Raw genomic sequence first — 57,671 nt, forward strand, 5'->3', positions numbered from 1 at the left:
CCCCGACACGACCCCTCCCCTGCGGTTCGGGGGTGGTTGTCAAGGCATCTTTCCCGCCTTGACAACCACCCCCGAACCGTCAGCACACTCGGGCTTCGGGGTGCCCCACGCAACCACCCCCGGCGCAATGTCGCCCCCCAGGGCGACGAGCCACCCCGGCGCTTCCTCCCACCCCCACCCCGAAACCCATGGGATCATCACCCCCGCCAGCAACCCAGGGACCAGGGAGCCAGCATGACCACCGGCCGTTCAGCCGACGCTGAACTCAACAGCGGCATCCTCCCCGGCAACGTCCGGGCAGACGACTGGATCATGCTCGCCCTAGCCGTCCTCTCCACCGGCATGCTCGCCTGGCTCCTCATCACCCCGCCCCCACCCGCCCTCAGCCAATGGTTCTTCCCGGCAGACTGCGTAATCTGCGGCATCTTCCTCCTGGAACTCCTCCACCGCTGGCGCAAACAAGCCTGGCGAGCCGCCTTCCTCGCCCGCACCTGGTACGAGGTCTTCGCGATGATCCCCGTCGCCCACCCGGCCTTCGCCGCGAACCACCACGTCCTGGGCGTAATCCTCCTGATCATCCGCCTGGGAAGGGCGGCCGACCGCGCCGTAGGCGAGCAATTCACCTACCGCCTGGTAGACAAACTCTCCGAACCGATAGTCCGCGCCATCAAAAAACCAGTGACCATCGCCGTCCTCGACGAGGTGGTCAAGGTTCTGGAAACCGGAAACTACCCGGAGAACCTCGCCAAATCCCTCAGCGAGAACAAGACCGAACTGCGCGCCATCATCACCGAAAAGATCTCCGAAGACCCGCAGCTGGGCAAACTCCGCCGCCTCCCGTTCCACGACGAGATCGTCCGCGCGACCGTCGACACGTCGTTCCGGGTCCTGCTGGAGGTCCTGCTGGACCCGCGCATCGACGACTTCTTCTCCGCTGTCGTCCGCGACAACCGCGAGCAGATCCGCCGCGCGGTCGCGCTCGGACTGGCCGATGTGGACGACTCCTCGCAGGAGCAGCTCCTGCGCACCCGCACCCAGCGCACCGCCGCGCACGAGTACGACGCTCAGCATCCGCGGCCTTGATCATCCATTGTGGACATACCTACCGTACGCCGTCGGACGCGCACTCTCCGTTGCAGCACAGGGAATTCACAGCTAGAGCCCAGTGCTGGAAGCGTCAACCGCTGAAAGAGTGCACTGTGGTCGCCCGGTATGCGCGCAGGCGGCTGGAGTAGGGTGTGATCTCTCGTTCCGTTGCTGCACAAGGGTTGTGTTGGCGCGAGTACGGGGCGTTCCCGGCGGGTCCGAGGCAGACTGGAGCCGGCGGGGAGGTTTGAGCGCTGGTTTGGAGTCGTGAACGTGATTGATGGCGGGCAGCAGGCACGCAAGTGCCGTCGGCGGGACTGTGCGGAGGATTCCTTGTGGCGCGGGCTGTGTTCCGTGCACTGGAACCGCTGGCAGAGCGGCGCGGACGCGCTCGAACTCCCCGACGACGACGTTCCCCCGCCGCCCGCGCAGGTCTGGTGGCCGCCCGAGCGTTCGCAGGCGCCGCTGAGCAGCCGGATGCCGGGCTCGTAGCGCTTCTCAGCCACGTTCGGCGCGCGCCTGATTACCTTGGGCCACCGAAGAAGCAGTGCCGGTGTCCCCGGACACCCGAGTGCCCGGGGAACACGCGCTTACCGGCGTGAACGCGGGATGCGCGGCTCGTCCGGCCTGGCGAGCATGCGCACCAGCCGGGCTCGGGCCACGCGGTAGAGCAAGTCGCCGCGATCGTCCGGGACGACTCGGCCGTCGAGATCCCGGCCCGTCGCCCGCACCACCACCTCGACCGCCTCGGCGGGCACCCGGCCCGCGAATTCCCCGGTCAGCCACGTGGTGACCTCGTCGGTCACCCGGCTTCGCACCGTCATCGGACACTCCAGTCTCCGGTCGCGGGGCCGTTCGGGGCGGCCCCGGCACTGGTCCGACGGCCGCGCCCGGGCACCGTGACGCGAAAACCGGAGAGAAACTCTTTCCCTTCGATGCGAGAAAACCCGGTAGTAGGTCACCGCAGCGCGTTGCGGGCGATCACCTCCGCATACCACCGCGCGCTGCGCTTCGGCGTGCGCCGCTGGGTGCGGTAGTCGACGTGCACCAGGCCGAAGCGTTTCGCGTAGCCCTCGGCCCATTCGAAGTTGTCCAGCAGCGACCAGTAGAAATATCCGCGCAGATCCACGCCTTGGACCAGTGCGTCGTGCGCGGCCCGCAGATGCGCGTCCAGGAAGGCGATGCGGTCGTCGTCGGAGACCTCGCCGTCGCGGACCGGGTCCGGATACGCCGCGCCGTTCTCCGTGACGTACAACGGCACCGGCGGGTAGTCCCGATGCACCTGGAGCAGTGATTCGGTCAGCCCAGTGGGGTGTACTTCCCAGCCGGAATCGGTGCGCGGCGCGGCCAGGTCCGGGACGAAATGCACGTGGTCGGCTCCCGGCCACTCCCGGCCCGCCGGAGTGCTTCCGGGCCGCGCCGAACCGGCCACCCGGTAGCCGCGGTAGTAGTTGACGCCCAGCCAGTCGATGGGTTTGCCGAGCACCGCCTCGTCGCCGTCGCGCACCACGGTGTCGAAGCCGAACCGGGCCAGGTCTTCGCGCAGGTCAGCGGGGTAACCGCCGCTCAGCAGCGGGTCGAGGAACAACCGGTTCTGCAGACCGTCGATCCGGCGGGCGGCGTCGGCGTCGGCGTCGGCTGGAGAGTCCGCGACGACCGGGTACAGGTTCAGCGTGATCCCGGACGGCGAGCTGGTGTGCTGCCGGAGCACGTCCATCGCCAGTCCGTGCCCCAGCAGCAGGTGATGCGCCGCGGCGACGGCGCCCTCCGGCGACGTCCGGCCGGGCGCGTGCACTCCCGAGCCGTAGCCGAGCATCGCCGCGCACCACGGTTCGTTGAGCGTCGACCAGCTCGCCACGCGGTCGCCGAGCCGGGCCGCGACGGTCTCGGCGTATTCGGCGAACCGGTAGGCGGTGTCGCGCGCGGTCCAGCCGCCCCGGTCCTCCAGCGATTGCGGTAGATCCCAGTGATACAGCGTCGCCCACGGCTGGATGCCCGCGGCCAGCAACTGGTCGACGAGCCGGTCGTAGAACGCCAGGCCGCGCGGCTCCAGCTTGCCGTGCGGCAGGATTCGCGGCCAGGAAAGGGAAAACCGGTACGCGGTGAGGCCGAGCGAGCGCATCAGTGCGACGTCTTCGGCGTAGCGGCGGTAATGGTCGGCCGCCGGGTCGCCGGTGTCGCCGCCGGCCACCGCGCCCGGGCGGGCGGCGAAGGTGTCCCAGACGGACGCCTCGCGGCCGTCGGAGGTGGTCGATCCTTCGACCTGGAAGGCCGCCGTGGCGGCGCCCCAGACGAACGCGTCCGGGAACGCGAGCACGTCGGGGATCGGCTGTGCGGACATGGTCACCCTTTCACGGCGCCTTGCATGATCCCGGCCACGATCTGGCGGCCGAGCAGGAGGAAGACGATGAGGATCGGAATCGTGGCCAACGTGGTGCCCGCGAGCACCAGCGAATAGTCGACGTAGTAGCCGCTCTGCAGTTTCTCCAGCGCCACCTGCACGGTCGGATTGCCCGCGTCGAGCACGACCAGCGGCCACAGGAAATCGTTCCAGGACGTCATGAACGTGAACATGGCGAGAATCGCCGCGGCCGGGCGGACCGCGGGAAGGCACACGTTCCAGAAGATCCGGATCATGCTGCACCCGTCCACGCGCGCGGCTTCGATCAGCTCATACGGCAAAGCGTCCACTGTGTACTGACGCATCCAGAACACGCCGAACGCGGTGACCAGATTCGGCACGATCACCGACTGCAGCCCGCCCGCCCAGCCGAGCTTCGACATCGCGATGAACAGCGGGATGATGCCGAGCTGGGTCGGCACCGCGAGCGTCACCACGATGAACACGAACAAGCCGTTACGGCCGCGGAAGCGCAGTTTCGCGAAGGCGAACCCGGCCAGCGACGAGAACAGCACCGTGGTGAGCGTGACCGTGCCGGACACGAGAACGCTGTTGCCAAGCGCCCGCCAGAACGGCACGGTGTCGAACACCCGCGCCGCGTTGGCGAAGAAATTGCCGCCTGGCAGCAACGGCGGGATCCGTTCGGTGAGCATCCCGTTGTCGCGGCTGGCCACGAGAAACGACCAGTAGAACGGGAACAGCGAGCCGAGCACGAACACGATCAGCACGCCGTAGGTCGCCTTGCGCGGTTTGCCGAGGCGGGCCGCGCTTGCCCGCAAGCTGGCTTGCACGGTCATGTGCGCCTCCCCGCGAGCCGCCCGGTGACGAAGTAATTGATCAGCGCGATCACGACGATGATCAGGAACAGCACCCACGCGATCGCGGACGCGTAGCCGAGATCGAAATTCTCGAACGCGGTCTGGTACAGGTACAGCGTCACGGTCTGGAATTGGTGGGTGGAACCGCCGTTGTTCGATCCGGGCATCGCGTCGAACAGCTTGGGTTCGGTGAAGATCTGCAGCCCGCCGATCGTCGAGGTGATGGCGACGAAGATCAGGGTGGGTTTGAGCAGCGGCAGCGTCACGTGGGTGAACCGGCGCACGGTGCCCGCGCCGTCGATCAGCGCGGCCTCGTGCAATTCCTTCGGAATCGCTTGCATGGCAGCGAGAACGATCAGCGCGTTGTAGCCGGTCCACCGCCAGTTCACCATGATCGCGATGGCGACGTGGCTGGCGAACCGGTTGGCCTGCCAGTCCACAGGGGACAGTCCGAGGGTTTGGAGCACGCCGTTGACGAGCCCGTACCGCGGGCCGAACAGGTTCGCGAAAATGATCCCGAGCGCCACCAGGCTCGCCGCGTAGGGCAGCAGAATGCCGACCCGCCAGCCGGTCGCGCCGCGCAGCCGCAGCGTGAGCACCGCGGCGAGCAGCACCGCGATGATCAGCTGGGGCACGCTGGACAGCAGGAAGATGCTGATCGTGTTTTCCAGCGCGTGCCAGAACTGCGTGTCCGCGAACAGTTCCTTGAAGTTGTCCAGTCCGATGAAGTCCGGATTGTCGTCACCGGCCTTCCAGGAAAACAGCGAGACGTACGCGGTGTAGAGCAACGGGAACATGCCCACAATGGCGAACACGATGAAGAACGGCGCCACGTAGAGATAGGGCGAGACTTTGACGTCCCAGCGCGCCAGCCGGTCGCGCAGGCCGGGCCGCGGCGCGGTGGGAGGACGCGTCGTGACCCGGCTTTCCGGAGCGGTCTTGTCGGTGACAGTCATCGTCAGCGGGCGAGTTTCTTCGCGCCGTCGACCAACCGCTGCCAGCCGTCCGCGGCCGAGGCGCCCTGTTCCACCGACTGCAGTGCCGGGCTGGCCACGTTTTCCTGGATCTGGCCGTCGTTCGGACCCTTGTACTGCGGCTTCGCCACCTTCTTCGCCTGCTCGGCGAACAGTTCGCCGATCTTCGCGCCGCCGAAGTACGCGTCGGTCGCGTTCAGCAGTTGCGGGCTTTCCAGCGCCTTCGTCTGGCTCGGGAAGTTGCCCTTGGCCTCGAACGCCTTGATCTGCTGCTCCGGTGCGGTGAGCCAGGCGGCCAGCTCAGCCGCTTCGCGCGGGTGCTTGCTCTGCGTCGGCACCGTCAGATACGACCCGCCCCAGTTGCCGCCTCCGCCGGGAAACGCCGCGGTGACCGCCCATTTGCCCGCGTTGTCCGGCCCCGCCTGTTCCTTGATCACCCCGAGCATCCACGCCGGGCAGGCCTTCGTCGCGAACGCGCTCTGCTTGAAGCCGGAATTCCATTCGTTGCTGAACGCGGTGAGCTTCGCCGATTCGCCCTTCGCGACCGCGTCGGTCACCTTCGTCCAGGCGTCCCGGATGCCCTGGTTGTTTTCCACGGTGAGCTTGTCGCTGGTGTCGAGGTAGCCGACCGGCAGCTGGTTGACCATGGAGTTGAAGTTCTGCGCCGCCGAATCGAACCACGCCTTGCCGGTTTTGGCGGTGTACTGGGCTCCGGCCGCGAAATAGCTGTCCCACGTGGCGAACAGCGGTTTCACCGCCTCCGGGTCGCTGGGCAGCCCGGCCGCGGCGAGCAGGTCCTTGCGGTAGCACATGGCGAGCGGGCCGATGTCCGTGCCGTAGCCGATGAGCTTGCCGTTTTTGTCTTTGCCCGCCTCGTATTTCCACGAAAGCCAGCGGTCCGGCGAAACGCCCGAGGGGCCGATCTGGCTCAGGTCGTTGAACTTCGAGGACTTGCTGAGGATGTCCGACAGATGGCCTTCTTCGACGGCCTGCACGTCGGCGAGGCCGGAGCCTGCCGCGAGCTTCGTCATCATGTCCTGGGCGTACGGCCCGCCCTGACCGGTTTTGCGGTGGGTGATCTTGATGTTCGGGTGCAGCCGCTCGTACTCCGGGATGAGCGCCTCGTAGCCGAACTCCGTGAACGTCGCGAGCGTCAGTTCGACGTGCTCGTTCGGCCCGGCCGCCGCGGGCACGTCGCTTCCGCCGCCGCACGCCGCGGCGCTCACCGCGGTCATCGTGATGCCCAGTGCCAGCACCAGGCCCTTCCGGAACGTTGTCACCGTCGTCAACCCCTTGGAAGTCGTTCTGGGAGCGCTCCCAGATGCCGAACGAGTGTGTTGCAGGTAACGGGGGATGTCAAGGCTGGAGTATCCGGGAGCGCTCCCGGCGGGACGTGGTTAAGCTAGCCCGACCGACAGTCAGGGGGGTGGGCGGAGTGGCGCCTCGGTCCGAGGACGAGCGGCCGACGCTGGAGGACGTCGCGGCGTTCGCCGGGGTTTCGCGGTCCACCGCGTCGCGTGCGCTGAACGACGACGCGTACGTCAGCGCGCGCTCGCGGGAAAAGGTGCTGGCCGCCGCGCGCGATCTCGGGTATTCGCCGAATCAGGCCGCGCGCTCGCTGGTCACCCGGCGGACCGGCGCGATCGCGGTGGTGCTGTCGGAGCCGGAAGCGCGGCTGCTCGACGACCCGTACCGGACCGCGGTGATGCGGGCGGGCTACCGGGAACTGGCCGACGTGGGCTGTCAGATGGTGCTGCTTTTCAGCGACACCCGCGAGGATCTTGGCCGTACCGTGCGGTTTCTCGAGGGCGGACACGTCGACGGGGTGCTCGTCTTCGCTCCGCACCGCGCCGATCCGCTGCCCCGTGCGTTGCGGTTGCTGCGGTTGCCGGTGGTGTTCGGCGGACCGGCCGCCGATCTGCGCCGGGGCGTGTACCTGGTGGATTTCGACAACGAGGGCGGTGCCCGGCAGGCGGTGACGCACCTGGTGGAATCTGGCCGCCGCCGGATCGCGACCATCGCCGGCCCGCAGGACCAGGGCGCGCCGATCGACCGGCTCGCCGGCTGGCGCGCGACGCTCGTGGACGCCGGGATCGACCCCTCCGGGCTGGCCGAGGAGGCGGACTTCACCCTGGCCGGCGGTGCGAAAGCGATGGCCGCGCTGCTGGAACGGGTGCCAGACCTCGACGCGGTGTTCGTCGGCAGCGACATGATGGCGGTGGGCGCGCTGCGCACCTTGGCCGACGCTGGCCGCAGCGTGCCCGGCGACGTCGCGGTGGTCAGCTTCGACGACAACGCCGCGCTCGCTCCGGCCATGACGCCGCCGTTGACCTCGGTGCACCAGGATCCGCGCGAACAGGTCCACGCGATGGTCTCGACGCTGATGCGGTTGCTAGACGGCGAGGACGTCGCGCCGGGCGCGCAGATCTTGCCGGTGTCGCTGGTCGTCCGCGAGTCCAGCTGATCCGTCACCCCCGAAGCGCGGCCGACCGGCGCATGAACGCCACGTACAGCGCGCCGGGCACGATCAGGCCTAACAGCCATGAAATGTCCGCGCCGCCGAGCAATGGTGCGATCGGGCCGACGAAAATGCCTTCGACGTTGGCGAATGGGATCTGCACCGCGATCCCGAGCACGTAGGCGGCCAGCGCGGGCCAGGCCCAGCGTCCGTAGCGGCCGTTCGGGTCGTAGAGCGCGTCGAGATCGTACTTTTCCTTGCGCAGCAGGTAAAAATCGACCAGGTTGATCGAACTCCACGGCGTGAGGAAGTACAGCAGGAAGTCGAGGAACAGCACGAAGTTCGACAGGAACTGGCCGCGGCCGAGGATCGCGATCACCGCGCCGACCACGCCGACGCCCGCGATGTAGCCGATCCGCGTGGCCTGGGAGAGCGCCGCGCGGCGACCGAAACCGGTCAGCGCGGTCGCGACGGTCATGTAGCCGCCGTAGATGTTCAGCACGTTCACGGTGAACTTGCCGAGCGCGATGGCCAGCAGCAACGGGATCAGCAGCGCTTCACCGCCGAGGCCGACGACGTACGCGACTTCGTGGCCCTTGAACGCCTTCCCGGCAATGGCGTACGCCAGCGCGCCGAACGACATCGCCCACACCGCGCCGAGAACCGTCCCGCCGTACGTCCACCAGAAAGTCGCGCGCACCGACGTCGCCGACGGCAGGTAGCGCGAGGTGTCGGCGACGTACGGGCCGAAGGTCAGCTGCCACGACGCGGTCAGCGAGACCGCGAGCAGGAACTTCGGGAAGTCCAGGTGCGGCGCGGCGAGCACGGCGCCGAGGTCGTGCCCGCTGATCAGCCGGATCGTCAGGTAAAGAAAGACCACCACGGACAACGCGGACGCGACCCAGCCGAACCGGTGGATCAGCCGGTATCCGACGATCGCGATCAGCGCCGAGGCGAGGGCGTAGACCGCGATCGCGGCGTCCGTCGGCAGGTGCGTGATCTGAGCGACCGCCTGGCCGCCGAGCAGCGAACCGCTCGCGAAGTAGCCGAGGTACATCACGACGACGAGCACCAGCGGAAGCGCCGCGCCGTACACGCCGAACTGGGCGCGCGACTGGATCATCTGCGGAATCCCGAGTTTCGGCCCCTGCGCGGCGTGCAGCGCCATCGGAATGCCGCCGAGCGCGTTGCCCGCCACGACCGCGACGATCGCCCACAGTGGATGCACGCCGACCAGCACGGTCAACGCGCCGGTGACCGCCGAGGTGATCTGCGTGTTCGCGGCGAACCACAGGGTGAACAGGCTGCGCGGGTGCCCGTGCCGCTCGGACTCCGGAACCGGGTCGATCGAGCGTCGCTCCAGTGTGGCCGCCACGTGCCCCTCCTGCGGTTCTTCGGTGAATGCGCTGGACGAACTCAACGTCAGCACGGCCCTGGCGGCCAAGTAGCCGCCGGATGATTGTGTCTCGGATCCCAGACTCTCACGCGCTGTCAGTGTCTGGCAGCGCAGTGCCAGCGGACTGTGCGGACGGTGCCAGCCGCGGCCGTCAGTCTTCGGAGGTCACTAGCGCACAGGGGAGAACAATGCAGACTCCAGTCACCATCGTCGGCGCCGGTCTCGGCGGACTGACTTTGGCCCGGGTCCTGTACCTGCACGGGATTCCGGCCACGGTCTACGAAGCCGAACCGTCGCCGATGTCGCGGTCCCAGGGCGGACTGCTCGACATTCACGATTACAACGGCCAGCTCGCGATCGAAGCGGCGGGCCTGATGGACGAGTTCCGCGGCCTGATCCTTGAAGGCCGTCAGCAGATGCGGATCCTCGATCCCGACGGCACCGTCCTGCTGGACCATCCTGACGACGGCACCGGCGGCCGTCCCGAACTGCTGCGCGGCGAGCTGCGGCAGATGCTGCTCGACTCGCTTCCGGACGGAACCGTCCACTGGGGACGGAAGGTCAGCGGCGTCCGCACCGTCGCCGACGGTCACGAGGTTTCCTTCGCGGACGGTGGTTCGGTCTTCGCGAAGCTGCTGGTCGGTGCGGACGGTGCCTGGTCGCGGGTGCGGCCGCTGCTGTCCGACGCCGTGCCGGAGTACCTGGGCCTCGCCTTCGTCGAGACCTACCTCTACGAGGCCGATACCCGGCACCCCGCGGCGGCGAAGGTCGTCGGCGGTGGCGGAATGGGCGCGCCGGGGCCGGACCGCCGCATCATGGTGCACCGTGAACGCGGCGACACTCTGCACACCTACGCGATGGTGAAAAAGCCGCAGGAATGGTTCGACGCACTCGAAAGCCTGGACGCCCGGGCCGCCCTTGCCCGGGTCGCGGCCGAATTCGACGGCTGGGCCCCGGAAATCCTCGAACTGATCTCCGGCGGCGACACCGCGCCGATCCTGCGCCGGCACTACACGCTGCCAGGCGTGCGTCGCTGGGAGCGGGTCCCCGGCGTGACGTTGGTCGGCGACGCGGCGCACCTGAGCGGCCCGAATGGGGAGGGCGCGAACCTGGCCCTGCTCGACGGCTCCGACCTCGCGCAATTGCTGGCCGCGCATCCGGACGACGTCGAGACCGCGCTGGCCCAGCACGAGGACCGGATGTTCGCCCGCAGCGCCGAGGTCGTCGCCGAATCCGCGGAGATGGTCAAGCGGATCACCGCCGACCACGGCAAAGACACCGCGAAGGTCGTGGCCGACGGGTTCCGCCGGATGCTCGCCAAGAAACGGAAGCAGGCTGAGCCGGTCAGTTGAGGCCGCGCATCCAGTGCGACCCGGCCGGACGGATCAAGCTCCGGCGAGGCGATGCGCTTTGAAGAACTGAAGAATCACCGGCGTGGCGTCAATGGCGGTTGGGGTGTCGGAGTCGTTGTTCGGGCGGGTGCTCGGCCAGACGTGTCCGGCTCCCTCCACCCGGAAATGCACCAGCGAACATCCGGGCCACCACTGCGTCACCACGTCGCGCACCGGAGAAACCGTTACCGGATAAGGGAAACAGCGATCGCGCGCGGCCCACCCGGCCAACCAGTCCGGAATGGACGGAAGGCCTTTGCCCGGATTGCCCGCGTAGGGAATGGTGGTGTCGGCCGTGCCGTGGAAATCGAGCAACGCGACCTTTCGGCTCGGCTGGCACGCACCGCCCTGGGGGTAGAACGCGCCGGAAACCGGGGCGAACGCGGCGATCCGGTCGGCCATCCGGCACGCCAGCACGCCGACGAACCCGCCGCCGTTCGATTTGCCCGCCGCGTAGATCCGCGCCGGGTCCACGCACATCCGGTGCTCCAGCGAGGTGAGGAGGTCGCCGGTGAACTGGACGTCGTCGACCGGGGCCGAGTAGGGCGCGCCGGTCCAGGCGGATTTGCCGTCGGTGCCGGGAAGGCCCTGCGGATACACGGCGATCACGTCCGAGCCGGAGAAACCGGACAGCTGTTCCTGGTACTCCGCCGTCCGGCCGTGCCCGTGAAAGGAGAGGACGACCGGGTACTGCCGGTGCGGGTTGTACCGCGCGGGAACGTAGATCCGGTACTCGCGCTCAATGCCGCCGGAGGTCAACTGCTCGACTGTCGTGGTGCCAGCACTGGGCACCGCCCGCCCGCACCCGGCCGTCGACGCTGGCTCAGCCGAAGCCGAAGCTGGCGCCGCGAGCAGCCCGAGCCCGAATATCGCGGCCAGCACAGCCACGCCTGCACGGAAACGTCCGGACATCCGATCCTCCTCGATCGACGGGCGAGCGCGACCATAGTCACCCCGCATCGGCCCCGGACGAACCTTTCGTTCATTGAGTTAACGACTACGCTCGCTGGGGTGACGGACGCAGAAGAGTCCTCTGTCAACCGCATCACCGGCGGCCAGTTCGACAAGGTCGTGATGGCCGGAGCCGTGCACGGCGACATCAACGTGGGCCGATCGGGCGACAGCCCGGCGCAACTGGCCGACCCGCTCATCGCCTCGGTGCGGCTCCAACCGGGCGGAACCCTGGCCGACCTAGTCCTCGACACTGATCCACCGCGGGTCGCCGTGCCCGGCGGGACCGTCCACGTCGTCACGGTGGAAGCCAGGACGACCCGCGCCGTCGTCCTGCAATCCGCGCGGGTCGTGGTCGTGTCGCGGACCGCCCCGCGCCCAGCCTGCCTGCGCGTCCGGATCGGCGCGCACCTGCAACCACGCCCGTTCACGACCAACTTCGACGCCCCCTCGCCGCGGCTGGTCGCGCAGGGCTTGGATTTCCCGTTCACCGTCAGCGCGACCGACATCGAGCAGTTCGAGATCGAACCGATCACCACCACCCACGAGGTCGCGTGGCGCCTGGAAGTGGACTGGATCTGCGCGGGCCGCCACGGCACGACGGTCATCGACAACCAGGGCGAACCGTTCCACGCTTACCCGGTGCCGGTTCTCTTCTCCGGCCGAGACCATTCTGTGCTCAGCTCCGGCTGCGACCTATTCCACGAACGAGGTTGCCCGGCCAGGCTGCTCGAAGCGTCCGGGAAACCCGTTTCGCTCTGGGATCGCGAACAGCCGCCGCCGTATCCCGTGCTGCCCCCGGTCACGAGGGACGAGATCCCGCTCGACCTGGATCTGGACCCAGACCTCAAGGATTCGTGGCCCGCCTACCGCCGGGTCGCGGTGGCCGTCCGGATGTCGGCCGCCTCCGGCGATTTTCGCGGCCACGAACCGCCGGAGTACCGCGCGCTGCTCATCCGGGTCCTGCGCTACCTGTTCGTCTCCGGCCAGGCTCGCCCCGGTGTCGCTCTCGGCCGCCTCCTCCACGCTGAATGGACCGCGACGTTGGGCGAGGACCACCCGGACACCCTCGCCGTCGCGAACCGCCTTGCCGGTTGCCTGATCGGCGTCACCGATTACCCGGGGGCGCGCGACCTGCTGGCCGATCTCCTGCCCCGGGTCGGCCGCGTGCTGGGCGAGGACGACCCGCTGACGCTGGTCGTCGCGAGCAATCTCTGCGTGGTGTACACGGAGTTGAACGAATACGAGCGCGCCCGCGAGCAGACAGAGGACGTCCTGGCCCGAAGCCGCCGCGTGCTGGGCCTGGACGCCCTGGGCACCCTGCGCACGACCGGCAACCTGGCCCAGATCCACCTCCGCCTCGGCGACCGCGCTGCGGCCCTGGCGGTGCTGGAAGACCTGCTGCCGCGGTGCCGGAGAGCGCTGGGGGAGGACCATCCGCAGACGGTGAGCGCGGCCGCAGTACTTGCTCGGGTGCTGGAGGAAGAGGACTGAGTCAGGATTTGCCTTGCTGGAGCGCGGTTTCCGCTGCTTCGGGAGGACAGCTGGCGAGGATCAATGCGGTGACGGTGCCGCCTCGCCGTTCGAGGAACCGCTGCCGCGCGCCCGGGCCGACCGTGGCGTTTGCCCCGACGCTCCCGCCCCGAGGTCAAGGTCGGCAAAACCCCTTGGCCGCCAGCACCCGCTCCACCGAAGCTGTCACCTGCGCCCCCGGCAGCTCCCCGCTCTCCACCGCCCGCTGCAGCCGATCCACCACGGCCCCCACGTCGTTGTGCCCGGACGAGAACAACGCCTGATCCGCCCCCGCCTGCAACGCCTTCAACACCGCGTCCGGCAGCGCGAACCGGTCCGTGATCGCTTTCATCCCGCCCAGGTCGTCGGTGATCACCGGCCCGGTGAAGTGGAACTCGTTGCGCAGCAACCGATACGCCTCCGGGGCCAGCGAGGCCGGTTCGTCGCCGGTCAGGCCGGGCACCTCGAGATGGCCGACCATCACCCCGACCTGCCCGTACTCCGAGATGTCGCGATAAGGCACCAGATCAACGCGGCGCAGCTGGTCGAGCGGCGGCGTGACGACAGTTCCGCGGTGCGAGTCGCCGGATCCGTGGCCGTGGCCCGGGAAATGTTTCAGCACCGGCTGCACGCCGCCCGCACGCAGGCCCTCGGCGAACGCCAGTGCGTACTGCCGCGCCTTTTCCGGATCCGGGCTGTACGAACGGTCGCCGATCACCGCGTTGTCGGGCTCGTCGCTGACGTCCGCGTCCGGTGCGTAGTCGACCGTCACCCCGCGTGCGCGCAGTTGCTTGCCGCGTTGTTCGCCGATCGCGCGCACCTCGTCCGGGGTCTTCGAGGCCGCCAGCTGCCGGGCGCTCGGGAGCGAGCCGTCGAGGTCGTCGATGCGCTGCACCCGGCCGCCCTCCTCGTCGACCGCGACCGAAACCGGGATCTTCGCGGCCCGCTGAACCTCGTCGAGCGCGCCATTTTGCAACAGCGTGGTCTTTTTGTCCCCCACGAAGATCCCGCCGACCTGCTGCGCCCGCACGAGGGCCGCGACGGCCGCCGGATCGCCCGCGTTGACGCCCGGCACCACCAGTTGCGCCACGCGCGCCCGCGGATCCATCGCCGACACCGCCGACGCGCATTCCGACTGCCCGGGCAGGGTCCGCGCCGGGGAAGTCGGCGCAGGTGGAGCCGCTTGCGTCGAACTTCCCGAACTGGGTGCGGTGAGCGGGGTGGGCGTCGCTGTTCCGGAAACGGAACGTTCCCCGGAACACGCGGAAAGTGCACATATGAGCGTTAACGCGCTGACGGCGCCTGCGGTGCTCCAGCGGGGTCGGGCCTGCGCCTTCATCATTTCCTTCGCGAGTTCGGACGGGTCTGTCGTGACGGTAACCGAACCCCACCGGCGGGCCCAACTTCACGCTGTGAAGAATGAGCGCGTCCCGACTAGAGATTTCGTGAAGCCGCGGTAGGCACACTGGCTGGCACACGACAGGCGAGTGCTCTGCACCGGGGAGGCAGCGATGAATCAGGTCAAGGTGGCGGCGTGGGCTTCGGACCCGATCACGCTCGCGGGCCTCATCGACCATTTGCGCACGCGCCGCGAGGTGCGGGTGATGCCGGGTCAGCAGCGCGGTGAAGCCGCGGTGCTCGTGTTCGCCGCCAACCGGGTCACGCGCGAGGTGAAGGCGGCGCTGCGGGCCGCGGCCTCGGAGACGCCCGCGGCCATCGTGTTCATCGCCGGATACGTGGACGCCGACGATCTCGCCGAGCTGGCCGCCTGGCACGTCGCCGCGGTGCTGCCGCGCGACGCGATCGGCGGCGACCAGCTGGTGCGCAGCATCGTGGCCGCCGCCTCCGGGCGCGAGACGTCGATGCGGGATCTGCTGCGCCAGGCCGAGACCCTGCGGCGCGACGGCGAGGCCACCAGCCTGTCGCCGCGCGAGGTCGACGTGCTGCGGCTGATGGCCGAGGGCTGGGACACCGCGGAAATCGCGAACAAGCTCTGCTACTCGGAGCGGACCGTGAAGAACGTGATCTACGGCATGACGAACCGGCTCAAGCTGCGGAACCGTCCGCACGCCGTCGCCTACGCGCTGCGCGCCGGAGTGATTTAAAGGATGCTCACCACGTGCGAAAGCTGACCCGGCGCCCGGCCGTTGCCGCGCTCGCCGCCGCATTCTTGCTACTGGCGGCCGCGTGCGGTTCCGCCGCGTCCTCGGGAAAGATCACGCTGAGCGTGGCCACGTTCGGCGAGTTCGGCTACGCGCCGTTGTTCGAACAGTACGAGAAGGACCATCCGAATATCGAGATCCGCAGCCGGGTCACCGATTTCGACACGCATTTCAAGAGCCTCGCCACGCAGCTGGCGGCCGGGCGCGGCGCGGCCGACGTCGTCGCGGTCGAGGAGCAGTACATCCCGAAGTACATCCGGGCCAAGGACAAATTCGTCAACCTGGCCGAGTACGGCGCGGACAAGCTGAAACAGCAATGGGCTCCGTGGAAGTGGGCGCAGGGCACCTCGGGCGATTACGTCTTCGGGCTCGGCACCGACATGGGCAGCCTCGCGATGTGCTACCGCCGGGATCTGTTCCAGCAGGCCGGATTGCCGACCGAGCGCAAGGCCGTCGCGGAGCTGATGCCGGACTGGAACGGGTACGCGAACGTCGCCGCCCGGTTCACCGAAAAGCTGCCGAACGTGAAGTTCGCCGATTCGGCGGGCACCGTCTACACCGCGATGCTCAACCAGTCGCCGGAGAACTACTTCTCCGCCAAGGACGATTCCTACATCGCCGACCGGAACCCGAGCGTGCGCAACGCCTTCCAGCTGTCCGGCGGGCTCGCGCAAGCCCACGAAACGGCAGGCGCGACCACTTATACGCAAGCTTGGAACGTCGCGATCAAACAAGGCACTTTCGCTACCATCGCATGTCCGGCGTGGATGCTCACGCAGATCAAGGAAGCCGGCGGCGAAGCGGTCAGCGGCAAATGGGACGTCACGACGGTGCCGGGCAACAGTGGTAACCAGGGCGGTTCCTTCCTCGCCGTGCCGAAGCAAAGCGCGCACCCGAAGGAAGCCTACGATCTCGCGCAGTGGCTCACCGCGCCCGCGCAGCAGAAACGGCTTTTCCTTTCCGACGGAATCCTGCCAAGCGAACCGAGCGTGTACCAGGACCCGCAGGTCATCGCGCACACCGATCCCTACTTCTCGAACGCCCCGGTCGGCCAGATCTACGCGGCGTCGGCGGACAAGCTGCGGCCGAACTACCGCGGCCTGCACGACGCGGACGTGCGTCCCGAATTCGGCCGCGCGCTCGGCCGGATCGAGGACGGGAGCGAGAACGTCGAGCAGGCATGGGCCGACGCGGTCCGGATGGGCCGCGACGCGATCAAGTAGCTGTCGTGGACCGCAAGCTCACCCCCTACGCCTTCATCCTGCCGTTCTTTGTCCTTTTTGGAGTGTTCGGCGTCTTCCCGCTGCTGTACACGTCGTGGGTTTCGCTGCACCGGTGGGATTTGCTTTCCGGCCCGGAAGGCGGGCTGGGCTTCGCGAATTACGTGGCGCTGTTCGGTGATCCGCGGTTCTACAACGCGCTTTTCAACACCGTCAGCATCTTCCTGCTCGCCGCGATCCCGCAGTTCTTCCTCGCGCTCGGCATCGCCGCGCTGCTGAACCGCCCGCTGCGGGCGGCGACCTGGTGGCGTGCCGGGCTTTTGCTGCCGAACCTGGTGTCCGTGGTCGCCGTCGGGCTGGTGTTCGCGCAGCTGTACAGCTCCGGTTACGGCGTGGTCAACGAGGTGCTCGGCTGGTTCGGCGTGCCGCCGGTTTCCTGGCAGTCGCACCAATGGTCGTCGCATCTCGCGGTGGCGAGCATGGTGATGTGGCGCTGGACCGGCTACAACGCGCTGATCTACCTGGCCGCGATGCAAGCGGTGCCCCAGGATCTGTACGAGGCCGCCGCCCTCGACGGGGCCTCGCGCTGGCGGTCGTTCTGGTCGATCACCGTCCCCGGCATCCGGCCGACGATCGCGTTCACCGCGGTCGCGGGAACGATCAACGGGCTCCAGCTGTTCGCCGAGCCGCAGTTGTTCGACGCCACCGGCAACAGCGGTGCGGGCGGCAACGACCGGCAGTTCCAAACCCTCACGATGTATCTGTACGAAAAGGGCTTCGGCAAATTCGACGCCGGATACGCGGCGGCGCTTTCCTGGGTGATGTTCCTGATCTGCCTGGCCTTCGCGATCTTCAACTACCGGCTCGTGCGCCGGTTCGTGAGCGCGCCGTGATCCGCCGGGGCCGGGCCGGGGCCTGGGTGTACGCGGTGCTGGTGGGGCTGGTCGCCGCGTCGCTGTTCCCGCTGTACTGGTCCTTCGTGGTGTCCACCCGGGACAACGCGGCGATCGGCGAGACCTCGCCGCTGCTGCTGCCCGGCGGCCACCTTGTCGACAACATCCAGCGCGTCTTCGCCACCGTCGACTTCTGGCTGGCGATCGGCAACTCGCTGATCGTCGCGACGACGGTGATGGTTTCCAATGTGATCCTGTCCAGTTTCGCGGGCTTTTCCTTCGCCCGGCTCCGGTTCCGTGGCCGCAACACGCTGTTCTTCCTCGTCGTCGGGTCGGCGATGGTGCCCGCGCAGCTCGGCGTCGTCCCGCTTTACCTGGTGGTGAGCGACTTCGGCTGGTACGGCCGGCTGGAGGCGGTGATCGTGCCCGCGCTGGTGAGCGCGTTCGGCGTGTTCTGGATGCGCCAGGCCTGCGAAGGCTCGATCGACCAGGACCTCGTGGACGCGGCCACTGTGGACGGAGCGTCGATCCTGCGCACGTTCTGGCACGTGGCAGTCCCGGCGATCCGTCCACAAGCGACCGTCCTGGCCATGGTGACCTTCCTCGGCGCGTGGAACGACTACTTCTGGCCACTGGTGGTCCTGGACCCGGCGCAAACGCCGACCGTGCAGGTGGTCCTGTCCCAGCTGGCCAGCGGCTACTTCACCGACTACGCCTTGATGCTGACCGGCGCGACCCTGGGCGTGCTGCCGGTGATCGTCCTTTTCCTGCTGCTCGGCCGAAACCTGGTGCGCAGCATCTCAACCGGCTTGACCCGGGCGTAGCTCACGAGACGTAACGTCCGAAAAACCCGGCCAACGCCTCCCGCTGCACGGCAATGCTCGCTCGCGGATCGATAGTCCCGATCCGCGTCTGCCGCACCTTCGGATCGACCGGCACCCGCTGCGCCAGCTCCGGCAGGAACCACTGGACATCGGTGTAGCTGTAGTGCATCGCGGTCGCCAAGGTGATGTCCCGCTTCGGTGCCGAAGTGTGTTCCCACAACGACTTCCACGCCGGTGACGTCCGATGGCTGCGCGCCTGACCGTCGCTGGTGCTGCCGGGCGACCCCATCAGCAGCACCGGCCGCGACACCCCTTCCGCACCAGCGCGGGTGAGCTGCTTGCCGTCGACGTCGTAGGCGAGCCAGCCGTCCAGATCGGCCGCGGCGTCCACCCGGGAGTCCACAGTGGATACCTCGGCGGCGGTATCCCCGCCGAACGAATGCCCGGCCAGCCCAACGCGGCTCAGGTCCATCGCCTTGCCCAGCTCGGGAAGACCCGGCAGCTGGTCAAGAACGAACCGGACGTCCGCGACCCGCGTGCGCATCCCGGCCACGAGATCCTTGCTCTGCTGGGAGAACACCACCCGTCCGTCCGGGAACACGACGAACGGCGCCTCTCCGGTGTGATCGATGGTAACCACGACGTACCCGCGGCTGGCGAGATCCTCGGCGGTCGCGCTGCCCAGCGCCCGCAGCGACGCCCAGCCCGGCGAGTACACGACCACCGGCCACCGACCCCGCACCGGCGCGTTCGCCCGCGCATGCGTCTCGACGGCCGCCCAGTCGACCTTGCCGGTCGGCAACCCCAGCGCCGGTGCCGCGCCCTGGTCGAAATACGGCGCGGCTTTAGCGGGCAGATACCGCGCCTTCGGACCAGCGCCAGGCCGGGTCGGGTACCAGACGCTGATCATCAGCTCCCGGTTCCGTGCCTGATCGACGAGGTGGACGTCGCGTTCGCCAATCGGGTGCGGCCCAGTGGGCGTAGGCAAGTCGAAAGTGGTCGCGGCCGCAGCGGGCGTGGAACCCAGTGCGGTGACGAGGAGGGCGGCGGCGAGGATCGTTCGAAAGCGCATGCCGGAACTCTGCCGCTTCGTCCGTACTTCCCGCGCCTGCCGACCGTCTCCGGTCACCCCCGACTTTCGTCAACCCGTCCGTCGCGCCACGGTCGTCGCCAGCTCGCTGCGCGACGGCGCGTCCAGCTTCCCGAGCAACCGCACCACATGCGCCTGCACCGTCCGCCGCGGCAGCCGCAGCTCCGTCGCGATCTCCGGATTGGACCGGCCAGCCGCGACGAGCCGGGCGATGCGGACTTCCAGCGTCGACAGCGACTCCCACCCGTGCTCGGGCCGCGCCGACGCCAGCGAAGCTCCACGTTGCACGCCGACCGCTTGCAGCCTCTTCTCCGCGTGCTCCAGATTCCACGCCGCCGAAAGCTCGGTGTACAGCGAAGCGGCCTCGTCGAACGCGGCCTGCGCGGCATCCAGCCGGCCGACCCGAGCCAGCAGCACCGCCGAGTCCTCCAACGCGCTGGCCAGCTCCGGTTTCCGCCCCACCGCACGGAAATGCTCCGCCGTCCGCAGAACCGGCTCCGGATCCTCGCCCAGCAACCCCCGGCACCATTCCGCGGCCGCGAACGCCCGCGCCGGATCGAGTTCCTTCTCCGCCTCTTCGACGCACACCGCCAGCGCCCGCTCCGCCGCGGCCCGGTCGCCCGCCGCCAACGCGATCTGCGCGAACTGCGGCAACCACTGGTGCCGCAACATCATCTGGGCGTAAGTCGGGTTCAGGATCGGCTCGAACACCCTGATCGCCTTCTCCAGATCGCCCTGCTGATAGGCGACCAGCGCGTGCGCGGCAAGCAAAAAGTCGAAACTCTCCCGCTCGGCACTGGTCGCGGGCGCGTGTTCCTCCGCCGCGTCCAGCAACGCCGCCGCTTGCGCGTGCTCGCCTCGCCGGGCCGCGATGAGCGCCGCGACCCCGTGCAGCAGCAGCGCCGCGGCACCGGGTTCGCGCAGGCCGAAGAAGGTGATCGCCGGACCGTCCTCGGTCACCGTGTCCAACTCGACCAGAGCCTCGTCCCAGCGGCCTTCCCAGTACCGGTGCACCGCGACGGAAACCTGCAGCCCGCTCGGCATGCTGTGCCGCCGCGTCACCTCGGCGGCCTCTTGCAGCGTGCGGTTCGCGTCGTCCAGCCGGTCGAGGTTCTGCAGCGTGAAGACGCGGTTGTCCAGCAGATCCAGGTGCAGATCGGCCAGTTCGTGATCGTCGCCGACCGCCGCGATCGCCTCGTCCACGTGCTTCAGCGCGCTGGCGTGCCGCCGCCGCACGGAATCGACCAGCCACAACGTCTGCAGCGCGTGCGCGGTGAGGTAGCGGTCGCCGTCCGCCTCGGCCCGCGCGCGATGTGCGGTCTTTTCCGCGACATCGAGGTCGTCGAGTCCGCCGCGCCGGAAATTCGCGAGCAGATGGCGGCCGCGGACCCGCCACAGCTCCGGCACTCCCGGGTCCTTCGCCGGATCACCGAGGGTTTCCACGGCGAGCTGGACATCTCCGCGGCGGAACCGCATCGCGGACACGACATGGCGCATCTCCGCGGCGTGGTCCGGATCGCGGCATACCTCAAGTGCTTGCAGCGCAAGGTCTTCCGGATTGCGTTCGAGCCGGAACAACACCCGCACCAGCGCGACCAGCAACGGCTCGCGGCGCGGATCGTCGTCCTCGACCACGGCGAGCGCCCGCTCCAGCAGTTCGACCGCGATCAGCGGGGCTCGGTTCGACACCGCGCTCTGGTGCTCCACCAGCCAGTCCAGCACCCAAGGGTCCACAGTGGACGGAACGGCCACGAGCTGCTCGGCGACCCGCTTCACCGGCGCGCCGATCTTGGCCAGCGCCTCGGCCGCCTGCCGGTGCTGCGCGGCCCGGGTTTCCGGCGGCAGATGGTGGTACAACGTCTGCCGCAGCAACGGAAGCCGGAACGCGAGCTGGGTTCCGGTGTCGAGCAGGATGTTGTCCGCCACGGCCGTTTCGAGCGGACCGAGCAGGTCGGAGGGACGCTGCCCGAGCACCGCCGCGATGTCGCCGACCGCGAACTCCATGCCGAGGATCGCGCCCCACCCGAGCACGTGCCGGGTCTGCTCGGGCAGCAGCTCCAGCCTCCGGTTGACCGCCGCGACAATCGATTCCGGCGGCTCGAACCGGTGCGGATCCGGGACGTCGGCGAGCCCGTCGCGGTGCTCGACCGCGCCCGAGTGCACGAGCGCGTCCAGCATTTCCTTGAGGTACAACGGATTGCCGCCAGCGCGCGCGGTCAGGTCCCGCAGCCGCGGCCCCGGGTCGGCCCCGATCTGCCGCTGCAGCAGGCACAGGACGTCGCCCTCGCCGAGCGGGCCGAGGTCGAGCACAACCCCGTCGCGCGTCTCGACGCCGCGGCGCAGCTGGGTCATCTGCGGTCGTTCCGGGGCTGGTCGCGTCGCGGCTACCAGCAACAACGGCAGCTGCCGGGCGGCAGCGGACAGCCGATGCCACACCAGCACACTCGGCTCGTCCGCCCACTGCAGATCGTCGACCACGAGCAGCAGCGGCGATTCGGCGCACAGCTCGTCGACGAGCGCCAGCAGCCGGTCCACCGAGTCCAGTACCGGGTCGCCGACGCGCCGCATCGGTTCCTCGCTGCTCAGCGCGACGCGGGCCCGGCGCGGATCCGGCGAATGCGGGTCGATCGCCAGGCATTCGTGCATCACCTGCAACGGAAACCGCATGCTCAGCTCATCGGCGGTGACCCAGGCGACCTGCAATCCGCGGACGTCGCCGAACGCGTGCGCCAGCAGTTCGGACTTCCCGATCCCGGATTCGCCTTCGATCCACACCGCCCGGCCCCGGCCCGCGCGGACGTCGTCGAGCAGCTCGCGCAGCTTGCCGACCTCGGCTTCCCGGCCCAGCAGCGGATCCCGCGGCACCCGCACGGCCGGCTCCGGCACCTCCGGCCGCGGCAGGTCCAGCGCGGGATCCTCGGCGAGCACGCGCTGGTGCAGGTCGCGCAGCCCCGGCCCCGGTTCCACGCCCAGCTCCGCGCGAAGCGTGCGGCGTGCGTCGCGGAAAACGTCGAGCGCGTCGGAATGCCGGCCGCTGCGGTAGAGCGCGAGCATCAGCGAGGCACGCAACGATTCGCGCAGCGGATGTTCGGCGGTGAGCGCGGTCAGCTCGGCGATGATCTCCTGGTGGCCGCCCAGTTCCAGTCGGCTGCGGGCGATCCGGTCCAGTGTGTCGATCCGAAGCTCGGCCAGATACGCGCGATGCCGCTCGGCGAAATTGCCCGGCACCCCGGACAGCGCTTCACCGTGCCAGAGCTTGAGCGCGGCGCTGAATTCGGCCACCGCCCGGTTGTGCGCCCCGGCCTCAGCCTCGTGTTTGCCCGCTTCGCGGTGCTGCTCGAACTTCGCCGCGTCCAGTGCTTCCGGTTCGAGGTCGAGCGTGTAGCCCGCCGGAGAAGACTCGAGCACGGTCGACGCGGACCACCGGGTGCGTTCGGGCTCCAGCGCCCGGCGCAATCCGGAAATATAGGTGTGCACGCTGCCTTCGACACTGGCCGGCGGCGAATCGCCCCAGACGCCCGCGATCAGCTCGGCGCGGGGCACCGGCCGTCCGGCGGCGACCGCGAGCATGGCGAAGACCGCCCGCTGCCGCGCGGGTCCGAGCGAGATTTCGGTCGTCCCGCGCCAGGCGCGCAACGGGCCGAGCGCCGTCACCCGCAAATCCCCTGGCATGCCGTTCCATTCGCCGTGTTGACCGAGTTTACCGATCGATCATGGACGCGAGTCCACCCCGGTTCACTCTCCTGCCGCACGCGCGCGGACCGGACTGGCCCGCCGGATGCCGTACGGCTGCATCCGCGTCTCGGCCCGCCGCACGTCCCAAGACGCGCCGACCGAGGTGTAGCTGGTGAGGGCCGCGAGGAAAGCCGTGCGCGCCTCGTCGAGACGGCGGTATTCGGCGAGCAGGATCGCGGCGTCCTCGCTCGCCCGGGCGTGCTTGAGCATCCGTCCGGCGGACTCGTAGTGCGTGGCGGCGCCGAGGATCGCGTCCGGATCGGCGGTGACCAGGCCCCGGCAGTGCGCGGTCGCCGCGGTGTGCGACGGGGGCGTGTCGTACCCGCTGGTGTCGCCCATCAGCCGCAGCGCCCGGAACGCGTGCGGCTGGTCGCCGAGTTGCATGGCCAGCCGGGCGAGGTCGGGCAGCCACTGCTGGCGCGCCGCGGGCGGGTAGTTCTGCTCCAGCAACGGCAGCAGCGCGGCGAGTGCGGCTTCCGGATTTCCCTCCAGCTCGGCGAGCTGGGCGCGCGCGGCGAGCAGGTAGTCGCCGCCGTTCGGTTCGAGACCGTGCGGGAACTGGTGCCGAGCCGCCGCGTCGAGATGCGCGCGGGCCTCTTCCGGCTCGTCGCGGTGGCTCGCGATCAGCGCGCCGACGCCGTGCACCAGCAACGCCGATCCGGGACTGCGCAACACATACGACGCGGTTTCCGCGCCACCCCGGATCACCGTGTCGAGTTCGGCGAGCGCCTCGCCCCAACGGCCGCGCCAGTAGTAGTGCACCGCGCCGGCCAGATGCATTTCCCCGGGCACCGCGCGGGTCGCGGCCAGCCGTCGCGCGGTGCTCAGATCCGCGTCGTTGTCGAGCCCGTCCAGCACGCCCAGCTCGGACAGATCCGGTGCGGCCGCCTGGTGGTCGACGGCGAACCGTTCGATGGTGGCGCGCAGGGTTTCGTGCCGTCCCCGCCACATCTCCGGCACCTTCGGATCGGCCAGCGTGCGGCGCACTTCCGCGGACGCTTCGGCGAATTCGCCGCGGCGGTAGTAGATGTAGGCGAGGATCCAGCGCATTTCCGCGGCCTGCCTGCTGTCCTTGGTGCGCGCGACGACCGACCGCGCCTCGGCCTCCGGTTCCCGGCCGAGCCAGAACAACAGCCGGGCGAGCGTGGCGGTGAGCGGTTCGCGGGCCTCGGCGGGCAGCACCGCCTGCTTGACCACCTGTTTGAGCAGATCCACCGCGATCCGCGGCGACTGCGCGGCGACCGTGCCGATGTGCTCGACCAGCCAGTTCGCCATCCACGGGTCCACCTGCGCGGGCGCGGCGGCCAGCTGCTCCGCGACGCGTTCCGCGCCCGCGCCCGCGCCATCGAGCGCCTCGGCCAGCTGCCGGTGCAGCGCGACGCGCATCGCGGCCGGGGTCTTTTCGTACAACACGCGGCGCAGCAACGGATGCCGGAACGCGAGGAGGTCGCCGGACTCGACCAGCACTTCCGCGGTGAGTGCTTCCTCGACCGCGGCGACGAGCGCGGTCGGCGCGCGTTCGGTGGCGATCGCGATGTCGGCGAGCGAGAATTCCTTGCCCAGCAAGGCCGCCCAGCGCAGCAAATCCCGCGCGGAACTGGAGAGGAAGATCAGGTACAGCGTGATCCGCGAGCCCAGCGGCGACGGAATCGAACGGCACGAGGAACCGTCCACGATCGCGTGTGCGCCGTCCAGCAGGATCATCGAATTGGCGAGCAGGGTTTCGACGATTTCCGTCGCGTAGCGCGGGTTTCCGGCGGCATGGCCGAGCAGCAGCGAGAACATCCGGTTCGGCGGCGCGCCGGTGAGGCCGGCGGCGATCTTCCGGATCTCGTTGTCCGGCAACGGTTCCAGCCGCAGCAGCGAGGTCGCGCCGGACGACAGGTCCGCGGCCAGCGCTTCGAGCGCGGCCGAGCGGGGGAGCGGACGGCTTGCTCCGACGAGCAGCAGCGGCAGTCGCCGGGTCTCGCGGGCGAGGTGCTGCCACACCTGCAGCGTGGTGTCGTCGGCCCACTGCAGATCGTCGACCACGAGCGCGAGCGGTCCGTCCGCGCAGAGCTGGCGGACCAGCCCGAGAATGCCCTCGACCGGGTCCAAATCCGGATTCTCGGCGAGCGCCACCGCCAGTTCCGCGCGACGCAGATCCGACGCGCGCGGGTGCACGCCGAGCGCGTCCAGCAGCGGGCGCAGGGCAAAGCCCTGGTCGAGCGAGTCAGCGGCGGCGAACAGCGCGGTGCAGCCGCTTTCGTGGGCCAGCGCGACGGTTTCGGCCAGCAGCGCGGTCCGGCCGATCCCCGGCTCGCCCTTGACCCACACCGAACGGCCGAGGCCGCCGCCGAGACCGGCGACGGCCTCGCGGAGGAGCTGAAGCTCGTTCTCGCGTCCGACAAACGTCGCCGGGCGCGGCGGCAGCGCCGGCAGCGGGAAGCGGGGAACCTTGGCGGCTGGCGCGGGCGCGGGTGCTTCGTCGGCGGCCAGCAGCTTCTCGTACAGCTCTCGCAGGCCTGGCCCCGGTTCGGTCCCGGACGCATCGACCAGCCGCTCGCGCAGCTTGGTGTAGACGGTGAGCGCCTCCTGGCGTCGGCCCGCGCCGTCGAGCGCTCGCATGAGCAGACCGTGCAGCGGCTCGCGGAGTGGGTGCTCCGCGGCGAGTTCGCCGAGCTGAGCGACAAGCCCGGCGGATTCGCCCGAGTCCATCGCCAGCTCGGCCCGGCGCTCGACGGTGGCCAGCCGGAGTTCCTCCAGCCGCACCCGCTGCGCTTCGGCGTAATGCCCGGACAGGCATTGCAGCGGCGTGCCGTCCCACTCCGCGAGAGCCTCGTCGAGCACGCTCCGCGCCTCCGCCCGGCGGCCTTCGGCGAGCAACCGCGTGCCGAGGTCGCGCAGTGCGCTGAACCGGTGGACGTCGATCTGCTCGGGCTCTACACAGAGCGAGTAACCGGAACCGGTGGAGGCGATCAGCCGCGATTCGCCGCCTTTGCGACGGCCCGGTTCGAGCACGCGGCGCAGCCCGGAGATGTAGGTGTAGATGCTCCCTTGCGCGCTGGCCGGGGGCGAATCGCCCCATACCGCGTCGATGAGCACTTCACGGGAGACGGTGCGGTTGGCGGAGAAGGCGAGCACCGCGAAGACTGTGCGCCGATGAGCGGAACCGAGGTCGAGCTGCCGGTCGCCGAGCCAGGCTCGCACCGGTCCGAGCAGCTGGATTTCCGGCGCCGGGACGCCGCCGGATGCCGACATCGGTCTCCCTTCACGCGCTGACGGATCGTCACACGCCGGATGCCACTGGTGAGCTTACGCCGAAAAGGTGACGTCGCGGGACCGCCCCGGGTTGCTTTTGCCGGTCTTGTCCAGCGAATTGTCCGGTGGACACCGGTCGCGCGGGCGGCCCGGCGGTGAACGCCGGGCGAACGAGCGGGGCGCTCCGGCAGGCACACCTGCCGCGAAAAAGGGGCATCGGCCTCGCCTTCCGGTTTCCGGCCGGGAATCCCTGCGGCAGCCTCGGATCGGAACCCGCGCGCTCGATCGCGGCTTGGACGTGCGGACGGTGAGGAGGAGGCGTGGACCCGGTTCCGGCCCCGGCGGGACTGCCCGAGCAGGCGGCGAGGTTCGCGGCGGCGATCGACGCGGCGAACGCCTGTTTCGGCGCGGTGAACAGCGAAATGGCGGCGCTGCAGGCGTCGTGGCGCGGCGAGGCGGCGGTGCGGTTCGGCCAGGCGATGAACGATTGGGAGCAGCAGTTCGATCGCATTCTCGCAAGTCTGGCAGATCTCGTGGACGTCGCGCGCGGTGCGGCCGGTTCCCCCGCCGAGAAATGCTCAGATGAGCACTTGCGGTGCGCCGAACCTCGATGAGCGGCGATCCCGGCTTCGACCAGGCCGCCGAGGTGCTGTCCCGGCTGCGCCGGACGACCAGCGACCTCGGCGCGGTGCTCGCCGAACTGGAGTCCGAGGTGGAGCCCGGCCTCGCCCGGTGGCCCGCCGCGGCGCGCGCCCGCTACCGGGAGGCCAAACGGGAGTGGGCCACCGCGCTGGACCGGATGCCCGAATGCCTCGACCGGGCGGCGCGAGCGTTCCGCGAGATCTCCGCTCCAGACCCGAAAAGAGGCCATTGAGCAGCGAAAACTCCGATTCTCTTCACCGGCCTTCACGAGCGCGCCAGAAAACGTGAAGTCTCGCCCGACACACTGCGTCCAGGCAATGTGGAAAGGGGCAGTCGTGAAGCTCGTCAAGGTCGCAGTGCTCGCCTCGGACCCGATCACCCGGGCCGGAGCCGCGAGCCTGCTCGGTTCGCGCCCGGAGCTGGTCCTGCTCGGCCAGGACGCGGCGAGCCAGGCGGACGTGGTCCTCGTGATGGAGGAGCACGTGACCGACCGGGTGCTGTCGCAGGTACGGGAGCTCGGCAGGCAGTCCGAGCAGCTGACCGGACCGCATCTGGTGATCGTCGTCGACCATTTCCGCGAGAGCGACCTGATGACGGCCGTCGAATGCGGCGTCGTCGCGATCCTGCCGCGCCGCGAAACCGGCGGCGGCGAACTGGTCGCGGCAGTGCTGGCCGCCGGCGACGGCACGGCGACGCTCCCGCCGCGGCTGCAGGGCGCGCTGCTCGCACAGGTGCAGCGGATGCGCCGCGACGTGCTGGAGCCGAACGGCCTCACGCTGTCCGGCCTGGCCTCGCGCGAATGCGACGTGCTGCGGTTGGTCGCCGAGGGCTACGGCACCGAGGAAATCGCGACGAAGCTCTGCTATTCGGAGCGGACGGTCAAGAACGTCCTTTATGGCCTGATGACCCGCTGCGGGCTGAACAACCGCGCCCACGCCGTGGCCTATGCCTTGCGGGCCGGCGCGATCTAATGTGCTGACCATGGCGCAGACGGCGGTAGAAATCGCTCGCGGAGTGCGGGCCGGAGAGCTGGACCCGGTCCAGGTGACCGAGGAAGCACTCGCCCGGATCGCCGCAGCGGACGGTGTCGTCGGCGCTTTCCGGCGAGTGCGCTTCGCCGAGGCACGAGCCGAAGCCGCCGAAGTCGCTGCTCGCCCGGACCTGGCGTCGTTGCCCCTGGCTGGCGTCCCCGTCGCGGTCAAAGACGTCACCGAGGTCGCTGGCGAGTACCTGGGTTGGGGCTCGGAAGCAGGCCCGCGCACCTTGGCGGACTCCGACGGCCTGATCGCCACCCGCCTGCGCGCGGCTGGCGCGGTGATCGTCGGCCTGACCCGCGTGCCCGAGCTGTGCGTCTACCCCACCAGCGACGACCCCGACGGCATCGCCCGCAACCCCCGCGATCCGTCCTTCACCGCAGGCGGTTCCTCTGGTGGCAGCGCCGCCGCAGTCGCCGCGGGCCTAGTCCCCATCGCGCACGGCACCGACGGCCTGGGCTCGATCCGCCTGCCCGCCGGAATGTGCGGAATCGTCGGCCTGAAACCAGGCCGGGACGTGGTCCGCGAAGACGCCCCAGGCTGGTTCGGCCTCTCCACCCACGGCCCGCTGACCACCACGGTCGCCGACGCCGCACTCCTGATGTCCGTCCTGGCCGACCGCCCGGAATGGGCCACCCCGGAGACGCCAGGGTCCTTGCGAATCGCGACCTCCACCCAGGTCCCCTTCACTCGGTCTCCGCTGCCGCGCCCGCTTCGCGCCGCCGTCGACCAGGCAGCCACCCTCCTTTCGGCTCGCCACTCGGTCTCGCCCGCCACGCCCGCCTACCCCCTCCGCGCCCTGGGCGGCCTGCTCGCCCGCTGGTTCGCCGGTCCCGCCGAGCAAGCCGCCGGCGCCTTCGACCTGTCGCGGCTCCAGCCCCGCACCCGAACCCACGTCCGCCTAGGCCGCCTGACGTCGCGCCTGGTCACCGACCGAGCCCGCGACGAATGGCAGACGATCGCGGCGCGGTTCTTCGAGTCGCACGACGTGCTGGTGACCCCGACCCTGGCGACGCTCCCGCTGAAAGCCCGCCGCTGGCACCGGAAATCCTGGCTGGCGAACGCGATCCCGTCCTCCCGGGTGGCCGCTTTCACTGGCCCGTGGAACCTGGCCGGATACCCGGCGCTGTCAATTCCGGTCGGCCGCCACCCTGTGCACGACCTGGCGACGTGCGTCCAGCTGGTGGCCCGGCCCGGAGGGGAACCGGTGCTTTTGGGGTTGGCGGCCGAGCTGGAATCAGCGAACCCCTGGCCGCGGACGGTCTAGGGCTCACCTGGCTGCCGACGTTCCGTGAAAGGCTCGTTGAGGGGAATCCAAGGTTGTGAAGGTGGCCCTCGCGGATAGCTGAGGCCCGTGTGGGGAGCCTTGGGGGAATCGGGATCGTGAGGGTGGCCCTCGCGGATAGCCGAGGTCCGGGTGGGGAGCCTTGATGGAATCAGGGCCCGTGAGGGTGGCCCTGACAGCAGCGAAGGCCGTGAAGGTGGCTCTCACGGATGGCTGAGGTCGGTGTTGGGAGTCCTGGGGGAATCAGGTTCCGTGAAGGTGGCCCTCGCAGCACCGAAAGCCGTGAAGGCCGCGCTCACCGGCAGCCGAGAGTCGTGAAGGGCTTCTTGCGGGAGATTCCCGCAAGAAGCCCTTCACGAACATGGTCCCGGAGATATCCGGCTCTGAGCGCCGGACTCAGCTGCTGGGCTTGCCCGCCGTCTGCGGCTGAGACTTCGTGCCGTTCGCGGCGGTTTCGCTCTTCGCGCCGTTGTCCGTCGCGCCGTTCCCGGTCTTCGCACCGTTGCCCGCCGCGCTTTCCGCCGCCGAGCCGTTTCCGGCCCCGCCCTTCGCCGCCGAGCCGTTTCCGGTCGGGGCCTTGGCCGCGGAACCGTTCCCCGCCTTCGGCTTCGGCGACGGCGCCGCCTTCGTCTCGACCGGGCCTGGCGACGGGTCCGGCTTGGCCGGGTCGTCGCCGCCGACGAGCTTCGACGCGGCGGGCAGCACCGATTCCGACGGCAGCGCCGTCAGCAGGCTTTCGCTCCGGCCGAGGACCTCGTCCGCCAGCGCCAGGTTCTTGCGGGCCTGCTCGCGGATCTCGGCGAGCCGCTCGACCTTGCGGGTCGCCGCGGTGGTGCGCTGGGCCGCCTGCGTGGTCGCCTCGTCGAGACGGCGCTTGGCTTCCGCCGTCGCCTCTTCGACGCGGCGGGTCGCCTCGGCGGTGGCTTCCGCGATGCGGCGTTCGGCCTGGTTTTTGCTGGCCGTGCGCTGGTCGGCGATCAGCTTCTCGTGCGCGGTGCGCTCGGCGGTGATCTTCGCGTCGAAATCGCGCTCGATCTTGCGGCGCTTGCGCTCGGCTTCGTTGTCGAGGAGTTCCCGGCGCTGCGCCGCCTCGACCGTCAGCCGCTGCACTTCGGCGCGGGTTTCCTTGAGCGCGGCCTCGTGCTCCGAGTGCAGCGCTTCGGCCTGCTTGTCCAGTTCCTCGACCAAGCGGCGGTAGCGCTCGCGCAGCTTCGTGGACGCCTCGGTGGACGACGCCCAGTGCTTCTCGGCCGCCACCTGCGCGCGCTTGGTGATTTCCTCGGCCCGCGCTTGCGCGAGCGTGACGGTGCGCTGCATCCGCTCGTCCAGGTCCTCAAGACGCTCCGGCGGCTTCATCAGTTCCTCGACCCGGGCCTGCAGCTTCGACACTTCGCCGCGCGCCGTCTCGAGTTCGCGCGACAGCGTGGCGACCTGCGAGGCCGCCGCGTCGCGGTCGGTGATCAGCCGGTGCAGCTGACCTTCGAGGTGGTCGAGGTACTGCCGCACCTCGTTGCGGTCGAAGCCGCGCCAGGCTTCGGTGTACTCGCGCCGCAGCGGGAGGAGGCCGTTGTCTCGCTCGGGAACCATGCCCACGACCGTACCCGCGCACCTGGCGTGCGTGCCGCCAGGAGTGGTGAATCACCGCCCCGGGTCGATTCCGCGTGCCGATCTCGCCTGAACGGCCTCACCCGCCGCGCGAAGCCGTCACTACCAGTGGAACCCGCGCGAGAGCCGGGCCAGCGCCATCGCCGCGCGCGACAGGTGTTTCTCGCCCCGCCCGATCTTCAGTTTCCCGCTGCCGCCCGCCGCCGCGGAGTCCGGGAAAATCCGGAAACCCTGGTACGCGATCGCGTCGGTCAGGCCCGGCGCGAGCGTGTAGGTCAGGCCGATCGCCTGGCCCGCCGGGGTGCCGATGTGCTTCGGACGCTGGATCAGCGCCTTCATCACCATGTCCGCCGCCTGCTCCGGCGATTTCGTCGGGAACGCGTCGTAGATCTTCGTCGGCCGGATCATCGGCGTGCGCACGAGCGGCATGTGGATCGTCGTGAAGGTGATCCCGTCGCCGTGCGTTTCCGTCGCGGCGATCCGGGAGAAGTAGTCCAGCGCGGCCTTCGACGCGGCGTAGGCGGAAAACCGCGGCGCGATTCCCTGCACGCCGATCGAGGAAACGTTCACGATGTGCCCGAATTTCCGCTCCGACATGTGCGGCAGGACCGCCAGGATCAGCCGCACCGCGCCGAAGTAGTTGATCGCCATCGCGCGCTCGTAGTCGTGCATCCGGTCATACGACAGCTTGATCGAGCGCCGGATCGACCGCCCGGCGTTGTTCACGAGCATGTCGATCCGGCCGTGTTCGGACAGCATCGCGTCCACGGCCTTGCGCACCGAATCCTCGTCGGTGAGATCCGCCGGATACACCGACGCGGTGCCGCCCGCCGCGATGATCTCGTCGCGCACTTCCTCCAGTTCGTGCTGCCGGCGCGCGACCAGCAGCGGCACCCCGCCCGCCGCGGCGACCTTCAACGCGGTGGCCCGTCCGATGCCCGACGACGCGCCGGTGATGATCACCCGGCGGCCGTCCAATTCACCGCGCGGACCGTGCTTGCGCGCGCGGAACGGGTCGAGGTGTTCGCGCCAGTAGCGCCACAGCGTTGCGGCGTACTCCTCGAGCCGAGGCACCTCGACGCCGCTTCCGGCCAGCGCCTTCCGCGTTTCCGCGGAAGCGAACACCGACGGGAAGGCCATCGTTTCCAGCAGCACCGGCGGAATGCCGAGCCGCTCCAGCACCGCGTCGCGGGCGATGGTGAACCCGGGAATGTGCTCGCTGAGCTTGACCAGCCCGACGATGCCCTTCGACACCTTGTCGCCGAGCTGCACGGTGATCGTCGGCGCCCCGGCGGCGCGGGCGAACGCGTTGTACACCGACACCACCGGCTGCGGCTCGGGGTTCACAAGGTGGAAGGCGCGGCCGTCGAGGCCCGGCGTGGTGACCAGCTCCAGCAGGGCCTTCGCGACGTAATCGACCGGAACCACGTTGGTGTCGCCCAGATCGGGACCCGCGGTCGGGAGGTCGGGCAGCCCGGCGAGCCTGCTGATCGCGGGGAAGAGGTAGTACGGGCCGTCGATCTTGTCCATCTCGCCGGTCTGCGAATCGCCGACCACGACCGCGGGCCGGTACACCCGCCACGGCACCTCGTGCTGTTCCCGGACGAGCTTCTCGGCCTCGAATTTGGTGCGGTGGTACGGCGTGATCAGCCGCTGGCCCACGTCGAACATGTCCTCGGTGAACAGTCCTTCGTGGTCGCCCGCGACGGCGACGGACGAGACGTGGTGCAGGCAGCCGGCGTTCAGGTCCGCGGCGAGGTCGAGGACGTTCCGCGTGCCCTCCACATTGGCCCGGACGCTGGTTTCGTCGTCGGCGGTCAGGTCGTAGAGCGCGGCGAGGTGGATGACGTGGTCGACGCCGCGCAGCGCCTCCCGGTCCGCTTCGGACACTCCCATCAGCGGTTCGCCGAGGTCGCCGGTCACGAGCGTCACGCGGTCCGGATGCGGCCATCCGTCGACGAGCGCGGCCAGCTTGCCCCGCGACGACGCGCGCACCACGAGCGCGACCCGGTCCACGTCCGGCCGGGTGAGCAGCCGCCGGGTGACCTGGCGTCCGATCAACCCGGTCGCGCCTGTCACCAAGAACGTCGCCATCTCCATCACCCTCCGCCGTGCCGCCGCCTGGACCCATGGGCATTCTGCTGCATGGAAGCCGCGTGGGCCACAACGCGGCACGGTGATGTTACTCGCAAGTAACTTAGCTGGGCGAACGAGGTCCGCAGGTCGAGGCGGATTTTTGCCCGGCGGGCGACGCCGAAAAACCTGCGCGAGGGGACCATTCGCGCAGGTTTGCCGGGGCGCGAGGGGACCCCTCGCGCAGGTGGTGCGGCCTCGTCACTCCGGGTCCGCGATCACCACGCGGTTCTCCTCGTACCCGTCGCTCCCGCCGATCCACCGTCCGCCGCAGGTCACCAGGACCACCCGATGCGGACCGGCCTGGCCGAAGAGGTCGTCGGCGCGGCTCGGCAGGTCGTTCTTGTGCACCGTGACCAGCTGGGAGATCCGGTACCGGCTCGTCTTGCCCGCGCGGTCGACGATCGTCACCACGCCGCCGATGCGCTCGCTCCACAGTTCCGAGAACGGCCCGGTCGCCCCGCGCCAGTTCACGTGGCCGGCGAACACGCTCGCGCCGCTGACCGCTTCCAGATCCGCGCCCCACCACGCCGCCTGGCCGATGTCCGACGGCACCGGGAGCGTGTTGCCCGGCCCGAGATCCTGGCGCACCATCGCCGCGGTCCCGCCGCCGGGCAGCCGGATCGTGCCCGGTGCCTGCGGTCCCGGTTCCGGGGCTTGCCGATGCTCCGCGGGCGCGGCCGGCGGAGCCGCCGCGGAACTGCTGGGCGGCGGTGCCGAACTGCTCGACGACGGCGGCGGCGCGGGAGCCAATTGCTGCGGAGAAGCGGCCGGAACGGCGGCGGTGGCCGGGGACGCGCTCCCGGCCACCACTGTCGTCGGCGGAGAACTGATCACGACCGTCGCGAGTTCCACTGCCAGCACGCTTGCCGCGCCCAGCACGAACCCGCCGATCAGCCGTCCTTTTCCGGTCATTGCCCTTGCTTTCGATTACCGCCGGGCCGACCGCCGAGCGGCGAACCCGACCAGCGCCGAACCGACGAGCACCAGCGCCGCGAGACCCGCGATGCCACCGGTGGAGAAGCTCGTCTCGACAGTGCCCTTGGCCATCGTCACCGGCAGGTCGCCGGCGGGAATCGCGTGCGGCACTTCGTTCGGCGTGTTGGCCACAGTCAGCGCAAGTGTGCCGCCCGGCGTCAGCGATCCGCACGCGGCGGGCGGGTTGTTCGGGTCGAACGCGTTGGTGTAGCCCGGCGGCGCGTTCACCTCGACCACGCAGACCTCCTGCGGGGCCAGCAGGTTCTCGACGGTCGCGGTGCCGTTGTCGCCGCTGGTGGTGACCACCGCGGGCTGCCCGTCAGGGCCGGTGAGCGGCTTGCCGTTCTGGCTGGTGGCCGCGGACTTGCGGTCCTTGCCGGTGACCCGCAGCGTCGCACCGCCGATGCCCTTGCCGGTCTTGGCGTCAGTCTTGGTGACCTGCACCTTGCCCGGCTTCGCCACGGCGACCACGCCTTGCGCGGTGAGCTGCTTTTCCCCGCCGGTGCCGACGACGCTCTGGATGCCGTCCTTGGTGTTGACCGGGTTCTGGACGGTCGGCTTGTCCGCGGGCGCGGACAATGAGGCGACAAGCTTCGGCTGATCGCCGGTCGGCGTGACCTTCACCGTGACCGTGCCATTCGCATCGGTCTTGATCGTCGTGTCCTTCTGCGCGGCCTGCGGCGCGGAGTTGCCGGACGAAGAGTCCGCCGCCTTCTCCACGTCCGACTGCTTGTCCGCTTGGCCGACGGTCCCGTCGGTGGCGGTCAGTTTCACCGGAACGTCCGGGATGCCTTTGCCCGTGGAGTTCTTCACCGTGACCGTCCAGGTCGCGGGCTGTCCGACGTGCTGGTCGCCCTTCGGCGCGGTCACCGACGCGGTCCACGGGCCGCGGTTCGCCTCGGCCTCGGCCTTCATCTTGGTCACGTCTTTTTGGGCATCCGGGGTGAGCGCGTCCAAGTATTTCTGCTCGGGATAGGCGGCCTTCTCCGAGGGCGTGCCGAAGTCCGTGTCGCCCGGCGTGTGCGTCGGGGCGGTCCACGAGTGCAGCAGGTGGGCCAGTGCGGCGGCCTCGTCGTCGTTCGTGGTGCTGCCGTAGCGCAACAGCAGGTACGAGATGTTGCCCGCGACGTCGGGCTTGAGCTTTTCGCCCCACTTCGTCAGCAGTTCATCGCCCGGCTGGTACGCCTCGTCGCTGCCCGGCGCCTTCAGATGGAACCGGACGCAGAAGACGTCTTTGCCGCCGACCTTGTACGAACCAAGCCAATCCTTGTACTTGGTGCCGTTCTCGATGTGCTCGATGGTCCGGCCATGGCCTTGCACCGGGGCCGCGGCAGCCGAGGCGATCCCCGGCGTGGTTACGGAGAGTGCGCCGAGCAGTGCGGTCGCGACCAGCCCGGTGGCCGCGCGCCAGCGGGCGCGCGGGCGTGAGATCCACCCCATGGTGTGTTGGCTCCTTCGACGTGCCCGCCGACGCCGCAACGGCGTCTTCGCAGTTCACCTGATCGAACAACTCCCCGACACGCGTTCGGTCACTTCCCGGACACGCGAGGTGAAGGTTCGCGGGTCACCGGGGGAGTTGTCTAGAGACCATCGGGTGACCTGCGGTGAACGGTCGTGACCTTCATCGCCTACGGTGGCCGTAACGGGGGTCTCCCCACCCGTGCGGGTGATGAGTAAAATCGGCTTTACCCGAACGGGAACCAGCGAGCCGCCGCGGTCGTTGAACCCGATGCAAGGTGCCAGAAAGTCCAGGAGGACAGGTGCGTTCCAGCAGCAACCCGGCGTTCCGCAATCTCCCGCGCGGCGCGGCCGCGACCGGGCAGTACGGGCCGAACGTCGGCTTCGACCAGCCCTACGGCCAGCCGCAGGGCCAAGGCGGCGTCCCGGGGTACGGCCCTGGGCAGATGGGTACCGCCTCCGCCGACCGTCCGATGACGGTCGACGACGTCGTCGTCAAGACCGGCATGTCGCTCGGCGTCGCGCTCGTCGTCGGCGTGCTCACCGCGATCTGGGCGCAGACCCAGGTCGTGCCCAACTCGCTCGGCAAGCTTTCGGTGAGCGGTCCGCTCCTCGGCGCGCTGATCGCCGGGCTCGTGGTGGGCCTCGTCGTGTCGCTGGTCATCATCTTCAAGCAGAAGCCGAGCGGCCCGCTCACGCTCGTCTACTCCGGTGCCGAGGGCCTGTTCCTCGGCGCGCTCAGCGGCCTGTTCGAGATCGTCCTGCCGGGCATCGCCCTGCAGGCGCTCATCGGCACCGCGGGCGTGTTCGTCGCGATGCTGGTCGTCTACAAGACCGGCGCGGTGAAGGTCACGCCGAAGCTCACCAAGTGGATCGTCGGCGCGGTCGCCGGCGCGGCGATCCTGATGCTGGTCAACCTGATCACCGCGATCTTCTTCGGCTTCAACCCGCTGCGCGACGGCGGCCCGATCGCCATCGTGTTCAGCCTGGTGGTCATCGGCATCGCCGCGTTCAGCTTCCTGCTCGACTTCGACCAGGCGGACAAGATGATCCGCGCCGGCATGCCGTCGAAGTGGGCCTGGTACGCGGCCTTCGGCCTGATGACCACGCTGGTCTGGCTGTACCTGGAGATCTTGCGTCTGCTCTACTACCTGCGCGACTAGCCGTCGCACAGGTTTGCCGGGAAGGGGCGCTCCGCGTTACGCGGAGCGCCTTTTCTGTTTTTCCGCTCGATATCTCTGCGAGCCTCCGCGGCCGTCGTGTTGGATGTGCCCGGTCGGAATCTTTCTTTCGGGTTTGCGAGGTATCACGTGAGCGTCCCCCCGCACGGGCACGGACCGCAGCCGGGCTACGGCCAGAACGGCCCGTCGCCGTTCCAGCAGCACTACGGCCCGGGTGGGATGCCGCGGCAAAGCCCGAAGCGAAACTTCCCGACCAGGACCGTCGTGCTGGTCGCCGTCGCGGTGGTGGTCGTGGCGGCGGGGGTCGTCATCGGGTTCTTCACGTTCGGCAACTCGACCAGCAACACCCACGCGAGCGACTGCATGCACATCGAAAAGTCCGGATCGAGTACCGCGACGCGGTCCACCGACTGTGCCGATCCGGGGGCGAACGTCAAGGTCGCCGTCGTCCGCGCCAGCCGGAGCGCAACCTGCCCGCGCGGTGACTACTACCGCTACACCACCGGCGGCAAAAACCACCGCGTGCTGTGCCTCATTCCCAACGTGCAGCAAGGCGATTGCCTCTCCGGGCTCGAACCAGCCACGACGACCTACCAGAAGGTCCCGTGCACCGATCCGCGGAAGAACGCGGAGATCGTCAAGCTGGTCCCCGGCGCGAAGGACCGTTCGGCGTGCGAGGGCAGCGGTTCGACCGCCGTCCGCTGGTACTCCGATCCCGAGGAAGCCATCTGCATCAAGAGCTGACGGGCGGTACAAAGGGGCCGTCCGGCCGCCCGGGTTCGGCCGTTCGTCGCACTCTGTGGGACAGGCTGCGCCCGGCCTCGGCGCGGACCTAACGTGGATCGCCGCCCGCCTCCGGGCGGATCCCGTTGATCCCCGACACCCCTCAGGAGACGTGGTGGCGACCACCGATTCCCCTGTCGACGAGCGAAAACTGCTCGATTTCCCGACCTCCTGCGAGGCCCCGGCACCGAAGCCGGAGGAGCCGGTCAAGATCGTCCCGCTCGCCGTCGCCGCGGTGCTCGCGGTCGGGCTGACCGCCTACGTCTGGGCCGCGCACGGCGCGAAGTTCGGGGTCCTGCTCGTGCTGGGGCTGCTGCTCGGACTCGCGCTTTTCCACTCCCGCTTCGGTTTCACGTCCGCCTGGCGGCAGTTCATCGCCGTCGGCAACGGCCAGGGACTCCGCGCGCACACGCTTCTGCTCGGCACGGCGGCGACGCTCATCGCTCTCATCTGCGGCACCGGCGCGGGTCTCTTCGGCAGCAAACCGGTGCCGGTGTCGAACGTCGGGCCGATCGGGCTCGCCTTGTTCGTCGGGGCCACGCTGTTCGCGATCGGGATGCAGCTCGGCGGCGCGTGCGCGTCCGGGACGCTGTTCGCGGTCGGCGCCGGGCAGTCGACGATCGTGCTGACCCTCGGCGGGTTCATCACCGGCTCGGTCCTCTACACCTGGGGCTACCCGCTTTTCACCGGCTGGCCGCAGGTTTCCGGCTTCCTGCTCTCGGACCACGTCGGCTGGTTCGGCTCGTGGGCGATCACGATCGCGGTGCTCGTCGCGATCGTTTTCGTGACCCGCGTCGTGCAGAAGCGCCGCGTGCCGCCGCCGGTCGACACCGTGCCGACCGCCCGCGGGTTCGCCCGGATCTTCCGCGGCTCCTGGCCGATCCTCGCCGGCGCGGTGGTGCTCGGCGTGCTGGCCGGCGCGGTGTACCTGGTTTCCGGCGGCATCTGGGGCGTCACGAGCGCGTTCAGCCTGTGGGGCGCGAAAATTCTCCAGGTGTTCGGACTGCACCCGGAGCAGTGGGAGTTCTGGCAGCTGAAGGCGAACGCGACGTCGCTGTCCAAGCCGATCTGGCAGGACAAGACGAGCCTCACCGACATCGGCATCATGATCGGCGCGTTCGTCGCCGCGGCGGCCGCGGGCGCGTGGAAGATCCACAGCTCCATCCCGTGGCGCACCGCCGTGGCCGCGGTTCTCGGCGGAATCCTGATGGGCATCGGCGCGCGGCTGGCGAACGGCTGCAACATCGGCGCGTACCTCGGCGGCATTTCGGTCGGCAGCCTGCACGGCTGGCTGTGGGGCGTGTTCGCGCTTTTCGGCACCTGGATCGGGCTGAAACTGCGGCCGTTGTTCGGTTTGGGCAACCCCGTGCGCACGGACAGTATCTGCTGACGCGAGCGGGGGACTTTTCGCAGGTCATCACGGCTGCGCGAAAAGTCCCCACGTCGTCGTCCGGCAGCGAAAAAGGCTGGGTCCCCGCTTTGCCGCTCGGCTAGTCTGGAGCGGCGCAAGGGGGAACCGCGGTCGTATTGTCGCGTCGCGGGCTTGCGCTTCACCACTCACAGATGGGGTTCCGCATGTCCGCACCCGCGACTCCGGCCGCGCCGGGGGCCGGTGACAAACTCGACCGGGGAGTGCTGAAGGTCGCTTCCGTGGTGGTGCTCGGCGCCATCATGGCGATCCTCGACACCACCGTCGTCAACGTCGCGCTCCAGAAGCTCACCATCCAGTTCACCACGTCCTTCGACACCATCCAGTGGGTCGCGACCGGCTACATGCTGGCGCTGGCGACGGTCATCCCGGTCACCGGATGGGCGTCCGACCGGTTCGGCACGAAACGGCTGTACCTGCTCGCGATCGGCACCTTCCTGGTCGGCTCGATGCTGGCCGGGCTCGCCTGGAACGTCGAATCGCTGATCGCGTTCCGCGTCGTGCAGGGTCTCGGCGGCGGCATGCTGATGCCGGCCGGGATGACGATCCTGACCCGCGCGGCCGGTCCGCAGCGGATCGGCCGGGTGATGGCCGTGCTGGGCGTGCCGATGCTGCTCGGCCCGATCTGCGGCCCGATCCTCGGCGGCTGGCTGGTCGACTCGGTGAGCTGGCGCTGGATCTTCTACATCAACGTCCCGATCGGGCTGATCGCCTTCCTGCTCGCGCTGCGGCTGCTGCCGAAGGACGAGCCGGAACCGGGCAACCGCTTCGACTTCCTCGGCATGCTGATGGTGTCGCCGGGCCTGGCCGCGCTGATCTTCGGCGTCTCCCGGATCCCGTCCACCGGCACCGTCGCCGACGTCGAGGTGTGGCTGCCCGCGCTGGCCGGGATCGTGCTGCTGGTGGCCTTCGTGCTGCGGGCACGGACGATGGAGAACCCGCTGATCGACCTGAAACTGTTCCGCAACCGCTCGTTCTCGGTCGCGATGATCACCATGGCCGTGTTCTGCGTCGGGTTCTTCGGCGCGATGCTGTTGCTGCCCACGTATTTCGTGCTGGTGCGCGGGGAGACCGCGCTGAACGCGGGTCTGCTGCTGGCCCCGCAGGGCCTGGGCGCGATGCTCGCGATGCCGGTCACCGGCCGCCTCGCCGACAAGATCGCGCCGCGCCGGATCGTGGTGCCCGGCCTGGTCCTGATCGCGCTGGGCATGGTGGTGTTCACCCAGGTCAGCGCGACCACGCCGTACTGGCTGCTGTTGTCCGCGCTGTTCGTGATGGGCATCGGCATGGGCTGCACGATGATGCCGATCACCTCGGCCGCGCTGCAGACGTTGCAGTCCAAGGACATGGCGAAGGCCTCGACCGCGACGAACATCCTGCAGCAGACCGCGGGCGCGATCGGGTCCGCGGTGATGTCGATCATCCTGGCGGCGCTGCTCGCCGGGAAGTTCGGCGTCCCGACCAGTCAGGGCCAGCTGGTCGCTACCGCGGCGACGATGAACCCGGCCACGCACGACGCCGCGGCCGGGCTCGCGGGCGAGTCGTTCGCGACGACGTTCCTGTGGGGCACGATCCTGCTGGCGCTGTGCCTGGTGCCCGCGTTCTTCCTGCCGAAGAAGCGCGTGGTGCCCGCGGCGGCGGCAGCCGACGAGGCCGCTCCGCCGGTGCTGATGCACTGACGAGCTCACGAGAAAGGGCCGCCCGCGTTGCGCTCGCGGGCGGCCCTTTTCGTTGCCAGGGTCAGGAAAGCCGCTCCAGCACCATCGCCATGCCCTGTCCGCCGCCGACGCACATCGTCTCGAGGCCGAACTGCTTGTCGTGGTGCTGCAGGGAGTTGATCAGCGTGGAGGTGATCCGCGCGCCGGTCATGCCGAACGGGTGGCCGACGGCGATCGCGCCGCCGTTGACGTTCAGCCGGTCCAGGTCGATGCCGAGGTCGCGGTAGGACGGGATCACCTGCGCGGCGAACGCCTCGTTGATCTCCACCAGGTCGATGTCCGAAATGGACAGTCCGGCGCGGGACAGCGCCTGCTTCGACGCCTCGACCGGGCCGTAGCCCATGATCTCCGGCGACAGCCCGGTGACGCCGGTGGACACGACGCGCGCCAGCGGCGTCAGGCCCAGCTCGCGCGCCTTGGTGTCGGACATGATCACGACGGCCGCCGCGCCGTCGTTGAGCGGGCAGCAGTTGCCCGCGGTGATCCGGCCGTCGGGACGGAAGACCGGCTTCAACCCGGACACGCCCTCGATCGTGACGCCCGCGCGCGGGCCGTCGTCCTTCGACACGACCGTGCCGTCCGGCAGCGTGACCGGCGTGATGTCCTTGGCCCAGAAGCCGTCCGCGATGGCCTTCTCGGCGAGGTTCTGCGAGCGCACGCCGAACTCGTCCATCTCCTCGCGGGTGACGCCCTTGAGCCGCGCGAGGTTCTCCGCGGTCTGGCCCATCGCGATGTAGACGTCCGGGAGCTGCCCGTTCTCGCGCGGGTCCTGCCAGCTGTCCGCACCGGATTCGGCGGTGGCCTGCGTGCGCGCCTCGGCCTCGGCGAAGAGCGGGTTGTGCGTGTCCGGCCAGGAGTCGGAGCTGCCCTTGGCGAACCGCGACACGGTCTCGACGCCCGCCGAGATGAAGACGTCGCCCTCGCCGGCCTTGATCGCGTGCAGCGCCATCCGGGTGGTCTGCAAGCTGGAGGAGCAGTACCGGGTGATGGTGCAGCCGGGCAGGTGGTCGTAGCCGAGTTCGACGGCCACCGCGCGGCCCATGTTGAAGCCGGACTCGCCGCCGGGCAGGCCGCAGCCGAGCATCAGGTCGTCGATGTCGGCCGGGTCCAGCTGGGGCACCTTGTCCAGCGCCGCGCGCACCATCTGCACGGCCAGGTCGTCGGGGCGCATCCCGACCAGCGAGCCCTTCCCGGCGCGGCCGATCGGGGAGCGGGCGGTGGAGACGATGACAGCTTCGGGCATGACAGACACATCCTCGGGTCGGCGGCACTAAGCGGTTGCTCACCATCTTGCCGCGTCCGGCGTCCGTTCGAAAGCCGAAGGCGACAAGCACCACCTTGCGCCCGTGGGAGGATTTCTGCCGTGACAGAGCGCAACCGGGTGTTGTCCACGCGCACGATCGCGTGGTGGGGGACCGGCATCGTGCTGCTCGCGGCCGTCGCGGCGGCGTTGTTGCTGTGGCTGCTCGGCGGCGGCACCCCGGCGGATTCTTCGCGGCTCGACGCGCTGCGGACGGCTTCGAGCATCGTCGTCGGCACCGGCGGCGCGGCCGCGCTCCTGCTCGCCGCGCGCAGGCAGCGGTCGGCGGAACTGGATCTGGAGCAGAAGGACCACGACGCCACCGAACGCCGGATCACCGACATGTACGGCAAGGCCGCCGACCAGTTGGGCAGCGACAAGGCCCCGGTCCGGCTGGCCGGGCTGTACGCGCTCGAACGGCTCGCGCAAAGCCACGCCGACCAGCGCCAGACCATCGTCAACGTCGTCTGCGCGTACCTCCGGATGCCGCTGGACGGCACCGCCGAAGAGGTGCAGGTGCGCAAGGCCGCGCAGCGAATCCTGATGCTGCACCTGCGTCCGGGCAGCGGCGAGGAACCGAACGGCTCGTACTGGCCGGACATCGATCTCGACTTCTCTGGAGCCCAGCTCGTCGAACTGACCCTGACCTACTGCAAGATCCGTTCCATCGTCTGTCACGAAACGACGTTCACCGAATCCTCAAGCTTCTGTTACACCGAATTCCGCACCAAAGCCGATTTCACCGACGCCGTTTTCACTAAACGCGCGGACTTCCGCGGCGTCGTCATCGGCGGCGAACGCGACGCATTCCGCGGCGCGCAGTTCCAACAGCACGCGGAATTCGCAGGAGACTCGAAAGTCCGGCTGGCCGGAGCCCTCGCGAAACCCGGATACCGCCGCGCCTGGCCCGCCGGATGGGCGGAGGAACCCGGCGACGACGGCTGGCTCCGGCTGGTCCCGAGCTAGCCGGTCCGGGCCTCGCCTGTTTAGGCTGGTCGCGTGGAGTACGCAGAACACATCGTGGACCTCGTGGGCAACACCCCGCTGGTCAAGCTGAATTCGCTGACGCGGGGGCTCAAGCCGCTCGTGCTCGCCAAGGTCGAGTACGTCAACCCGGGCGGCAGCGTGAAGGACCGCATCGCGCTGCGGATGATCGAGGCCGCCGAGGCGTCCGGAGAACTGCGCCCCGGGGGCACGATCGTGGAGCCCACCTCGGGCAACACCGGGGTCGGGCTCGCCATGGTCGCCCAGCGCAAGGGCTATCAGTGCGTGTTCGTCTGCCCGGACAAGGTGAGCGAGGACAAGCGCAACGTGCTGCGCGCGTACGGCGCCCGCGTCGTCGTGTGCCCCACCGCGGTCGCTCCGGAGCACCCCGACTCCTACTACAACGTGTCCGACCGGCTCGTGCGCGAGATCGAGGGCGCCTGGAAGCCCAACCAGTACGCCAACCCGGAGAACCCGGCCAGCCACTACCACTCCACCGGCCCGGAGATCTGGCGGCAGACCGACGGCAAGATCACCCACTTCGTCGCGGGCGTCGGCACCGGCGGCACCATCTCCGGCACCGGCAAGTTCCTCAAGGAGGTCAGCGACGGCCGCGTCCAGGTCGTCGGGGCCGATCCCGAGGGCTCGGTGTACTCCGGCGGCACCGGACGGCCGTACCTGGTCGAGGGCGTCGGCGAGGACTTCTGGCCGGAGACCTACGACCGGAACGTCGCGGACCAGATCATCCCGATCAGCGACGCGCACTCCTTCGAGATCACGCGCCGGCTGGCCACCGAGGAAGGCCTGCTCGTCGGCGGTTCGTGCGGGATGGCCGTGGCCGCCGCGCTGAAACTCGCCGAGGGGTTGACCGAGGACGACGTCGTGGTCGTGCTGCTGCCCGACGGCGGCCGCGGCTACCTCACCAAGGTGTTCAACGACGCCTGGATGTCGTCCTACGGCTTCCTCCCGCCGGATTCCTCCGGCGCGACGGTCGGCGACGTGCTCACCCGCAAGTCCGGCGCGCTGCCCAGCCTCGTGCACTCGCACCCGAACGAGACGGTGGCCGAAGCGGTGGCCATCCTGGCGGAATTCGGGGTGAGCCAGATGCCCGTGGTCAGCGCCGAACCGCCGGTGATGGCCGCCGAGGTGGTCGGCGCGGTCAACGAGCGCGACCTGCTCGACGCGCTGTTCACCGGCAAGGCCCAGATGGCCGACCGGCTGGAAACGCACATGTCGCCGCCGCTGCCCACGATCGGGGCCGGCGAGCAGGTGAGCGCCGCGATGAAGGCACTCGAAGGGGCCGACGGCGCGCTGGTGCTGATCGACGGCAAGCCCGCGGGCGTCGTCACCAGGCACGATCTGCTCGCGTTCCTCGCGGGCCGATAGGCCGAACCTCACGGCGACCAGCCGGGGCGTCTGCGCGCGTCCCGGCCGGGCATCCGATAGCGTTACGGCCGAATAGAACTTTTTCGCGTCCTCGTCAAGGGGGTTCAAGACCCACATGAGTGCTCCGCAGCCACCGAACCAGCCCTGGGACGGCGGCCAGCAGCCGCCGCAGGGCCCGTCGAGTGGTCCTACACCGCAGCAGGACAGTCCCTTCGGCGCGTCGGAGCCGACCCAGGTGGTCCAGCCGGGCCAGCCGCAGCAGCCCGCGCACGGCGGCGGCGCCTTCGGCGACACCCCGGAACCGACGCAGGTCGTGCAGCCGGGACAGCCGGCTGACTCGAACGCCACCCAGGTGGTGAACCCCGCGAGCGCCGAGGGCAACGCCGAATCGACGCAGCTGGTCCCGCCGAGCCAGCAGCCGCAGAACATCCCGTACGCCCCGCCGCCGAGCGCGGCGGACAACCCGGCCGCGGTCGCCGGGTTCGGCGCCCCGCAGGGCTTCGGCCAGCCGGGTCAGCCCGGGCAGCCGGGCCAGCCGCCGCAGGGCTTCGGCCAGCCGGGCGGCTTCGACCAGGGCGGCTTCGGCACCCCGCCGCAGGGCGCGTTCGGGCAGCCGGGCCAGCCGGGTCCGCAGGGCTTCGGCCAGCCCGCTCCGTTCGGCGCGGCCCCCGCGCAGTCGAGCGGCGGCGGCAACGCGCTGTACGGCTACATCGCCGGCGGCGTAACCGCGGTGCTCGGCCTGATCGCGCTGATCGTCTCGTTCAGCTACCTGAGCGACACCGGCGACTACTCGAAGCTGTACGACAGCTCGAGCCGGTACCAGAAGCTGTTCGACGAGGCCGGTCTCGCCTCGCCGGGCACGCTGTATTTCTACGTGATCATGATCCTGGTCGGAGCGGTGATCGCGCTGGCCGGCGGCGTCGCTCTGGCGCTCGCCTCGCGCGCGGCCGTGCTGCGCAAGCTCGCTCCGATCGGCGTGCTGGTCGGCGGCGTGCTGTTGCTGCTGTTCTCGATCCTGGCGAAGGCCGGGACCTCGGTCAGCAGCTCCTTCGTCGACAAGTACGGCGGCAGCGGCTCCAGCGCGACGAGCGGCGGCGGCATGCTGACGCTGATCCTCGGCATCATCATCCTGATCATCGGCGTGGTCGCGATCATCCCGGCCACCTCGCAGTACGTCGGCCTCGGTTCGTCCTCGGGCGGCCCCGGCGGCCCGCAGCAGCCGGGCGGTTTCGGCGGCGGACAGCCGGGCTACGGCCAGCCGCAGTCCGGCGGTTTCCCGCCTCCCGGCGGTCCGAACCCGAACAGCGGGGGCTTCCCGCAGCCGGGCTTCGGGCAGCAGCCGGGCGGCCCGAACCCGGGCAGCGGCGGTTTCCCGCAGCCGGGCTACGGCCAGCAGCCGCCTCCCGGTTACGGCCAGCCGGGCCAGCAGCCGGGCTATGGCCAGCCGCCGCAGCAGCCGGGCGGTTTCGGTCAGCCGGGCCAGTACCCGCCGCCGGGCGGGCAGCAGCCCCCTCCGGGCTACGGCCAGCCGGGCCAGCAGCCGCCGCAGCAGTGGTGAGCCGCTGAATTTCCGCGAAGGGCGCCTCCGTCTCGCGACGGCGGCGCCCTTCGTCGTTTCCGGTCCTTTTTTCGCGGGATTCCCGCCAATCTCGTGGCCTTTTCCCGGCCATTCCGGCAGCCGGGGGAATTGCGGCGCGCATACCCTCGCGCCGGTCCCCAACCGTGCGTTTCCCGGCTAGGGTGGGCGCCGTCCGAATCGCTTTTCCAGCCCGAGGGGGACCTGCCGTGAGCGGCCTGCACGGACTTCCGGCACGGCAGCGGGAGCGGGAATCCTCCGTGGCGAAACCGAAACCGGCGCCGTACCGGCCGAACGGGAGCACCGCGATCACGGCCGGGCTGTTCGGGCTCGTCGCCGCCGTGACGTCCGGCTACCTTCCGGCCAGGCTGTTCCTCGACATTCCGTCCGGATTCAGCCTCGGCGACCTGTCCCCGCTGACGCTCGCCGATCTCGCCGCGTACCTCGCCGCTTCGCTGGTCTTGCTGATCGGCGCGATCGCGACCTTTTTCCGCGCGACAGCCGGCGCGGTACTGCTGATCGCGGGCGCGTTGCTCGCACTCGGCGCGCTCCTGCTGGAGCCCGCGCTGGACGGTTCCCCGGCGTACCTCGAATACCTGCGGACACTGCTGCGGTTCGAGAATTTCGCCGCGCTGGACCGCGTCACGCTGGCGGTGGCGGTGCTGCTCGTGCTGGTGCTGGCCGGGTTGCCGCGCACCTTCGGCTATCTGCGTTACCGGGCACCGGTAGTGCCTGTTTCATCACCCTCGCGACAGTGGTAATTCCGCCCCGAAACCGCGCTGGACCTGGCACGATACAGGCACTCCACCCGCCGTCCGGCGGGACCAGATGCACCGAGGACTCCCCGTGACCTACCCCCAGAACCCGCAGGGCCAGCCCCAGCAGCCGCAGAGCGGCCCGTTCCCCGGGCAGCCGTACCCGGCGAGCCAGCCGACGCCGGCGCAGCCGTACCCGGGCGCGCCGCAACAGCCGTTCGCCCCGCCTGCCGGCCAGCCGTACCCGGCTTACCAGGGCGGGCCTGGCGTGTACCAGCAGAAGCCGAACGGCGCGACCGCGATCATCGCCGGGATCCTCGCGATCATCGGGGCCATTTTCGCGATCATCCAGCTCATCGTCGCCGTGGTCGCGGTGGCGAGCGTCCACATCACGGTGTGGCAGCTGTACGTGTCGATCGTGGTGAACGTGGTGCTGGTCGGCTTGCTGCTCTTCGGCGGCGTCGGCCTGTTCCTGCACAAGCCCGCCGCCCGGCTGTGCACGATCATCGGGTGCGGGCTGGTGATCGCCTACACCGTGCTGAGCGTCGTCTTCGTCGGAGTCATGTCCGCCGGGTACTCGGGCAGCGCCCGGATGCTCGGGGCGGGCATCGGCGGTTCCCTGATCGCGCTGATCCCGCCGATCGCGACCCTGGTGCTGGCGATCGTGAAGCCGACCGCGGACTGGGTCAACTACCGCCCGGACGCCCCCGCTCAGGGCGGCTACCCGGCGCCGCAGGGCTGGTGAGCGCGGGGCTGCCGGTGCGGGTTTTGTACCGGCAGCCCTCCCGCATGGTGAGTTGCCTCCCAGCTGATGGGATTGTCGGGGGTGCCCCGTACCCTGGGAACCATGGCCGACGACTACTCCGTCCTGGGTTTTGAAACACGCGCGATCCACGCCGGGCAGCAGCCCGATCCCCGCACGGGTGCGGTCATCGTGCCGATTTACCAGACGTCCACGTACGCGCAGGACGGCGTGGGCGGTACCCGCGAAGGCGGCTACGAGTACTCGCGCACCGCGAACCCCACGCGGACCGCGCTGGAGGAAGCACTCGCCTCGCTGGAGGGTGCCCGGCACACGCTGGCGTTCGCGTCCGGCATGGCAGCGTCCGACGCGGTACTGCGCACGGTCCTGCGCCCCGGTGACCACCTGGTGCTGGGCAACGACGCGTACGGCGGCACCTTCCGGCTGATCGACAAGGTGCTCAGCCTGTGGGGCGTCGAGCACACGGTCGCCGATCTGAGCCGGATTGACGAGGTACGGGCCGCGATGCGCCCGGAGACCAAGCTGATCTGGTGCGAGTCGCCGACCAACCCGCTGCTGGGCATCGCCGACATCGCCGCTCTGGCCGGCGCCGCTCATGACGCGGGCGCGCGGCTGGTCGTGGACAACACCTTCGCCACGCCGTACCTGCAGACGCCGCTGGCCCTCGGCGCGGACATCGTGGTGCACTCCACCACCAAGTACCTCGGCGGCCACTCGGACGTCGTCGGCGGCGCGGTCGTCACGAACGAGGACGAACTGCGCGAGCAGCTCTTCTACCTGCGCAACGCCGCCGGTGCCGTCCCCGGCCCGTTCGACGCGTGGCTGACCCTGCGCGGCCTCAAGACGCTCGCCCTGCGGATGGAACGGCACAGCGACAACGCGGAACTGATCGCGCGCACCCTGGCGAAGCACCCGAAGGTCACCAAGGTCTACTACCCGGGCCTGCCGGAACACCCCGGCCACGAGGCAGCGGCGAAGCAGATGCGCCGCTTCGGCGGCATGGTGTCCTTCCGCGTGGCAGGCGGTGAGGCGGCGGCGCTGGAGGTCGCGTCCCGCACGAAGCTGTTCGTACTGGCGGAGTCCCTCGGCGGCATCGAAAGCCTGATCGAGCACCCGGGGAAGATGACGCACGCCTCGACGGCAGGCTCGACGCTGGAAGTCCCGGAGGACTTGATCCGGCTGTCGGTGGGCATCGAGGACGGCCGCGACCTGGTGGCGGACCTGACGCAGGCGCTGGGCTGAGTCTGGCTCGGCGCGGGGCACCGGGATGGTTTCCGGTGCCCCGTTTTTGCGGCCGGAGGGAGCTTTTGGATCGCGCTAGGAAGCGGCGGACGGCGGACGGTTTTGACCGGGACGCCTTCGGCTGACGCAGCGCACTAAATTTCCGCGACAAGGCGCTTCAACGAGGGCAGCCGCGCGATTCGCCGCAGCCGTCCACCTCAGGTCTCCGGCCGCTTGACTGCCCACGAGCAAGCAGCTTCTCGCCACCCGACCTCAGCTCAAGCCGTCCAGCGCCCGAAACTCCAGCCAGCCTCAGGGCTTGCTGTTCTCCTGCGCCGCGTTGGCCTGCCGGGTTCCGGTCGTCGTCGGGAGGTCGGTGCCGTTGACGCAGCCGCCGACCAGTTCGATGTGGTTGTCGTGCCGGATGTACTGGGCGGGGCCCCCGCAGCCGGCCGCCTCGACGGTCGCGAAGGCGGCTCCGGTGAGGGCCACGGCGGACAGGATGCCCGCGGCGAGCGGCAGCAGACCGGTGCGGGACTTCGCCCGTGCGGTGGTCCCGTGCTGCGCGCGTGCCATGGTCGCACTCCCTGATCGGTGTGGGCTGCCGTTATCAGGGTACCGGTCCGGCGGGCGGCGCACCCCGGCCGTCCGTCGGTGGCATCATCGGCGCCATGGAACTGGTCAGCGTCGAGCGCATCCAGGAAGCTCGGAAGCTTCTCGAGGGCATCACCCGCGTCACGCCGATGGAGCACGGCCGCGACCTGCGCCGGCTGCACGGCGGCCCGGTGTACCTCAAATGCGAGAACCTGCAGCGCACCGGTTCTTTCAAGATCCGCGGCGCCTACACCCGCATCCACGGGCTGACCGCCGAGGAACGCGCGCGCGGCGTCGTCGCGGCCAGCGCCGGAAACCACGCGCAGGGGGTCGCGCTGGCGTCGTCGCTGCTTGGCATTTCCTCGACTGTCTTCATGCCGTTGCGCGCTCCGCTGCCGAAACTTGCGGCGACCCGCGGGTATGGCGCGAAGGTCCACCTCCACGGCGCCGTCGTCGACGAGACCCTCGCCGAGGCCATCGCGTTCTCAGAACGCACTGGCGCGGTCTTCATCCACCCGTTCGACCACCCCGACATCATCGCCGGCCAGGGCACTGTCGGGCTCGAAATTCTCGAGCAGGTGCCGGGGGTGAAAACGATCCTGGTCCCGACCGGCGGCGGCGGGCTGGTCGGCGGCGTCGCGGCGGCGGTGAAGGCGATGCATCCGGAGATCCGGGTGATCGGCGTGCAGGCCGAGGACGCCGCCGCGTATCCGTCGTCGCTGGCGGCCGGTGGGCCGGTCCGGCTGCGCGACGTGCACACGATGGCGGACGGGATCGCGGTCGGCGAGCCGGGCAAGGTCAGCTACGCGCACGTGCAGTCGCTGGTCGACGACGTCGTGACGGTCACCGAGGAATCCTTGTCCCGCGCGGTATTGCTGTGCCTGGAGCGACGGAAACTGGTCGTCGAACCGGCCGGTGCCGCTTCGGTGGCGGCGCTTTTGCAGCATCCCGGTGCTTTCGAGGCGCCGGTGGTGGCGATCCTTTCCGGCGGCAACGTGGACCCCGTGCTGCTCCAGCAGATCATCCAGCACGGCATGACGGCCGGCGGCCGCTACCTCAAGCTGCACCTGCGCGTGCCGGACCGGCCGGGCTCGCTGGTTTCGGTGCTGTCGGGCGTGAAAGACCTGGGCGCGAACGTCCTCGACGTCGAGCACTCCCGCATCTCCGGAAGCCTGGCCCTCGGCGAGGTCGACGTCGCCCTCGCCCTGGAAACCCGCGGCCCGGAGCACTGCAAGGAGGTCGAAGCCGCGCTCGCCGACGCCGGGTTCACGATCGTCAGCTGAGGAAGTCTACTGTGGACGGTCCGGGAGCCGGGCGCTGAACCACAGCGGGAGGTAATCCTCGTCTCGGGGGTAAAGCTCCTGGTCCAGTGCGTAGTCCTCGGGGCGCGGAGGCGTGTGGAAGGCCGGTTCGTCGTCCTCGTTGAAGCTGGCCTGGTAGTGCGACGGCGGGTCGATGACCAGCGAGAGCGTGTACCAGGTGCCCCGGCCTTGGACGTACTTGCCGCGGCGCAGTTCAGCCAGCGGCTTCGCCAGCTCCCGCGCAACGGGGACCTGCTGCGTGCTCCCGTCCGCCATCCGCGCGCCGCACGCGAGGTTCGCGTGCCTGCCCAGCGCCATGAAGTCGAAGGCGATCCGCTGCCAGCCCTCCGGAGCCGCCGCGACGAGCGCTGCCGAGATTTCGCTCAGCAGTTGCTCCGGATCTTTCGGAGCCTCCGCTTCGCTGGGACGGCTTTCCTCAGCGGGTGGGCTGGTCATCGCGGCCAGCATTTGTTCCTGTGTCGCTTCGTCCACCTCGGGCACGACGTACCCGGCCGCCCGGATGTGCTCGACCAGCTCCGGATCCGGCGCAATGCCGTGCTCACGCAGGTAGTAGGCGACCGCACCGGGCCACACCCAGCTGCCGTCGGTCCGGAAATTCAGCGGGACCGCGTCCGTGCGCGACGGATCGAAGGCGTCGGTGTCTTTGCTGCGTGACGCCAGGATGACCGGTGCGCTGTCGAGGTAGGCGAGGACGCGTTCGCGCTCCTCCGGCGACAACGCTTCCCGTTCGACAACTGGATTACCGGCCTCGTCGAACCCGTCGTAAACCCGCGGAGTGCGCAGTTCGGCCGCTGGACTCGCCGAATCTCGTTCGGAGACAACGGATTCCGGCTCGGAAGCAGCCGGTTTTTCTTCCCCGGGAACGTTTTCCGGCTCCGCAGGCGCTCCGTCTGCTTCGGGAGCGACCTCGGCCGCCGCGGCTTCGCTTGGCTCGGATTGCGCCTCATCGCCAGCCGATGCCGACGCGGCCTGTTCGAAATCGGGCAGCGGCGGGGGTTCGGTGGGCAGCGGCGGAGGCGTGCTGGGTTCGTCGACGGGGAGCGCGGGAACTGAACCGGCTTGCCCAGGAGCAGGCTCAGCCGAGACCGGCGGATTCTCCGTGCCCGGCAACGGCGGCACTTGGGCCGGGCCAGGCACGGGCGGCGGAACCGGTTGTCCTGGAACAGCACCCGGCGGCGCGACCGCACCGGCGCGCTGCCGCAACCACGGCGGCACGAACCGGTCCTCGCGCGGGAAGAACCGCAGCTCGTCCTGGAAACCGATCGGCGGAGGCAGCTGCCGCCACCGAGGTTCGACGTCCGGCTGATAGTCCGTGTACGGCGGCCGCTGCGGCGAGAACACGAGCGTCGCGCTGAGCCACGTGCCGCGGCCCGGCTGGTACATCCCGGTGCGCAGCACGCCGAACAGCCGCGGCAGGTCCGGATGCGGCTGGACCGGATAGGTCCGGTTGTCCGGAGCGAGCACGGCGACGTCGACTTCCACGTGCCGTCCCGCGGCGCGGCAGAGGACCTGCAACTGCTGCCAGCCCGCGGGCAGCGCGGCCGCGGCCGTCTGGCCGATCTGCTGGACGAGCTCCTGCTGCTGGGCAGCGGTGAGCGGCACCGGTGGCCGGGTCATGGGTTCAGCGGCTCCTCACCGGACGAACGCTTCATTCCGATCAGCCGTTCTGCGGCGGGATGATGCCTGCGAGCAGGTTGGCCGGCGTGTAACCGGACTGCACGTCGAACGTCATCCCGACCGAACGGGCCAGCACCGCCACCGCCAGCGGCGCCAGCGCGAGGAAGCCTTCCGGGTCGGTGTCGCGGTCTTGCGCGGTCCAGAACTCGCGGTGCCGCTCCAGCGCGGAGACGAACGCCTCGGCGAACTTCTCCGAATCCCGGCGCAGCACGTAGTAGAACATCCGGATCGGCGGGTACACGAGCTGCAACATGGCCGCGGGCGGCGTGAACTGCGCGGTGTCCGGGTCGGTCCCGTCCATCGCGGGCAGGAACATCTCCGGGGTGACTTCGCGGTGCGCGAGGAACGTCTGCAGCGTCTCGACCCACGGGTACATGTAAGCGTCGTGCTCGATGCCGGACGCGCGCAGCACGTCGAGCGGCACCGCGGCCAGTTGCTGGATCAGCACGTCGTCCCGCTGGATGACGGCGAGCCAGGCCGCGGTGAGCCAGGCGGCCGGGTCGGTGCGCGGAGTCGGGCCGGTGGCGGCGAAGCGCCGCGGGCGGCCGATCACCGCGTCGACCTCCTGTCCCTCCGGCGCGCACGCCGCGGTGAACGCGGCTGCCGCGGCCTGTGCGGCGAGGCCGAGGTCGTTCCACGTGTCCGGGTCCTCGGCGTCCGGATCGACGACGCTGCGGTACTGCGCGAGCATCAGCTCCCGGCGCAGCACGTTCGCCAGCGCGCTGGTGTCCTTCTCGATGTAGTCGAAGTAGAAGGCCACCTGCGGCGACAACTTCTCGATCTGCTTCCACGCGACGTCGATGCTGACGGAGTGCCTGGGAACGGCGGTCATCTATCTCATTCCTCACCGGACGCTGGGGTCAGCGGCGACTGGTAGTCGTAACCGTTGAAGGGTTTGTAGGCGTAGCCGAGGTTCTTGTGCGTGCGCTCGGTTTGGTCGACCAACGCCCGCACCTCCACATAATCGAGCCTCTTCTGGAGCTTCGCACGTTCGAGCGCGTCCGCGAGGTCGGGGTCGGTATGGGCCATTTTCTTGACGATGTCGTCGAAGTACTTCGGGTGGCCCTGCCGGTAAGTGCGCATGTCCTCGGGCACGTACCGGGTGCTGGGCTGGCCGCCCGGCCCCTTCGCCTCGTGCACGATGTAGTGCGGTTCGCCGCCGTTGTGGTAGTCGACCTCCCAGATGTGGTCGAAGTTCCCGGCCCCGGGTTTCTCGCCGTCGATCGGATGCCGCGGCGTGATGTCCGCGCGCACGTTCCCGTCGCCGTCGACGATCTGGTAGCGGTGACTGCCCTCAGGCGCGTCCGGGTGCTCCCGGACGTCGAAGTTCTGGTCGGGGTGGGCCAGGCTGAACTCGCGGTGCAGCCGGTCGCGCACCGCGTGCCCGGAAGCTTCCTCGCCCAGCTTCTCGGACGCGTCGTTCTTCGCGTTGTGCGCGTCCTTCCACTCGGGAGAATCTTTCGGGGTGTCGTTCAGCTCGTGGTACTTGGTTTCGCGATCGCGCACCTTCTCGTCGATCGCCTCGTAGTCCTTCTCCCGCCAGTTCGACGTGTCGGAATGCGTCCCGGGCACGTGCTGCTCGGCGGGATGCTGGCCGTCCCCGGCGTCGTGCCGGTCGTGCTGCCCGGCGCCGTCGCCCTGGTGCTGCCCGTTGCCCGCGTCGTGCTCCGGTGCCGTCCCGTCCCCGCGTTGCGGCGCGTGGGTGCCCGACCGGGCGTCGTCGTACCCCATGAACTCCGCCGCCGGCCGGTCGTGCTTGAACACCGGCTTGCCGTCGACGAGGTCCACCGGATGCGGCGGGTTCTCCGGATCGACCGCGGAATGCTTGATCCGCAGCTCCGTGCGCCCGGTTTTCTGGTCGGTCCACTCGTAGTAGTGCTTCTTGATGTATTCCGGGTCGGCGAGGTTTTCCCGCGGCGTGCGGCCGTCCGGTCCGGGCCGGTCGCGCCAGTCGAGGTCGTCGTCGTCCCCGTCTTCGCCGCGATGCCGGGAGCCGTCGGCGTCGACGTCGTGCGGGTCGTGGTGCTTGCCGTCCGGGGCGAACCCGTCGTCGCCGACGCGGTGCGCCGTACCGTCGGGACGGTGCACCGACCATTCGCCGTCCGGCGGGATCCGCGGTCGCATGCGTCCGTCGGGGCCGATTTCGTAGTCGGAGGAGAAGACATGGCCGCGCGAGTCGGTCCAAGCGGGCTTGCTCGGAGCCAGCACCTCGGTGTCGAGGTCGCGCGACAGCCGGTGCGCGAAATCGTTTGACCCGGCGTCGCAGCCGATCAGCCGGATCGGCCTGCCGTCGTAATTTCCGTTGTGCCGCAGGATGTCCGCGAACTCTTCCGGCGTGTACAGCCGGTCGCCGATGCGGGCGTGCCCGTCCGCCGTGACGTGCACGTCGACCGTGTAGCGCCCGTCCGGATCCGGCTGGACGCGGTGCGGCAGGTCGCCGAGTTCCGGGTCGTCGCGGTGGTACGAGCTGCCTGCCGGGGTGTCCTCGGCGTGCCGGTGATTGACCTCGTCCGGCGACAGCGGCTCGTCGTGGTGCGGCGGAGTGCCGTCGGAGTTGTCGTGGTGGTTCGACCCGTCCGAGTCGTGCTGCTTCGGTTCGTGGCGCTCCGGGTCGGCGTGGTCCGGCTTGCGCTCGGGCGTGTCGCTGCCTGGTTTGTGGTCCTCGCCCGGCTTGTGTTCCGCGTCGCCGGGCTTCTTCTCCGGCGCGGTGTTCTCCGGCTTCCCGCCTTCCTTCGGCTTCCCGGACTCGTCGACGTTCGGTTTGCCGTTCTGCGCCGGGGATTCTTTTCCAGTCCGTTGTGGACTGTTGATCTCGCCGGGTTTGGCGGGCGGCGCGTCAGTACGCGCACCGCCGCGTGCGACGGGCTCAGGCGAGCCATCGGGACGCCTCGCACCACCTCCTGCTTCCGGACCGCCGCGCTGAGCTCCGGGACCCGTCGCGACGGCCGCCGCGGCCGGGGGCGCGGAGCCGTCGCCGGACCCGCGGTTCCCCGACGCGGACGATCCGCCGCCGGACGCCGGTGCGGGCTCCGAACGGCCGAGACCCGGTTCGGCGCCAGGACGTTTGGGCTGCCCGACGTCACCGTCGCCAGGCCGCTGCGGACCGCCGCTCGACGAATCCGCCGGACGCTGCGGCGAAGAACCGCCGCCCTCGGGCCGTTGCGGGGTGGAGCCGTCGCCGGTGCGCGACGGGGCTGATCCGCCGTCGGCGGGCCGTTGCGAAGGGGATCCGCCGTCGCCGGTGCGCGACGGGGCTGATCCGCCGTCAGAGGGCCGTTGCGAAGGGGATCCGCCGTCGCCGGTGCGGGACGGGGCTGACCCGCCGCCAGTGGGCCGTTGCGCGGAAGACCCGCCGTCGCCGCGCGACGGGGTCGAACCACCGTCGGAAGGTCGTTGCGGGGAAAAGCCACCGTCACCGGACCGCTGCGAGCCGGGCCCGGAACGATCCGGAGTGCGACCCGGCCCGCCGCCGTCCGCCGGGCTCGGCCCGCCGCTCGGCCGCCGCCCCGACGGACCGCTGTCCGGAACCCGGTTCGGCGCGACTTCGGGAGCCCGCGTCCCCGGCGTCCCGGTCCAGCCGCTGCCGGTGGGCCGAGGTGCCGGACCGCCGCCAGCCGGGGCGCTGGTCGGGCTGCCGCCGCCGCCCTGCTGCGGAATTCCGCCGCCCGCCGGGGTCTGGTTCGGTGCCGAACCACCCCCGTCGTTCGAGCGGAGGTGCTGCGGGGGAGCGGATTGCGGAGAAGGCGCGTCCGCGCGAGGCGGGGCGTACCCGCTCGCCGACGTCGAGTCGTTGCTGCTCGAATGATGCGGACTCGGCTCGCTGCCGCCGGAATGCGTGCCGCCGCCCGAGGACGATCCGCCGGAATATGGAGCCCCGCTGGCGTGGCTGGGCGGAGCGCTGACCGAGGACGGGCCATCACTGTGCGAAGAGCTTCGCGGCGAGTACGAAGTGTCCGAGGGACCGCTTCCCCCGCCGCCCACCGGGCTCGAATCACCGGCGAATGTCGACGGGCTCGGGTCGGAGTGGCTCCCGCCGGGGCTGTCGGAACCGCGCCGAGTCGACGACGTCACAGTGTCTATTGTGGACGGTCCGGCACTGTCCGGGGAAGAGGAATGCGAGCCGGACGAGGACGGGCTGTCGCTGCTCGGACGGTCGGATCCGTTGTGGCTGCCGGAATCGCCCGGGTGATCGCCGGGCGCGTCGGAGCCGTCCGCGCCTTCTGAGCTGTTGTGGCTGCCGGTCGAACCGTCGCCGCCGTCGGAGTCGCCCGACCCGTTGGAGCGCCGTGAACTCGACGGCGAGGCGGGATCCGCGTCTCCTTCGCCGGATCCGCCGTGATGACCGCCGCCGGAGCCGCCCGCACCGCCGCCGCCGGAACCGCCGCGGTGGAAGAAGCCGCCCGCCTTGATGTTCTTCGTGCTGATCACGTCGAGGCCGGTGACCTTGCCGGCCAGCTTGCCCAGCACCTTGATGATCTTCGTGAACACCTCGGCGAGCTTGCCGAGCAGCGGCGAGACCCGGCGCATGGTCTCGCACAGCTTCGTCAGCAGTTCGCTGATCTTCTCGCCCCATTTGGAGATCGCCGTGACGGCCTGCGCGACCACCAGCGGCGTCCCGAACCCGAGCGAGAACACCTCCTCCATGACCCAGGAGATCAGCTTGCCCACCAGATCCGCGATGAGCTGCCGCACCAGGCCGCGCACGAAGGCGACGACCTGGCCCATGATCATGGTCACGGTGCCGATCGCGCTCGCGACCGTCGCCGCGCCGCCGATCGCCTCGGCCGCCTCCGCCGCGGACTTGCGGTAGGCGTCCGCGCCGTCGCCCTTCCACTCCGCGGTGCCGGTCTTGACCGCGTTCTCGAGGTCTTTCTGCCGTTCCTGCAACGCTTTCGCGACGTTGCCCCAGGTGTCGGCATAGGACTGGATCACCGGCGGATTGCCCGCGACCGAGTCCAGCATGTCCTTCAGCGGCTGCACGTGCTCCATCAGGAACGACGCCACCGACGACATCAGGTAGCCGAACGGGTCGATCGCCGCGCCCGCGATCTCGCCGGCGAGGCTCGCGACGCCCAGCCCGCCGGAAACCCAGTCGCCGTCCGCGATCCCCTTGAACGCGTCCGTCGCCGATTCGGCGATGTTGATGCCGGTGGCGTAGCCGTAATCGCCGTTGCCCTCGGTGAACGGCCCCGGCCCGTCGCCGTCCTTTTTGGACTCGACGACCAGCGGATTGGCGTCGGGCATCAGTCGCTCGCCTTCATCGAACCGGCGGCTTCGCCTTCGTAGCTGTCGTACGCCTTCGCCGCGTCGCGCACCTTCTGCGCCTGCGCGTCCATCGCGGTGACGGTGTTCTGCAGTGCCTCGATCCCGTAGTTCTCGACCGGGTCGAGCATCATCCGGAACGGCTGGCAGAGAATGCCGTACGCGTCGGTCGGCATGCTGACCTGGTGCGCGGCGTCGACAGCCTGCTTGAGCCCGTCGGCGAGTGCGTCGAGCTGGCGAGCGTGCGCCTCGAGATCGCCGCCGATCTCATAACCCCTGGGTGCCATGGTTTTTCTTTCCCCTGCGACGGCTTCGAGTCAGGACAGGATCGATCCGCCGAAGTCGTCGTCCTCGTCCGACGAACTCCGGCGGCGGCGTTGCTGCTGAGGCGGTGGCGGTGGTGCCGGCGGACCTGCCGGACGCGGCGGGGGCGG

45 protein-coding genes and 1 pseudogene (1 of these 46 only partly in view) are annotated in these 57,671 nt (G+C 69.8%); 24 read left to right on the top strand and 22 right to left on the bottom strand.

Going from position 1 to position 57,671, the window contains the following annotated elements:
* Positions 1-234 precede the first annotated feature (234 nt).
* Positions 235-1,083, top strand: coding sequence for an ion transporter (locus ACZ63D_RS09480; protein WP_465353842.1), 849 nt, complete (start codon positions 235-237; stop codon positions 1,081-1,083).
* Positions 1,084-1,353: 270 nt separating this feature from the next.
* A complete protein-coding gene (locus ACZ63D_RS09485) occupies positions 1,354-1,578 on the top strand; it encodes a hypothetical protein (protein WP_465353843.1) in 225 nt (74 codons plus the stop codon).
* Between the two features lie 98 nt (positions 1,579-1,676).
* Here ACZ63D_RS09485 and ACZ63D_RS09490 read toward each other — a convergent pair whose 3' ends face one another.
* From ACZ63D_RS09490 to ACZ63D_RS09510, 5 genes are all read right to left on the bottom strand, one after another.
* The gene (locus ACZ63D_RS09490) at positions 1,677-1,910 is read right to left on the bottom strand and encodes a hypothetical protein (RefSeq protein WP_465353844.1); all 234 of its coding nucleotides are present in this window, start codon (positions 1,908-1,910) and stop codon (positions 1,677-1,679) included.
* 134 nt (positions 1,911-2,044) lie between these two features.
* A complete protein-coding gene (locus ACZ63D_RS09495) occupies positions 2,045-3,427 on the bottom strand; it encodes a GH1 family beta-glucosidase (protein ID WP_465353845.1) in 1,383 nt (460 codons plus the stop codon).
* A gap of 2 nt (positions 3,428-3,429) precedes the next feature.
* The gene (locus tag ACZ63D_RS09500; protein ID WP_465353846.1) at positions 3,430-4,284 is read right to left on the bottom strand and encodes a carbohydrate ABC transporter permease; all 855 of its coding nucleotides are present in this window, start codon (positions 4,282-4,284) and stop codon (positions 3,430-3,432) included.
* The gene (locus tag ACZ63D_RS09505) at positions 4,281-5,261 is read right to left on the bottom strand and encodes a carbohydrate ABC transporter permease (RefSeq protein WP_465353847.1); all 981 of its coding nucleotides are present in this window, start codon (positions 5,259-5,261) and stop codon (positions 4,281-4,283) included. The genes ACZ63D_RS09500 and ACZ63D_RS09505 overlap by 4 nt, the downstream gene beginning before the upstream one ends.
* A gap of 2 nt (positions 5,262-5,263) precedes the next feature.
* Entirely contained in the window at positions 5,264-6,514 is a 1,251-nt protein-coding gene (locus ACZ63D_RS09510; RefSeq protein ID WP_465354735.1) for an ABC transporter substrate-binding protein, read from the bottom strand.
* A gap of 200 nt (positions 6,515-6,714) precedes the next feature.
* On the opposite strand from ACZ63D_RS09510, the gene ACZ63D_RS09515 reads away from it, so the two are divergent.
* A complete protein-coding gene (locus ACZ63D_RS09515; protein WP_465353848.1) occupies positions 6,715-7,743 on the top strand; it encodes a LacI family DNA-binding transcriptional regulator in 1,029 nt (342 codons plus the stop codon).
* Between the two features lie 4 nt (positions 7,744-7,747).
* On the opposite strand, the gene ACZ63D_RS09520 is transcribed toward ACZ63D_RS09515, so the two are convergent.
* Complete coding sequence (locus tag ACZ63D_RS09520) at positions 7,748-9,112, bottom strand: purine-cytosine permease family protein (protein ID WP_465353849.1); 1,365 nt, start codon at positions 9,110-9,112, stop codon at positions 7,748-7,750.
* 209 nt (positions 9,113-9,321) lie between these two features.
* On the opposite strand from ACZ63D_RS09520, the gene ACZ63D_RS09525 reads away from it, so the two are divergent.
* Positions 9,322-10,485: an FAD-dependent oxidoreductase gene (locus ACZ63D_RS09525; RefSeq protein WP_465353850.1), complete on the top strand. Its 1,164-nt coding sequence runs from the start codon at positions 9,322-9,324 to the stop codon at positions 10,483-10,485.
* 33 nt (positions 10,486-10,518) lie between these two features.
* On the opposite strand, the gene ACZ63D_RS09530 is transcribed toward ACZ63D_RS09525, so the two are convergent.
* Positions 10,519-11,436: a CE1 family esterase gene (locus ACZ63D_RS09530; RefSeq protein ID WP_465353851.1), complete on the bottom strand. Its 918-nt coding sequence runs from the start codon at positions 11,434-11,436 to the stop codon at positions 10,519-10,521.
* Positions 11,437-11,535: 99 nt separating this feature from the next.
* Between ACZ63D_RS09530 and ACZ63D_RS09535 the strand changes: the two genes are divergently transcribed.
* The gene (locus ACZ63D_RS09535) at positions 11,536-12,969 is read left to right on the top strand and encodes a tetratricopeptide repeat protein (protein WP_465353852.1); all 1,434 of its coding nucleotides are present in this window, start codon (positions 11,536-11,538) and stop codon (positions 12,967-12,969) included.
* A 154-nt stretch (positions 12,970-13,123) separates the two neighbouring features.
* Here the strand turns inward: ACZ63D_RS09535 and ACZ63D_RS09540 are convergent, their stop codons facing one another.
* Positions 13,124-14,095, bottom strand: coding sequence for a glycoside hydrolase family 3 N-terminal domain-containing protein (locus ACZ63D_RS09540; protein ID WP_465353853.1), 972 nt, complete (start codon positions 14,093-14,095; stop codon positions 13,124-13,126).
* A gap of 403 nt (positions 14,096-14,498) precedes the next feature.
* On the opposite strand from ACZ63D_RS09540, the gene ACZ63D_RS09545 reads away from it, so the two are divergent.
* From ACZ63D_RS09545 to ACZ63D_RS09560, 4 genes are read left to right on the top strand one after another with little or no spacing between them, the layout of a single operon-like run.
* Positions 14,499-15,092, top strand: coding sequence for a helix-turn-helix transcriptional regulator (locus tag ACZ63D_RS09545; protein WP_465353854.1), 594 nt, complete (start codon positions 14,499-14,501; stop codon positions 15,090-15,092).
* Between the two features lie 14 nt (positions 15,093-15,106).
* A complete protein-coding gene (locus ACZ63D_RS09550; protein ID WP_465353855.1) occupies positions 15,107-16,372 on the top strand; it encodes an extracellular solute-binding protein in 1,266 nt (421 codons plus the stop codon).
* Positions 16,330-17,262, top strand: a complete 933-nt coding sequence (locus ACZ63D_RS09555; RefSeq protein WP_465353856.1) for a carbohydrate ABC transporter permease — start codon at positions 16,330-16,332, stop codon at positions 17,260-17,262. The genes ACZ63D_RS09550 and ACZ63D_RS09555 overlap by 43 nt, the downstream gene beginning before the upstream one ends.
* Positions 17,259-18,086 carry a carbohydrate ABC transporter permease gene (locus ACZ63D_RS09560; protein ID WP_465353857.1) on the top strand — a complete coding sequence of 276 codons (828 nt, stop codon included), beginning with the start codon at positions 17,259-17,261 and terminating at the stop codon, positions 18,084-18,086. Before ACZ63D_RS09555 ends, ACZ63D_RS09560 begins: the two co-directional genes overlap by 4 nt.
* 1 nt (position 18,087) lies before the next feature.
* Here ACZ63D_RS09560 and ACZ63D_RS09565 read toward each other — a convergent pair whose 3' ends face one another.
* From ACZ63D_RS09565 to ACZ63D_RS09575, 3 genes are all read right to left on the bottom strand, one after another.
* Positions 18,088-19,158 carry an alpha/beta hydrolase family protein gene (locus ACZ63D_RS09565; protein ID WP_465353858.1) on the bottom strand — a complete coding sequence of 357 codons (1,071 nt, stop codon included), beginning with the start codon at positions 19,156-19,158 and terminating at the stop codon, positions 18,088-18,090.
* A 69-nt stretch (positions 19,159-19,227) separates the two neighbouring features.
* Positions 19,228-22,848, bottom strand: coding sequence for a BTAD domain-containing putative transcriptional regulator (locus tag ACZ63D_RS09570; RefSeq protein WP_465353859.1), 3,621 nt, complete (start codon positions 22,846-22,848; stop codon positions 19,228-19,230).
* 63 nt (positions 22,849-22,911) lie between these two features.
* Positions 22,912-26,151: a BTAD domain-containing putative transcriptional regulator gene (locus ACZ63D_RS09575; RefSeq protein WP_465353860.1), complete on the bottom strand. Its 3,240-nt coding sequence runs from the start codon at positions 26,149-26,151 to the stop codon at positions 22,912-22,914.
* Between the two features lie 320 nt (positions 26,152-26,471).
* On the opposite strand from ACZ63D_RS09575, the gene ACZ63D_RS09580 reads away from it, so the two are divergent.
* From ACZ63D_RS09580 to ACZ63D_RS09595, 4 genes are all read left to right on the top strand, one after another.
* On the top strand, positions 26,472-26,765 hold the full coding sequence (locus tag ACZ63D_RS09580) for a WXG100 family type VII secretion target (protein WP_465353861.1): 294 nt from the start codon (positions 26,472-26,474) through the stop codon (positions 26,763-26,765).
* Positions 26,762-27,025: a hypothetical protein gene (locus ACZ63D_RS09585; RefSeq protein WP_465353862.1), complete on the top strand. Its 264-nt coding sequence runs from the start codon at positions 26,762-26,764 to the stop codon at positions 27,023-27,025. The genes ACZ63D_RS09580 and ACZ63D_RS09585 overlap by 4 nt, the downstream gene beginning before the upstream one ends.
* 103 nt (positions 27,026-27,128) lie before the next feature.
* The gene (locus ACZ63D_RS09590) at positions 27,129-27,764 is read left to right on the top strand and encodes a response regulator transcription factor (protein ID WP_344279883.1); all 636 of its coding nucleotides are present in this window, start codon (positions 27,129-27,131) and stop codon (positions 27,762-27,764) included.
* A gap of 10 nt (positions 27,765-27,774) precedes the next feature.
* Positions 27,775-29,094: an amidase gene (locus ACZ63D_RS09595; RefSeq protein ID WP_465353863.1), complete on the top strand. Its 1,320-nt coding sequence runs from the start codon at positions 27,775-27,777 to the stop codon at positions 29,092-29,094.
* A gap of 414 nt (positions 29,095-29,508) precedes the next feature.
* On the opposite strand, the gene ACZ63D_RS09600 is transcribed toward ACZ63D_RS09595, so the two are convergent.
* The 4 genes from ACZ63D_RS09600 to ACZ63D_RS09615 all read right to left on the bottom strand — a co-directional run bounded on the left by ACZ63D_RS09600 (position 29,509) and on the right by ACZ63D_RS09615 (position 35,268).
* Complete coding sequence (locus tag ACZ63D_RS09600; protein ID WP_465353864.1) at positions 29,509-30,699, bottom strand: cell division protein DivIVA; 1,191 nt, start codon at positions 30,697-30,699, stop codon at positions 29,509-29,511.
* A gap of 120 nt (positions 30,700-30,819) precedes the next feature.
* Complete coding sequence (locus ACZ63D_RS09605) at positions 30,820-32,811, bottom strand: SDR family oxidoreductase (protein WP_465353865.1); 1,992 nt, start codon at positions 32,809-32,811, stop codon at positions 30,820-30,822.
* A 240-nt stretch (positions 32,812-33,051) separates the two neighbouring features.
* Positions 33,052-33,765 carry a class F sortase gene (locus tag ACZ63D_RS09610; RefSeq protein WP_465353866.1) on the bottom strand — a complete coding sequence of 238 codons (714 nt, stop codon included), beginning with the start codon at positions 33,763-33,765 and terminating at the stop codon, positions 33,052-33,054.
* A 15-nt stretch (positions 33,766-33,780) separates the two neighbouring features.
* Entirely contained in the window at positions 33,781-35,268 is a 1,488-nt protein-coding gene (locus ACZ63D_RS09615) for an MSCRAMM family protein (protein ID WP_465353867.1), read from the bottom strand.
* Between the two features lie 320 nt (positions 35,269-35,588).
* Between ACZ63D_RS09615 and ACZ63D_RS09620 the strand changes: the two genes are divergently transcribed.
* From ACZ63D_RS09620 to ACZ63D_RS09635, 4 genes are all read left to right on the top strand, one after another.
* On the top strand, positions 35,589-36,449 hold the full coding sequence (locus ACZ63D_RS09620; RefSeq protein WP_465353868.1) for a Bax inhibitor-1/YccA family protein: 861 nt from the start codon (positions 35,589-35,591) through the stop codon (positions 36,447-36,449).
* A 147-nt stretch (positions 36,450-36,596) separates the two neighbouring features.
* Entirely contained in the window at positions 36,597-37,211 is a 615-nt protein-coding gene (locus tag ACZ63D_RS09625; RefSeq protein WP_465353869.1) for an LppU/SCO3897 family protein, read from the top strand.
* A 151-nt stretch (positions 37,212-37,362) separates the two neighbouring features.
* Positions 37,363-38,640, top strand: coding sequence for a YeeE/YedE family protein (locus ACZ63D_RS09630; RefSeq protein WP_465353870.1), 1,278 nt, complete (start codon positions 37,363-37,365; stop codon positions 38,638-38,640).
* Positions 38,641-38,825: 185 nt separating this feature from the next.
* Complete coding sequence (locus tag ACZ63D_RS09635; protein ID WP_465353871.1) at positions 38,826-40,358, top strand: DHA2 family efflux MFS transporter permease subunit; 1,533 nt, start codon at positions 38,826-38,828, stop codon at positions 40,356-40,358.
* A gap of 61 nt (positions 40,359-40,419) precedes the next feature.
* Here ACZ63D_RS09635 and ACZ63D_RS09640 read toward each other — a convergent pair whose 3' ends face one another.
* Positions 40,420-41,640 (bottom strand): acetyl-CoA C-acetyltransferase, encoded by a 1,221-nt coding sequence (locus ACZ63D_RS09640; protein ID WP_465353872.1) that lies wholly within the window; start codon positions 41,638-41,640, stop codon positions 40,420-40,422.
* Positions 41,641-41,760: 120 nt separating this feature from the next.
* Between ACZ63D_RS09640 and ACZ63D_RS09645 the strand changes: the two genes are divergently transcribed.
* The 6 genes from ACZ63D_RS09645 (at position 41,761) to ACZ63D_RS09670 (ending at position 48,403) form a co-directional block, all read left to right on the top strand.
* Positions 41,761-42,663, top strand: a complete 903-nt coding sequence (locus ACZ63D_RS09645) for a pentapeptide repeat-containing protein (protein WP_465353873.1) — start codon at positions 41,761-41,763, stop codon at positions 42,661-42,663.
* Between the two features lie 33 nt (positions 42,664-42,696).
* Positions 42,697-44,067, top strand: a complete 1,371-nt coding sequence (locus ACZ63D_RS09650) for a cystathionine beta-synthase (protein ID WP_465353874.1) — start codon at positions 42,697-42,699, stop codon at positions 44,065-44,067.
* Between the two features lie 115 nt (positions 44,068-44,182).
* Positions 44,183-45,625: a hypothetical protein gene (locus tag ACZ63D_RS09655; RefSeq protein WP_465353875.1), complete on the top strand. Its 1,443-nt coding sequence runs from the start codon at positions 44,183-44,185 to the stop codon at positions 45,623-45,625.
* A gap of 227 nt (positions 45,626-45,852) precedes the next feature.
* Complete coding sequence (locus ACZ63D_RS09660) at positions 45,853-46,404, top strand: hypothetical protein (RefSeq protein WP_465353876.1); 552 nt, start codon at positions 45,853-45,855, stop codon at positions 46,402-46,404.
* 85 nt (positions 46,405-46,489) lie between these two features.
* The gene (locus tag ACZ63D_RS09665) at positions 46,490-47,143 is read left to right on the top strand and encodes a hypothetical protein (RefSeq protein WP_465353877.1); all 654 of its coding nucleotides are present in this window, start codon (positions 46,490-46,492) and stop codon (positions 47,141-47,143) included.
* Positions 47,144-47,245: 102 nt separating this feature from the next.
* Positions 47,246-48,403: a cystathionine gamma-synthase gene (locus ACZ63D_RS09670; RefSeq protein ID WP_465353878.1), complete on the top strand. Its 1,158-nt coding sequence runs from the start codon at positions 47,246-47,248 to the stop codon at positions 48,401-48,403.
* A 291-nt stretch (positions 48,404-48,694) separates the two neighbouring features.
* On the opposite strand, the gene ACZ63D_RS09675 is transcribed toward ACZ63D_RS09670, so the two are convergent.
* Positions 48,695-48,958 (bottom strand): hypothetical protein, encoded by a 264-nt coding sequence (locus tag ACZ63D_RS09675; RefSeq protein WP_465353879.1) that lies wholly within the window; start codon positions 48,956-48,958, stop codon positions 48,695-48,697.
* Between the two features lie 95 nt (positions 48,959-49,053).
* Between ACZ63D_RS09675 and ilvA the strand changes: the two genes are divergently transcribed.
* Positions 49,054-50,259, top strand: a complete 1,206-nt coding sequence (gene ilvA / locus ACZ63D_RS09680) for a threonine ammonia-lyase (RefSeq protein WP_465353880.1) — start codon at positions 49,054-49,056, stop codon at positions 50,257-50,259.
* 462 nt (positions 50,260-50,721) lie between these two features.
* Here ilvA and ACZ63D_RS09685 read toward each other — a convergent pair.
* From ACZ63D_RS09685 to ACZ63D_RS09705, 5 genes and pseudogenes are all read right to left on the bottom strand, one after another.
* Positions 50,722-51,093: pseudogene (locus tag ACZ63D_RS09685) on the bottom strand (ferredoxin); the annotation flags it as partial.
* 862 nt (positions 51,094-51,955) lie between these two features.
* Positions 51,956-52,807 (bottom strand): immunity 49 family protein, encoded by an 852-nt coding sequence (locus ACZ63D_RS09690; protein ID WP_465353881.1) that lies wholly within the window; start codon positions 52,805-52,807, stop codon positions 51,956-51,958.
* Positions 52,808-52,812: 5 nt separating this feature from the next.
* Entirely contained in the window at positions 52,813-57,219 is a 4,407-nt protein-coding gene (locus ACZ63D_RS09695) for a hypothetical protein (RefSeq protein WP_465353882.1), read from the bottom strand.
* Positions 57,219-57,524 carry a type VII secretion target gene (locus ACZ63D_RS09700; protein WP_009083178.1) on the bottom strand — a complete coding sequence of 102 codons (306 nt, stop codon included), beginning with the start codon at positions 57,522-57,524 and terminating at the stop codon, positions 57,219-57,221. Before ACZ63D_RS09700 ends, ACZ63D_RS09695 begins: the two co-directional genes overlap by 1 nt.
* A gap of 30 nt (positions 57,525-57,554) precedes the next feature.
* A protein-coding gene (locus ACZ63D_RS09705; protein WP_465353883.1) for a YbaB/EbfC family nucleoid-associated protein crosses the window boundary here: on the bottom strand, positions 57,555-57,671 show its end. Its footprint extends 447 nt past the window's final position; only the last 117 of its 564 coding nucleotides appear in the window; its start codon lies beyond the right edge, outside the window; the stop codon is at positions 57,555-57,557.

It is taken from the genome of Amycolatopsis sp. NPDC104775, from assembly GCF_055583325.1.

Excerpts from the sequence above, each read along its gene's own strand:
- ACZ63D_RS09480 (WP_465353842.1), top strand. The coding sequence starts at position 235 with ATGACCACCGGCCGTTCAGCCGACGCTGAACTCAACAGCGGCATCCTC.
- ACZ63D_RS09490 (WP_465353844.1), bottom strand. The coding sequence starts at position 1,910 with ATGACGGTGCGAAGCCGGGTGACCGACGAGGTCACCACGTGGCTGACC.
- ACZ63D_RS09495 (WP_465353845.1), bottom strand. The coding sequence starts at position 3,427 with ATGTCCGCACAGCCGATCCCCGACGTGCTCGCGTTCCCGGACGCGTTC.
- ACZ63D_RS09500 (WP_465353846.1), bottom strand. The coding sequence starts at position 4,284 with ATGACCGTGCAAGCCAGCTTGCGGGCAAGCGCGGCCCGCCTCGGCAAA.
- ACZ63D_RS09505 (WP_465353847.1), bottom strand. The coding sequence starts at position 5,261 with ATGACTGTCACCGACAAGACCGCTCCGGAAAGCCGGGTCACGACGCGT.
- ACZ63D_RS09510 (WP_465354735.1), bottom strand. The coding sequence starts at position 6,514 with ATGACCGCGGTGAGCGCCGCGGCGTGCGGCGGCGGAAGCGACGTGCCC.
- ACZ63D_RS09525 (WP_465353850.1), top strand. The coding sequence starts at position 9,322 with ATGCAGACTCCAGTCACCATCGTCGGCGCCGGTCTCGGCGGACTGACT.
- ACZ63D_RS09530 (WP_465353851.1), bottom strand. The coding sequence starts at position 11,436 with ATGTCCGGACGTTTCCGTGCAGGCGTGGCTGTGCTGGCCGCGATATTC.
- ACZ63D_RS09540 (WP_465353853.1), bottom strand. The coding sequence starts at position 14,095 with ATGGATCCGCGGGCGCGCGTGGCGCAACTGGTGGTGCCGGGCGTCAAC.
- ACZ63D_RS09545 (WP_465353854.1), top strand. The coding sequence starts at position 14,499 with ATGAATCAGGTCAAGGTGGCGGCGTGGGCTTCGGACCCGATCACGCTC.
- ACZ63D_RS09555 (WP_465353856.1), top strand. The coding sequence starts at position 16,330 with ATGGGCCGACGCGGTCCGGATGGGCCGCGACGCGATCAAGTAGCTGTC.
- ACZ63D_RS09565 (WP_465353858.1), bottom strand. The coding sequence starts at position 19,158 with ATGCGCTTTCGAACGATCCTCGCCGCCGCCCTCCTCGTCACCGCACTG.
- ACZ63D_RS09570 (WP_465353859.1), bottom strand. The coding sequence starts at position 22,848 with ATGCCAGGGGATTTGCGGGTGACGGCGCTCGGCCCGTTGCGCGCCTGG.
- ACZ63D_RS09575 (WP_465353860.1), bottom strand. The coding sequence starts at position 26,151 with ATGTCGGCATCCGGCGGCGTCCCGGCGCCGGAAATCCAGCTGCTCGGA.
- ACZ63D_RS09585 (WP_465353862.1), top strand. The coding sequence starts at position 26,762 with ATGAGCGGCGATCCCGGCTTCGACCAGGCCGCCGAGGTGCTGTCCCGG.
- ACZ63D_RS09595 (WP_465353863.1), top strand. The coding sequence starts at position 27,775 with ATGGCGCAGACGGCGGTAGAAATCGCTCGCGGAGTGCGGGCCGGAGAG.
- ACZ63D_RS09600 (WP_465353864.1), bottom strand. The coding sequence starts at position 30,699 with ATGGTTCCCGAGCGAGACAACGGCCTCCTCCCGCTGCGGCGCGAGTAC.
- ACZ63D_RS09605 (WP_465353865.1), bottom strand. The coding sequence starts at position 32,811 with ATGGCGACGTTCTTGGTGACAGGCGCGACCGGGTTGATCGGACGCCAG.
- ACZ63D_RS09610 (WP_465353866.1), bottom strand. The coding sequence starts at position 33,765 with ATGACCGGAAAAGGACGGCTGATCGGCGGGTTCGTGCTGGGCGCGGCA.
- ACZ63D_RS09615 (WP_465353867.1), bottom strand. The coding sequence starts at position 35,268 with ATGGGGTGGATCTCACGCCCGCGCGCCCGCTGGCGCGCGGCCACCGGG.
- ACZ63D_RS09635 (WP_465353871.1), top strand. The coding sequence starts at position 38,826 with ATGTCCGCACCCGCGACTCCGGCCGCGCCGGGGGCCGGTGACAAACTC.
- ACZ63D_RS09640 (WP_465353872.1), bottom strand. The coding sequence starts at position 41,640 with ATGCCCGAAGCTGTCATCGTCTCCACCGCCCGCTCCCCGATCGGCCGC.
- ACZ63D_RS09655 (WP_465353875.1), top strand. The coding sequence starts at position 44,183 with ATGAGTGCTCCGCAGCCACCGAACCAGCCCTGGGACGGCGGCCAGCAG.
- ACZ63D_RS09670 (WP_465353878.1), top strand. The coding sequence starts at position 47,246 with ATGGCCGACGACTACTCCGTCCTGGGTTTTGAAACACGCGCGATCCAC.
- ACZ63D_RS09675 (WP_465353879.1), bottom strand. The coding sequence starts at position 48,958 with ATGGCACGCGCGCAGCACGGGACCACCGCACGGGCGAAGTCCCGCACC.
- ilvA (WP_465353880.1), top strand. The coding sequence starts at position 49,054 with ATGGAACTGGTCAGCGTCGAGCGCATCCAGGAAGCTCGGAAGCTTCTC.
- ACZ63D_RS09690 (WP_465353881.1), bottom strand. The coding sequence starts at position 52,807 with ATGACCGCCGTTCCCAGGCACTCCGTCAGCATCGACGTCGCGTGGAAG.
- ACZ63D_RS09695 (WP_465353882.1), bottom strand. The coding sequence starts at position 57,219 with ATGCCCGACGCCAATCCGCTGGTCGTCGAGTCCAAAAAGGACGGCGAC.
- ACZ63D_RS09700 (WP_009083178.1), bottom strand. The coding sequence starts at position 57,524 with ATGGCACCCAGGGGTTATGAGATCGGCGGCGATCTCGAGGCGCACGCT.